The 57,671-nt window shown below is 65.2% G+C and carries 31 protein-coding genes and 1 tRNA gene (2 of these 32 cut by a window edge); 6 read left to right on the plus strand and 26 right to left on the minus strand.

Annotated features, from left to right (window positions below; translation table 11 throughout):
• Nucleotides 1-193, plus strand: the 3' portion of a protein-coding gene (locus QY325_11675; GenBank protein ID WKZ65419.1) for a polysaccharide deacetylase family protein. Its footprint begins 446 nt before the window's first position; only the last 193 of its 639 coding nucleotides appear in the window; the start codon falls outside the window, past its left edge; its stop codon occupies nt 191-193.
• Here QY325_11675 and QY325_11680 read toward each other — a convergent pair.
• The 8 genes from QY325_11680 to QY325_11715 form a co-directional block, all read right to left on the minus strand.
• Nucleotides 174-2,378, minus strand: coding sequence for a carboxypeptidase regulatory-like domain-containing protein (locus QY325_11680; GenBank protein ID WKZ65420.1), 2,205 nt, complete (start codon nt 2,376-2,378; stop codon nt 174-176). The two genes, QY325_11675 and QY325_11680, sit on opposite strands and share 20 nt — an antisense overlap.
• Nucleotides 2,379-2,380: 2 nt before the next feature.
• Nucleotides 2,381-3,301, minus strand: coding sequence for a type IX secretion system membrane protein PorP/SprF (locus QY325_11685; GenBank protein WKZ65421.1), 921 nt, complete (start codon nt 3,299-3,301; stop codon nt 2,381-2,383).
• A complete protein-coding gene (locus tag QY325_11690; protein ID WKZ65422.1) occupies nt 3,298-11,847 on the minus strand; it encodes a gliding motility-associated C-terminal domain-containing protein in 8,550 nt (2,849 codons plus the stop codon). The genes QY325_11685 and QY325_11690 overlap by 4 nt, the downstream gene beginning before the upstream one ends.
• Nucleotides 11,848-12,020: 173 nt before the next feature.
• Nucleotides 12,021-12,941: a type IX secretion system membrane protein PorP/SprF gene (locus QY325_11695; protein ID WKZ65423.1), complete on the minus strand. Its 921-nt coding sequence runs from the start codon at nt 12,939-12,941 to the stop codon at nt 12,021-12,023.
• Nucleotides 12,942-12,945: 4 nt separating this feature from the next.
• Complete coding sequence (locus QY325_11700; GenBank protein WKZ65424.1) at nt 12,946-22,290, minus strand: gliding motility-associated C-terminal domain-containing protein; 9,345 nt, start codon at nt 22,288-22,290, stop codon at nt 12,946-12,948.
• Nucleotides 22,291-22,308: 18 nt separating this feature from the next.
• Nucleotides 22,309-23,250: a type IX secretion system membrane protein PorP/SprF gene (locus QY325_11705; GenBank protein ID WKZ65425.1), complete on the minus strand. Its 942-nt coding sequence runs from the start codon at nt 23,248-23,250 to the stop codon at nt 22,309-22,311.
• Nucleotides 23,247-24,239 (minus strand): gliding motility-associated C-terminal domain-containing protein, encoded by a 993-nt coding sequence (locus QY325_11710; GenBank protein WKZ65426.1) that lies wholly within the window; start codon nt 24,237-24,239, stop codon nt 23,247-23,249. Before QY325_11710 ends, QY325_11705 begins: the two co-directional genes overlap by 4 nt.
• 176 nt (nt 24,240-24,415) lie before the next feature.
• Nucleotides 24,416-24,487 (minus strand) — tRNA-Arg (locus QY325_11715).
• Nucleotides 24,488-24,647: 160 nt separating this feature from the next.
• Between QY325_11715 and QY325_11720 the strand changes: the two genes are divergently transcribed.
• Together QY325_11720 and QY325_11725 are read left to right on the plus strand one after the other, a co-directional pair.
• On the plus strand, nt 24,648-25,007 hold the full coding sequence (locus tag QY325_11720; protein ID WKZ65427.1) for a T9SS type A sorting domain-containing protein: 360 nt from the start codon (nt 24,648-24,650) through the stop codon (nt 25,005-25,007).
• A 176-nt stretch (nt 25,008-25,183) separates the two neighbouring features.
• Nucleotides 25,184-26,464: a hypothetical protein gene (locus QY325_11725; GenBank protein WKZ65428.1), complete on the plus strand. Its 1,281-nt coding sequence runs from the start codon at nt 25,184-25,186 to the stop codon at nt 26,462-26,464.
• A 22-nt stretch (nt 26,465-26,486) separates the two neighbouring features.
• On the opposite strand, the gene QY325_11730 is transcribed toward QY325_11725, so the two are convergent.
• Nucleotides 26,487-28,400 (minus strand): peptide-N-glycosidase F-related protein, encoded by a 1,914-nt coding sequence (locus QY325_11730; GenBank protein WKZ65429.1) that lies wholly within the window; start codon nt 28,398-28,400, stop codon nt 26,487-26,489.
• 64 nt (nt 28,401-28,464) lie between these two features.
• On the opposite strand from QY325_11730, the gene QY325_11735 reads away from it, so the two are divergent.
• Entirely contained in the window at nt 28,465-29,934 is a 1,470-nt protein-coding gene (locus tag QY325_11735; protein ID WKZ65430.1) for a hypothetical protein, read from the plus strand.
• 112 nt (nt 29,935-30,046) lie between these two features.
• Entirely contained in the window at nt 30,047-30,916 is an 870-nt protein-coding gene (locus tag QY325_11740) for a 1,4-dihydroxy-2-naphthoyl-CoA synthase (GenBank protein ID WKZ65431.1), read from the plus strand.
• 135 nt (nt 30,917-31,051) lie between these two features.
• Here the strand turns inward: QY325_11740 and QY325_11745 are convergent, their stop codons facing one another.
• The 16 genes from QY325_11745 to QY325_11820 form a co-directional block, all read right to left on the minus strand.
• A complete protein-coding gene (locus QY325_11745) occupies nt 31,052-31,195 on the minus strand; it encodes a hypothetical protein (protein ID WKZ65432.1) in 144 nt (47 codons plus the stop codon).
• Between the two features lie 3 nt (nt 31,196-31,198).
• Entirely contained in the window at nt 31,199-32,134 is a 936-nt protein-coding gene (locus tag QY325_11750) for a cation diffusion facilitator family transporter (GenBank protein ID WKZ65433.1), read from the minus strand.
• A 20-nt stretch (nt 32,135-32,154) separates the two neighbouring features.
• Nucleotides 32,155-32,910: a LytTR family DNA-binding domain-containing protein gene (locus tag QY325_11755; GenBank protein WKZ65434.1), complete on the minus strand. Its 756-nt coding sequence runs from the start codon at nt 32,908-32,910 to the stop codon at nt 32,155-32,157.
• A 26-nt stretch (nt 32,911-32,936) separates the two neighbouring features.
• Nucleotides 32,937-34,637 (minus strand): hypothetical protein, encoded by a 1,701-nt coding sequence (locus tag QY325_11760; protein ID WKZ65435.1) that lies wholly within the window; start codon nt 34,635-34,637, stop codon nt 32,937-32,939.
• Nucleotides 34,638-34,905: 268 nt separating this feature from the next.
• Nucleotides 34,906-35,415: a hypothetical protein gene (locus QY325_11765; protein WKZ65436.1), complete on the minus strand. Its 510-nt coding sequence runs from the start codon at nt 35,413-35,415 to the stop codon at nt 34,906-34,908.
• Nucleotides 35,416-35,497: 82 nt separating this feature from the next.
• A complete protein-coding gene (locus tag QY325_11770) occupies nt 35,498-37,888 on the minus strand; it encodes a tetratricopeptide repeat protein (protein ID WKZ65437.1) in 2,391 nt (796 codons plus the stop codon).
• 3 nt (nt 37,889-37,891) lie between these two features.
• The gene (locus QY325_11775; protein ID WKZ65438.1) at nt 37,892-38,446 is read right to left on the minus strand and encodes a histidine kinase; all 555 of its coding nucleotides are present in this window, start codon (nt 38,444-38,446) and stop codon (nt 37,892-37,894) included.
• A 102-nt stretch (nt 38,447-38,548) separates the two neighbouring features.
• A protein-coding gene (locus tag QY325_11780; GenBank protein WKZ65439.1) for an IS3 family transposase occupies nt 38,549-39,620 on the minus strand; the annotation gives its coding sequence in 2 pieces (ribosomal slippage) (nt 38,549-39,356 and nt 39,355-39,620; 1,074 coding nt in all).
• A gap of 71 nt (nt 39,621-39,691) precedes the next feature.
• Entirely contained in the window at nt 39,692-40,237 is a 546-nt protein-coding gene (locus QY325_11785; protein WKZ65440.1) for a hypothetical protein, read from the minus strand.
• Between the two features lie 342 nt (nt 40,238-40,579).
• Nucleotides 40,580-42,904, minus strand: a complete 2,325-nt coding sequence (locus QY325_11790; protein ID WKZ65441.1) for a histidine kinase — start codon at nt 42,902-42,904, stop codon at nt 40,580-40,582.
• 233 nt (nt 42,905-43,137) lie between these two features.
• The gene (locus tag QY325_11795; GenBank protein ID WKZ65442.1) at nt 43,138-48,936 is read right to left on the minus strand and encodes a PKD domain-containing protein; all 5,799 of its coding nucleotides are present in this window, start codon (nt 48,934-48,936) and stop codon (nt 43,138-43,140) included.
• A 215-nt stretch (nt 48,937-49,151) separates the two neighbouring features.
• Nucleotides 49,152-51,440, minus strand: coding sequence for a T9SS type A sorting domain-containing protein (locus QY325_11800; protein WKZ65443.1), 2,289 nt, complete (start codon nt 51,438-51,440; stop codon nt 49,152-49,154).
• A gap of 6 nt (nt 51,441-51,446) precedes the next feature.
• Complete coding sequence (locus tag QY325_11805; protein ID WKZ65444.1) at nt 51,447-52,547, minus strand: hypothetical protein; 1,101 nt, start codon at nt 52,545-52,547, stop codon at nt 51,447-51,449.
• A gap of 29 nt (nt 52,548-52,576) precedes the next feature.
• Nucleotides 52,577-52,822 carry a hypothetical protein gene (locus QY325_11810; protein ID WKZ65445.1) on the minus strand — a complete coding sequence of 82 codons (246 nt, stop codon included), beginning with the start codon at nt 52,820-52,822 and terminating at the stop codon, nt 52,577-52,579.
• Nucleotides 52,823-52,844: 22 nt separating this feature from the next.
• A complete protein-coding gene (locus tag QY325_11815; protein WKZ65446.1) occupies nt 52,845-53,327 on the minus strand; it encodes a hypothetical protein in 483 nt (160 codons plus the stop codon).
• Nucleotides 53,328-53,638: 311 nt separating this feature from the next.
• Complete coding sequence (locus QY325_11820; GenBank protein ID WKZ65447.1) at nt 53,639-54,496, minus strand: hypothetical protein; 858 nt, start codon at nt 54,494-54,496, stop codon at nt 53,639-53,641.
• A 188-nt stretch (nt 54,497-54,684) separates the two neighbouring features.
• On the opposite strand from QY325_11820, the gene QY325_11825 reads away from it, so the two are divergent.
• Complete coding sequence (locus QY325_11825) at nt 54,685-57,264, plus strand: FG-GAP-like repeat-containing protein (GenBank protein ID WKZ65448.1); 2,580 nt, start codon at nt 54,685-54,687, stop codon at nt 57,262-57,264.
• Between the two features lie 28 nt (nt 57,265-57,292).
• Here the strand turns inward: QY325_11825 and dnaG are convergent, their stop codons facing one another.
• A protein-coding gene (gene dnaG / locus QY325_11830) for a DNA primase (GenBank protein WKZ65449.1) crosses the window boundary here: on the minus strand, nt 57,293-57,671 show its 3' portion. The gene runs 1,571 nt beyond the window's last position; the window shows 379 of its 1,950 coding nt (coding positions 1,572-1,950); its start codon lies off the right edge, out of view; the stop codon is at nt 57,293-57,295.

Below are 57,671 nucleotides of genomic sequence, written 5' to 3' on the forward strand. Positions count from 1 at the left end.
GCTCAGCCCCGGGCGCTGCCTGCACCGGGTGACCGCTGCCGCGCGCCCGGGATCGATCATCGTCTTCCACGACAGCCTGAAGGCCGAGCGCCTGCTCCGCGCCACCCTGCCGGCCGCGCTCGACCGGCTGTCCGGCATGGGCTACCGCTTCCTGCGCCTGCCGGAACCCGGCCCTACGGCGCTACCGAAGTGACCGTGTATTCCACGCGCCGGTTCACGGCATGCTCCTCCTCCGTGCATTGCACGCCGGGGGCGCAGTGGTTCAGCAGCCGCGAGGCGCCGAAGCCGCGCGCCTTCACGCGGTCCTTGGCGATGCCCTTGCCGGTGAGGTAGGCGGCAATGGCGTCCGCCCGCACCTGGCTCAGGGCCTGCTCCTCCTGCAGGTCGCCGCGCGCATCGGCGTGGACGCCCACCTCGATCGCCACACCCGGATTCACGCCCAAGCGTTCCGCCAGCGCATCGAGCTCGCCCTTGGCCGCGGGATCGAGCTGCGCGCTGCGATCACGCCACCGGATGTGCCGGAAGGCGATGGGCTGGCCGACGACGACCTCCTCCAGCTCAAGGTCACGGGCCTGGCCAAGGTCGATGATACCGTGCCGCATGCCGATGGTGGAGATCGGAATGCTGAGGCTGAAGTAGCCGGTCTTCTCGATGAGCACCTCGAAGTCCTCGTTGGTCTGCAGGCGCATGGACACGTCCCCGCCCTCGCCGGTGGTGCGGCAATCGGAGCTGAAGCTGCTTAGGTTCACTGCGCACACCTTGGCTCCGGCCACGAACCCGGGCCGCCCCTTGATGCGCACCGCGCCGCGGAGCCACACCCCGGCATCGCTCACCAGGTGGATGTCGCGCGATGCGATGAGCTCCCGTTCGATGCGCTCGGTGCTCAGGTGCTGCTCCCCTTCGAAACGGCCCTTCATGCGCGCGGTGATGCGGTAGGTGCGTCCCTGCCGCACGCTGAAGGTGTACTCCCCCTTCGCATCGGTGGTGGTCGTCGCCACCAGGCCGCCATCCAGCTCGTAGAGGCTCACCTCGGCATCGCTCACGGGCATCTCCAGCTCATCGTCGATCACCCGCCCGGTGCACAGGTAGCGCTCCTCCAGCGGAGCGAGCATCTCAAAGGCGTAGATGTCGTCGTCACCGGCGCCGCCCGGGCGATTGCTGGTGAAGAAGCCGCGCTTGCCGGCCGCATCGATGATGAAGGCGAAATCATCTCGGGGCCCATTCACGGGAGCGCCCAGATTGAGTGCGCCGACGAAACCGCCATCGGTGCCTGCGGTTGCGCGCAGGATGTCCAGTCCGCCGAGCCCCGGGTGGCCGTTGCTGGCGAAATACAGGCTGCCGTCGGCGGCCACGAAGGGGAAGACCTCGTTGAACGGCGTGTTTATGGCGGGGCCCAGGTTGCGGGGCTCGCTCCATTGCCCGTCGACCAGGTCGCAGGCATAGAGGTCGGTGCCGCCCTGCCCGCCGGGCATGTCGCTTGCGAAATAGAGCCGCTTCCCGTCGGGCGAGAGCGCGGGGTGCCCGATGGACACCTCGCTGTTGTTGTAGAGGAACTGCTCCTCCGCCCCGTACCCCGTGCCCGTTCGGCGTGCCTGGAAGATGGCCAGCCTACTGATGCCCCGCTGGCTGCGGCGCGTGCGGCCTTTGAAGTAGTTGTTGCGCGTGAACCAGATGACATCGCCGCCGGTGCTGGCCGTGGCGGGCCCCTCATGGTAGCGCGTGTTCACCGTTCCGGCCAGGGGCGCCACATTCGCCAGGTCGCCGGTCGGGGTCACATCGGCGGTGAAGAGGTCAAGGAAGGGCTGCGCGTTCCATGCCGCACGGCGCTCGATGATGCCAGTGCCCTGGCGCGATGAGCTGAAGACCACCCGGCCCTCCCCCAGCCATGCGGCGGCGAGGTCGGGGCCCGCGGTGTTGATGGCCGCGCGCCTCACATTGAAGCGGTCCTGATCCATCATGAGCTTCCGGGCGAAGAGCGCGATGTTGCTCCGCAGCTCACTCCCTTCGGGCCGCACAAGCGCCAGGTAGCGGTCCATCCATTGCTCGGCCTCCTCGTAGCGTCCATTGGCCTTCAAGGCCTCCGCGTACCGGTACAGGTCGATGGGCTCACGGTTTAGGAACTTCACCACCACGGCGTACCAGCGCTCCGCCTCCACCATGTCGCCCAGCCGCATGCTGCAATCCGCCAAGCGCTTGGTGACATGCTCGTTGACGGCACCGAGCTCAGCGGCCGTGCGGTAGAGCTCGGCGGCACGGGCATAGGCCATCTGCTGGTAGTGGCGGTCGGCCTCGCGGATGAAGGGATCCGCATTGCCCTGCCCGCGCACGGCGGCGGTGATCAGCAACAGCAGGAGCAGGGAGGCGATGCGGGCAACCATGGCTAGAAGTAGCGCGGCGATACCGTCCGCCCGGTGAAGAAGCGCAGGTCGTAGTTCAGCATCACCTCGTGCGTGCCGCCGTTGTACGCCCCGATGCTGGTGGTGGTGAGGTCGAAGGCATAGCCGATCCGGAACTGATCATTGACCTGGTACTGCCCGAGGAGGCCGAAGCTGTTGCCCACGCGGTACATGCCTCCGAGCCAGATGCGGTCGCGGAAGAGGAAGTTCGCGTTGAGGTCGATGGAGAGCGGCGCGCCATTCACCATGCGCACCATCACCGAAGGCCGGAAACGGGTGCTGCGATCGATATCGATCACATAGCCGCCGACAAGGAAGTAGTGCCGGCGCTCCGCCGCCGTGACGATGCCCGCGGCCTGCACCGCATCGATGTCGTTCTCGAGGAGCTTGGGCGCGCTGAGTCCAGCATAGAAGCGCGGCCCGTGCCAGTAGAGACCGAAGCCGAAATTGGGCAGGGCCTTGCCCGCGATGCTGACATTCGCCTGGTCGGGGTCCACGGAACTGAGCGATGCCAGATCGGCCTGGTACAGGTTGGCGCCCCCCTTGAGCCCGAAGGCCAGGCGCGACGACTTGCCGGTGCGGATGCGGTAGGCGAAATCGACATAGCCGCCCGTCTGCCGCGTCGGGCCCACCTTGTCGTTCAGCAGGGAAAGCCCCATGGCCATGCTGCGGGCCGGCAGGGGTGTATGCGCCAGCACCGTCTGGGTGGCGGGCGCTCCGGTGAAGCCGACCCATTGATGGCGGCTCAGCGCCATGACGGTGAAGATGTCGGCGCTGCCCGCATAGCCCGGGTTCACCGCCAGCGTATTGAACATGTACTGGCTGTACAGCGGATCCTGCTGCGCGCGTGCCTGGAGCAGGGCGGCCGTGGCGAAGCCAAGGAGGAGCGTGCGCGCGGCGTTCATCGGTTGAGGTAGATGAATCCGGTGATGGCCTCCCTGCCGGCGCCCAGTTCCAGCACGTAGAAATACGTGCCGGCCGGAGCGGTTCCGTAGGACGAGGTGCCGTCCCACACCACGTTGCGGTTGTCGTAGCCGCTCGCCTCGTACATCTTCCCGCCCCATCGGTTGAAGATCACGAGCGTGTTGGCGGGGTAGCCTTCGATCCCGGGGATGAGCAGCCGCTCGTTCACCCCATCGCCGTTGGGCGAGAAGCTTTCCGGCACGAAGACCGGCTCGGTGAATGCGCACGGACTGCCGCCAGCAACGCGCACCGCATTACAGCCATACTGGTCGCGCACGAAGGCCTCGAAATCCTCGCTGGTGAACAAGGGCTCGCTGGTGAACGTGTAGGGGGCCTCCGTGGTGATAGCGCCCGGCAGGCCGCTGACCACGTAGGTCGCCGGATCGCCGGAGGCGATCACGAAGCTCACCGTGTAGGTCCGGTCGCGCTCGATGCACGTCCGCACAGGCTCCGACACCTCCACGCCGACCACCACGTTCACCTTCACCAGGGCCGTTGCGTCACTGCAGCCCGGCACGGAGACGGTGTAGCGGTAGTAGTACTCGCCTGCCGGGATGGCGGTGGTGTTGAGGAACCCGCCCGTGAGGCCGCCGGTGCCGTTGAGGTCCTCCCAGGAGCCGCCCGCCTGCGGAGCACCCTGCAGCCCTGCGAAGAGATCCAGCGCCTCCACGGTGTCGCAAGCCAGCAGTTCGCCGTTGCTGCCGGGATCCGGCGGAGCATTCACGGTGATGGTCACCACCGCCGTGGCATCGGCGCACGGTGCGGTGCCCGCAACGGTATAGGTGTAGCTGCCCGGGGCATCCGTGCCGGGAATGAAGCTGCCGCTGTGAGCCTGTCCGCCGGGGTTCGTCCAGCTGCCACCGCTGTCGGGGCCGCCATCCAGCTGACCGAAGAGGTCAATCGCATCGGAGGTGGAGCAAAGGGTGAGGCTCGTGCCCGTGCCCGCCACCGGGAACGGAGCCGCCGTCACGAGCACAACTGCGGAAACGGTTCCGCAGCCGGCGTCCTCGATCGTGTACACGAAGGGCGATGCGCCGCCGATTGGCAACAGGCCGACGTTCAACACCCCGCCTGCCCCGAGGGCGCCGGTACCGGTTGGGTCGGTCCAAGTGCCTCCGGGAAGGGGCGACCCACCCAGCGCATTGAACAGGTCGTAGGCTCCCAAATTGCCGCAAAGCACCAGCGTGCTATCCGTTCCAGCGCTGCTGCCCACGCCCACCTGAACCGTCACGTTGGCGGAGGAGCTCTGGCAGGGCGCAAGGCCGGTGACCGTGTAGGTGAACCCCCAGCTGCCGTTGCCGGCTGCGGATGGGTTGAACAGGCTGCCCGCGAGCGCGCCGGATCCATTGTTGTCCGTCCATGTGCCGCCGCCCTGCGCACTGGGGCCGAGTGCAGCGAAGAGGTCCACCTCCGTCTGCGTCTGGCAGGCCTGTATCGTCGCGCTCTGACCGGCGTTGGTTGCCGGGTTCACGGCGATGGTGACCTCGGCGCTGTCGTTCGGGCAGGGCGCAGTTCCCGTCAGCCGGTAGCGGTACACGCCGGGGGAATGGACGGCCGGATTGAACTGATTGCCGTGTGGGGTGCCGCCAGCGGTGACATTGATCCAGGAGCCGCCGGTCTGGGGCACGCATCCGAGCAGTGTAAGGAGCGGAACGGACGATCCATTGGAGCACAATGTTGCAGAGGCATCGCAGCCGGCGTCCGGGGCCTGCGGCTCGGTCACCGTCACGTTCGCGAAATCGTCGGCGCACGGTGGTATACCAAGGACACGATAGCGATAAGTGCCTGGCGCATCCACGGCGGGGTTATAGGTGCCCGAGTGCGGGGTGGGCGTGCCGCCGCCCTGCGGCGTGAAGGTCCACGTGCCACCGGACTGGGCGCTGGCCCCCAAGAGCGTGAAGAGCACCACGGGCGAATCGATGGAGCAGATGGCGATACCCGTGTCATTGCCCGCGTTCGGCGGCTGAGTCACCGCAGCCGTCACGGTCGCGGTATCCGCGGGGCATACGCCGCTCCCGCTCACCACGTAGTAGTAGGCACCGCTGCCGAAGGAGGGTAGGAATACGCCGTTGACCACAGGCTGCCAATTCTGATTGAACCACGTGCCGCCAGCGTCCGGATCGCCGGAGAGCGCTGTGCCCAGGTTGATCGGCGGTGAATTCGCACAGACGGAGAGGGGGCCGCCGTTGCCGGCGAAGGGGCCGCTGATCACCTCCACTGTCACGCGGGCGGTATCCCCATCGCATTGCGGCAGCGAGGGCAGCACGTAATCGAAGCGCCATGTGGTGCCCGCTGGAACCGCCGCGGTGTTGAATAGACCAGCCGCATTGAAGCCCGGGGCATTGTCCTGGTTCTGCCAGGCCCCTCCGGGCTGGGGCGCTCCGCCCAAGGCATCGAACAGGTCGAGCAGGTCGCCGCGGCAGGCCTGCAGCGCGATGTCATCCCCGGCATCGAGCGCGCCCACGATGATCAGACTTACCGATGCGCTCGTTGCGGGGCAAGGCCCATCGGCCGCATGCAGGTAGGTGAAGCCGCAGCCCTGCCCATCCACCAGCGCGCTTGCGTCATAGACCCCATTGGTGAGGGTGCCCAGGCCGCAACCGTTGATCCATGCGCCACCGGGCGTCACCGTGCCGCCAAGGCCGCTCACCAGCGCGATGGCGGACGCCCCTTCGCACGCAGTAATGGAACCATCCGTGCCGGCAAGGGCTTGCTGCGTGATCGTGATGGAGACGGAAGCGCTGGCATCCGGGCAGGGAGCGATTCCGGCCACAGTGTAGGTGTAGATGCCCTGAGGGTCGCTCTCCGGGTTGATGAAGGGCGGAACCTCCGTATTGCCGAAGGTCCAAGTGCCGTTCGCATCAGGCGTGCCCGCTAGCAGGCCGATCAAGGAGGTGAGCCCCTGGCTGCTGCAAAGCGCGCCGATGGTGGCGATGCCCGGTTCGGGCGCCGCGCTCTCGAACACCGTCACCGTGGCGCTATCGCTGGCGCAGGGCCCTTGGCCGACCACTTTGTACTTGTATGGGCCGGGGTCGGAGGTGCCGGGGATGTAGGTGCCGCTCACCACGCCACCCGATGGGTCGTACCATGCGCCGCCGGGATCCGGTGTACCGAGGAGAAGGTCGAAGAGCTGGAACTGGGGCGCATTGCTGCACACTTGAACCTGTCCGTTCCCGCCCGCATCCACGGCATCGAACAGCAGCACGGTCACATAGGCCGAGTCGGGGCCGCAGCCGGCATTCCCCGCCAGTCGGTACTTGTACGAACCGCTGCCATCGGTCATCGGATTGAAGATGCCCGTGTGCGGCGCGCCCTGCGGGTTGAACCACAACCCTCCCGGCTCCGCCCCGCAGCCGAGGCTGGCGAAGAGGATGAAGGGCTGCGCATCGCTGCAGACCTGCACCAGTCCATCGCATCCCGCATTCGGCTCATCGAAGAGCTGCACGCTCACGATGGCTGAATCGGCGGCGCAGGGGCCGTTCGCGGCATGTCGGTACACATAGCTCCCCGCAGCGGCGATACTGGGCTGGATGGTGCCCGAGTGCGGCGTGACACTGTTGTAGAACCAGCTGCCGCCCGCCTGCGCCGTAGGCCCCAGCAAGGGGAAGAGGGGTGCGGCGCCCGCCGTTCGGCAGAGCGACAGGCTGCTGTTCGCGCCGGCCTCCAGCCGCTGCGTCACATTCACGGTGAGGTCGGCGGTCGCACTCGGGCAGGCTCCGTTGCCCGGCACGGTGTAGCGATAGGTGCCAGGTGCCGTGGCCCCCGGCGTGAAGACCCCGTTCATGCCGGCGGTGGAAGGCAAGGGGCCCGACCAGGATCCGTTGGCCGCTGGCGCGCATCCCAAGAGGTCCGCCATGCCGAAGGCGGCATCGTTGCTGCATTTGAAGATTGATGCGCTGCAGCCCGCGTTCGAGGGATCGCTCACCTGTACGCTCACCGTGGCGCTAGCGCTGCCGCAGCCCGGCACGGTGACCGTGTAGGTGTAGACGCCTGCGGCGGAAACCCCCGGCACGAAGAGGCCGCTGAAGGGCGGATTGCCGGGTGCCGGGCCCACCCAGGTGCCGAAGGGGCTCGGCGCGCAGCCCAGGTAGTTGATCAACGGTACACCGGGGCTGCCGGGCAGTGCGCAGAAGGAGGCATTGCCGGGACAGCCCGCATTGGGCGAGGGCGTCTCGAACACGCTCACGATGGACGTGTCATTGGCGCAAGGCGGGTTTCCGGGCACGATGTAGCGGTAGTCGCCCTGCAGGCTCGTGCCGGGCGTGTAGGCCCCCGAGAGGTGCGGCGCCAGGTTGGGGTCGAGCCAGAAGCCCCCGAAATCCGGGTTGCACGTCAGCAGCGGGAAGAGCTGGAACTGGGGCGCCGTGCTGCAAGCTGTGAATCCGCTGTTGCAGCCGGCGTTGGCCCGGTTGGTCACGCTCACTGTGAGGAAGGAGGAAACGGGCTGGCATGGCGCCTGTCCCGTGACCCGGTACTCATACACCCCTTGCGCATCGAGCCCCGGCACGAACGTGGGGCCGTGCGGCACGCTGTTGAAGAACCACTGCCCACCCGCATCGGGCGTGCCGTTCAGCGAGGCCGTCATATTGAAGGGCGCATCGCTGCTGCATTTCTGCACCGAGTTGGGAAGCCCGGCATCGGGCCCTTCCACCTCCGTCACCGTCACCGCAGCCCATACCGTGCTGCACGGCGCACCCTGGTTGAAGACATAGTAGAAGATGCCTGCGTTGTCGGTGGCGGGCGTGTAGGACCCGCTGAAGCTGGGTCCGGCAGGTGTATTCCTGCGCCACTGACCGCCCGGCTGCGGGCTGCAACCCAGGTAGGCGATCAGGCTCTGGGGCTGGCCCAGCGTACTGCAGAAGGTCACGGCTCCATCGCAGCCTGGGTTCGCCGCAGCGGTCACGTTCACGGTCACCGTGGCGGAATCCGCCGCGCAGCTGAGCGCCCCGGTGAGTCGGTACCGGAATGCGTAGGTGCCCGGCGCGGACACCTGCGTGGCGTTGAAGGACTGCCCGGTGAGCGCGCCCGTGCCGCTGAGGTCGATCCATAGCCCACCGGGCTGAGGGGTGCCGCCCAGCCCGCTGAAGAGGTTCACCGCGCTGTTGCTGCTGCAAGCCGGAAGCGTGCCGCTGGTGCCCGCATCGAGCAGCGCGACGATCACCACCGTGGCATTCGACTCATCGGCAGCGCAGCCGCCGATTCCCGGAACCTCATACCGGAACGTGTACGTGCCAGGCGGCAGGGCTGCGGTGTTGAAGAAGCTGCCGGCGAGCTGCCCCGTGGGCGTGCCCTGTTCCGTCCATGTGCCGGTGAGGTCGAATGGTGCAGTGATCACGCTGAAGAGATCGACGCTCGGGGTTCCTTGGCAAATGGTGATGCTGCCGTCACCTCCTGCGTTCGGTGCCTGGTTGACCACCACGGTCACCGTGGCGCTGGAATCCGCGCAGGGGGCGGTGCCCGCCACGGTATACACATAATCACCCGGGAGATCGGTGCCGGGCGTGAAGACGCCGGAGGGGATGCTCGATGGCCCGCTCCAGGTCCCTCCCGTCTGCGGCGTGCCGCCCAACTGGCCGAAGAGGTTTACCGGCGGCGCATTCGAGCAGCGCGTAACGGTCGCATCGGTGCCCGCATTGGGGCGCTGCGTCACGCTCACGGTCACCACCGCGGTGGCATTGAGGCAGGGGGTCAGGCCCTGAACGGTGTAAGTGTAGCCGCCCGCCGCGCTCTGGCCCGGTGTGAAGATGCCGCTGTGCGGGGTGCCGTTGGGGCGCGTCCACTGCCCGCCTGCATCGGGCGTGCCGCCCAGCACGCCGATCAGGGGAAATGCGGCATCCGTGCTGCACACCACGGTGGAGGCGTTGGTGCCCGCATTCGGCGCCTGGTTCACCACCACGGTCACCGTGGCGGAATCATTCGCGCACGGTGCCGTGCCCGGCACCACGTAGGTGTAAGTGCCGGCCGGCGTGATGCCGGGGGTGAAGGTGCCGCTCACCGGCTGGTTCGTTGCGTTGAGCCAGAAACCGGTGCCATTGGGGTTGCCACCCAGCGCCGTGAGCATATCGAAAGGCCCATTGGTGCTGCACACGGTGATGGTGCCGTTCGTGCCGGCATTCGGCGCGATCACGCGGTTCACCTGTACCACGGCGCTGAGCGGGCCGCAAGGCGTCGTGCCCGCCACGGTATAGGTGTAATTCCCGCCGGCTTGGGTGCCGGGGAGGTAGGTGCCGCTATGGGGCGCACCTCCCGGGGCGGTCCACGTTCCTCCCGGCTGCGGGCTTCCGCCCAGCAAGGCGAAGAGATTCACCGGGGCATCACTGCTGCAGACGGTGATGCTGCCATTGGTGCCGGGGTTCGGCGGAGCCACCACGCCAACAGTGACCGTGGCGATGGCGGGGGCGCAGGGCGCCAGACCGGTCACGGTGTAGGTGTAGACGCCGGCGGGACTGGTGCCCGGGGTGAAGATGCCGGTGCTTGCCCCGCCGCCTGGCGCAGTCCAAGTGCCGGTCGTCCAAGGCGAACCGCCGAGCTCATCAATCAGGTCGAAATCGGCCGCGTTCGCGCACACGGTGCGGCTGCCATCGGTGCCGGCCTGCGGTGCGGGGTTCACCGTCACGTTCACGGTGGCGCTGGCGTTGGCGCACGGGGCGAGGCCGAGCACCGTGTAGGTGTAGGCGCCGGCGGGGTCGCTGGCGGGATTGAAGGTGCCGCTATGCGCACCCAGCGGCCCGGTCCAGGTACCGCCCGCCTGGGGCGATCCCCCGAGCAAGCCGAAGAGGCTGAAGGACGCATCGTTGGAGCAGACCGTGGTGCCTGCCCCAGTTCCGGCGTTTGGTGCCGTGTTCACGGCCACCGTCACCGTGGCGCTGCTGGGGGCGCAGGGCGGCAGGCCGGTTACCGTGTAGGTGTAGGCCCCGGTCGCACTTGTGCCCGGAATGAAAATGCCGGAATGCACGGCATTGCTGGGGTCGCGCCAAGTGCCCCCCACATTCGGGGTACCCCCCAAGGCGCTGAAAAGGTTGAAGCTGCCATCGGTGGTGCAGAGCGTGATGCTCCCGTTGGTCCCGGCACTCGGGCGCTGGCGCACGGTGATGGTGAGGGTGGCGCTGGCATTGGCGCAAGGGCCGGTACCGGCCACCGTGTAGGTATAGGCGCCGGCGGGGTCCACAGCGGGATTGAACTGATCGCCATGGGCGCCAAGCGGCCCCAACCAGGTTCCGCCCGCATCGGGCGACCCGAGCAGCTGACCGACCATGGAGAAGGGTGCATCATCGCTGCAGACCGTGATGCTGCGCGAGATGCCGGCATTGGGCGCCGGGGTCTGCAGCACGGTAACGGTGGAGATGGCGGCCGGGCAGGGCGGCAGACCGGGCACCGTGTAGGTGTACACACCGGGCGTGCTGGTGCCGGGCGTGTAGGTGCCGCTGACAGGAGCGCCGCCGGGGCCGGTCCATGCGCCGGTGAGCTGCGGGCTGCCGCCGAGGATGCCGATGAGCGCGAAGGGGGCGCCGTTGCTGCACACGCTGGTGGAGCCGCTGGTACCTGCATTGGCCGGGGGATTCACCGTCACGATCACCGTGGCAGAGGCGTTCGCGCAGGGCGGTGCGCCCATCACGGTGTAGGTGTAGGTGCCCGCAGGGTCCACTGCGGGATTGAAGGTGCCGCTGTGCGGTCCGTTGGGACCTGACCACGTGCCGCCGGCATCGGGGGTGCCGCCGAGGAAGTTGATGAGGGCAGCAGAGGCCCCGGTGGCGCAGAAGGTGGCAGTGCCGTTGGTGCCCGCGCTAGGTGCCAGAACCCGGGTCACCGTGACGGCAGCGCTGGCATCCGGACAGGGAGGCGCGCCTGCATGGGTATAGGTATAGGTACCCCCGGGGTCGATGGCCGGATTGAGTGTTCCGCTGTGGGAAGCGCCCCCTGGTGCGGTCCAGGACCCACCGGGGTCGGGCAGGGCTCCCAACAGGCTGAAGAGGTCCAGCGTCGGGCCGCTGGAGCAGACTGTAGCGCTGCCTGCCGTGCCTGGCCAAGGGGTGGTCACGATCCGCGCCTGCCAGCCGGCGGCCGTTCCGCTGCCATCGCTCTGGAAACGGAAGGTCAGGCAACCGGTGGCGTCCGTGGCGGTAAAGGTCTGCCCGGCGAGCGAGGTGATGCTGGTGCCAGTGGCCAGCAGCGTGCCGCCGGTGGTTGCTCCGTCAAACACCTCCAAACGGTCGCCAGGCGGCGGTCCGCCGGCCAGGTCCCACGTGATGAACCGTACCGCTGTGAATGGGCCTGCGCCCGGGCCGCCCGTGGGGCAGATGGTGATCGTGACATCGAGGTTGCTAGCGTAGTTGCCGCCCGCACCGCCCGAGTCATAGAAACTCGCCGAGCACGACTCGAACTGCTGGTCCTGGTCGGCGATGCAATCCTGGGCCTGGGCCGTCCGGGGCACCAACGCAAGCGCCGCCAGCAGGAGGGCTGAAAAGGCCAGGGTCAATCTCGGCTGCATCACTCCCACGCGCAACGGGCCACGCCCGAAAAGGGGCGGCAAGGTACTGAGATCGCCCCGGGGCAGGGCAAGGGAAATGCCCACGGCCGTAGGCATTATCGACGATAATGGTGATGCGGTCGACGAAATCCGAGGGTGCCGGCACGCCGGGAGGCCTCACGGACCGCAGCCCGCTACGGTGCAGGCTGCGCGCCAGCCGCCGGGCGGCCCAGCGTGATGGCCAGGGTCACCTCGTGCGTGCCCGTGCTGTAATTGCGCAGGTTGCTGGTGATCACATCGTAGGAATAGCCGAACTGGAACTGCTGCTTGTGCCAGTACCCGATGGTGGCGCTCCACGCGTCGTTGGTGCGGTAGCCGGCGCCGAGCCAAACCGTGTTCCGGTAGCGCATGAGCAGGTTCACGTCCACCTTCATCGGCACCGGCGCAACGTACTTGACCATGAAGGACGGCTCCAGCCTGAAGTCCTCGCCCAAGGGCAGCCGATAGCCGCCCATCGCATAGTAGTGGCGCTCCATGCGGCTCAGCGTTCCCGTGTTCTCGTGCAGGAATACCACCTCGTTGTTCAGCAGCTGCGGCGCGGCGGCGCCCACCCACCAGTTGGGATGGTAGAGCAGGAAGGAGAAGGTGGCATCCGGCTTCAGTTCACCGCGCAGTTGGTCGTCCATGATGGGGTCGCCGGGGTCGCGGAACTGGATCTTGGATCCATCGATGAGGAATTGGAGCAGCCCGCCGGAGAGGGCCATGCCCAAACGGATGTCCTCCGTGAGCCGCAGGTGGTAGGCCCAGGAAAGCTGCACGCCGGTGCGCCGCGTGGGGCCCACGATGTCGGTGAAGAGGTAGCCGCCGAGGCCCATTTTGGCGCCCAGCGGCGAGGAGGCGCTGAGGGTGAAGGTGCGCGGCGCATCCTGCACCCCCACCCATTGGTAGCGGTGCCCGGTGCGCAGCTCGAAGAAAGGCCGGCTGCCAGCGACGGCCTGGTTGAAGATGTAATCGTTGAGCACGTACTGCGTGAGCTGCGGCAGCTGTTGGCCATGGCCCTGCAGCACGGCCATGCCCACCGCTGCGGAAAGGAGGAAGTGGCGAAGGGTCTTCATGGCATCAGCGGATCACGGTGAGCGGACCAGTGAAGGCGTCGGGGAAGCGCGGATCGTTGAGCTTCACCACGTAGTAGTAGGTGCCCACGGGCACGAAGCCGCCGTTGTAGCGCCCATCCCAAGGCGTCCTGTAGCCCACGCTGCGGAAGAGCAGCTCACCCCAGCGGTTGTACACCTCCACCTCGCTCTCCGGGAAGAGGTCGATGAAGTCGATCACCCAGGCATCGTTCCAGCCGTCGCCGTTGGGCGTGAATCCGTTGGGGATGACCACCTCGGGCACTACGGTCACCAGCACCGAGTCGAGCGCCACGCAGCCATTCGGGGCGGTGACAAGCACGGTGAACCAGGTGGTCGACGGCGGGTCGGCCACGGGGTCGGGCACCGTGGCGCTGCTAAGCAGCGAATCGGGCGACCAGAGGAACACCGCTCCTTGCGGGCCGGTGGGCGAACCGCCCAAGGTGGCCGTGCCGCTGAGGAAGATGGTCTGGTCCGGGCCGGCGTCGGCGATGGGCAGGTCGAGAACGGTCACGGTCACCGCATCGCTGTCCGTGCATGGGCCGTCGGCCACGATCAGCGTGAAGGTGTAGGAGCCGTTGGCCAGGCCCGGGAGGGCGAGCACCGGATCGGTGCCGATGACGTCGCCCTGGTCATCGAGCCACTGATAGGTGAGGGCACCTGTGCTCTGCGATCCGTCCAGCGTGATGGCCACGCCGAAGCACTCGGTGAGGTCCGCCCCGGCATCCGCCACCACCGTGCTGAGCGCGGCCACCGTGACCTGCTGCGTGATGGTGCATCCGTTCGCATCCGTGACGGTGATCGAATAGTCACCCGGTGCGAGGCCGCTGATGTCCTCGTCGGTTGACGCGAAGCCGCCGGGACCCGACCATGCGGTTTCGTAGGCGGGTGTGCCGCCGCCAATGGTCACGGCGACGGCGCCATCAGCGGCATCGGCGCAGCTGGCGTCGGTGACCTGGTCCACGTTGAGCGACAGCGGCGACGGCTCGTTGATGGCATAGGTGAAGGTGAATGAACAGCCCACATCGTCACCGATGATCACCTGCCAGGTGCCCGGGCACAGGCCGGTGGCGGAATCGTTGCCCTGGCCGTTCGGCGGCACCGGGCTCCAGTTGTAGGTGAAGTTGCCGATGCCGCCCGTCGGGCTGAGCACGATGCTGCCATCGCAGGCCGCATTGCACTGCACGTCGGTCACCGCGGCGTTGTCCGCGATGTCGGTGTAGGGCAGCACGGTGAACGTGTAGGTGGTGTCGCAGCCCAGCGCATCGGTGATGGTGACGCTGTTGTCACCGGCGCAGAGGCCCGTCACCTGTTCGGTGCCTTGTCCGGTGCCGGGCTCCGGCGACCAGGAGATGGTGAATGGCCCGGTGCCGCCGCTCGGCGCAATGGCGGCTGTTCCATCGCAGGGACCGAAACAGGTCTCGTTGGTCCAAGTGAGGTTGGCCTCGATCGCATCGCCCTGCGTGATGGTGAAGGGGGCGTTGATGGTGCAGCCATTGGCATCGGTCACCTCCAGGCTGTAGTCGCCCGCACACAGCGCACCGAGGTCCGGCACATCCTGCGCAACGATGCTCCCGGCCCCGTCGCGCCAGATGAGCGTGTAGGGCGCAGCGCCGCCGCTCACCACCGAGGTAGCGGTCCCTGTGCAATCGCCGAAGCAGATGTTGTCCGTGGTGGCCACCTGGACCTCGAGCAGCGGCGGATCCGTGATGGCGAAAGTGGCGGAGGTCGTGCATCCGTTGCCGTCGGTGACGGTCACCGTCCAGTCGCCCGCGCAGAGGCCGGTGATCGCCGGCAGCGTGGGGTCGCCCCCCGGCTCCGGCGACCAGCTGTAGGCATAGGGCTGAGTGCCGCCGCTGGCGTCTGCCGTGATGGCACCATCGCACGCGCCGTTGCAGGTGATGGGCACAATGGTGCCCGCCACGGCCAATGGTTGAGGCTCGGTGATGAGCACGTCCTGCGTGATGCTGCAGCCCGCCTGGTCCGTGATGGTGATGCTGTAGGCGCCGGCGCACAGGTCCGTCACCTGCGGCATGTCCTCACCGCCGGGGGCCCAGAGGAACACGTAGGGGGCCTGCCCGCCCGTGGGGCCTACCGTGGCCGATCCGTCGCAAAGGCCCGCGCAGGAGACGGCCGTGGTGCCGAGGTTGGGCACGATCGGGTCGGGCTCGGTAACGAAGGCCGTATCGATGGTGATGCAGCCCAGGCCATTCGTGACCTGCACCAGGTAGAGGCCTGCGCAGAGCCCGGTGGCGGTGCTGCCCGTCTGCCCGAGGTCGGTGCCCGATGCATCGAACCAGGCGATGGAGCACAGCGGCTCCGCACAGGTGAAGTCAACGCTCGCCGTACCGTCGCAATCACCGGGGCAGCTGGTGATCCCATCGGCAAGGGTGAGCTGCTCCCCGTCGGTATCGCTGATGGCCACGAGCACCGTATCCGCGCAGAGGTTGGCATCCGCGACGATGGCCTGATAGAAGCCCGCGCAGAGTCCGCTGATGCTGTCCCCCGTGCCGATGATGGCTCCGCCGCTCAGCCAGGTGGTGAAGTAGGACGCTGTGCCGCCGACCGGCGCAGCGGCCGCCGTGCCGTTGCAGACCCCGCACGCGCTCTCGGTGACGGTGATGACCGCCTGCACGGGTGCGGGCTCGACGAGCACGAAATCCTCTGCGAGGATGCAACCGCCGGCATCGGTCACGGTCAGCGTCCAGGTGCCGGGGCAGAGTCCGCTGATGGCATTGGTGCCCTGGCCGGCCGGGGGCTCAGGTGACCAAGCGTAGGCGTATGGGGCTACGCCACCGGTGACGGCCGCCGTGATGGCCCCGTTGCAGTCGCCCGCGCACTGCACCTCCTGCACCGTGGCCGTCACCGCCAGGGGCTGCGGCTCGGTGATGAGCACCTGCACGGTGGTGTCGCACTGCGAAGCGTCGCTGATGAGCACGGTGTAGACGCCGGTGCACAGGCCCGTCAGCTGCGGGGTGTCCTCACCGCCGGGGCTCCAGAGGAAGGTATAGGGGGCCACGCCTCCCGTGGGGCCAACGGTGGCCGTGCCGTCGCACGCCCCGGCGCAGGTCACTGGCGAACTGCTCAGGTTGGGAATGATGGCCTGCGAGGGCGTGACCTCGGCCGTGGCGAAGCTGACACATCCATTGCCATTGGTCAGCTCAGCCGTGTAAGCGCCGACGCAGAGGCCCGTGAGCGCGCCCTGATTCGTGGCGAGCACGTTGCCCGTGGCATCGTACCACACCAGGTTGCACGGCGGTGCGCTGCAGGTGAAGGACACGCTCACCTCGCCATCGCACGTGTTCCCGCAGGTGGTCTGCCCGTTCACCGGCGTGAGCGGGTCGGCATTGCCGTCGCTCACCTGCACCAGCTGCGTGCTGCTGCAACCGTTGATGTCGGAGACCGCCAGCGTGTAGAGGCCGCCACACAGGCCCGTCGCACTCTCGCCCGTGGCCACCACCGTGCCACCCAGCGACCATTCGGCGGTGTAGGGCGGCGTGCCGCCGGTGATGGCGGCCGTCGCCTGTCCGTCGCAGTTGGGGCAGGTGCTCGGCACGGTGCTCACGGCCACCTGCAGCGGTTGCGGCTCCGTGATGGTATAGGTCTCGGTGTAGGAGCATCCGTTGGCATCGGTGATGACCACCGTCCAATCGCCCGGGCAGAGCCCGAACGCCGCAGGCAATCCGCCCTGGCCGCCCGGCGGCTGCGGAGACCACGCGATGCCGTAGGGTGCGGTGCCGCCGGTGATGTTCAGGGTGATGCTGCCATCGCATTGGCCTGCGCAGGAGGCGCCGATCACCACCGACCCTACTGCAAGCAGCGCGGGCTCCGTGATCAGCACCTGCGCCGTGGTGTCGCATCCGCCGCCATCGCTGATGAGCACGGTGTAGACGCCGGGGCAGAGCTGCGTGGCTTGCGGCGTGCCCTGTCCGCCGCCCGGCTCAGGCGACCATGTGAAGGTATAGGGCGGCGTGCCGCCGCTCACGCCCACCGTGGCAGTGCCATCGCATGCGCCGGCGCAGGAGACCGGTTCGCTGCTCACCAGCAGGTCCGTTGGGGAGGGCGCCGCCACCGTGGCGGTGTCAATGCTCACGCAGCCGGACGCATTGGTCACCTGCACCAGGTAATCGCCGGGGCAAAGCCCGGAGAGCGCGGTGCCGTTCGCATTCAGGTCGTTGCCCTGCCCATCGAACCAGGCGATGACGCACGGTGCATCGGCGCAGACAAGGTCCACGCTCACGCTGCCGTCACAGGCATTGGGGCAGCTGGTGGCACCATCCACGGCGGTGATGTCCTCGCCTGCGGCATCGGTGACGGCCACGGCCTGCTGGACCGAGCATCCGCTGGCATCCGTCAGCACCGCCGTGTACACGCCGGCGCAGAGGTCGCTCACACTGAGGCCGGCGCCGATGAGCGAGCCGGCCGCGCTGTACCATTCCACGGTGAGGGGCGCCGTGCCGCCGGAGACGGTGGCGGCGGCGGTGCCGATGCAGACCTGGCATTCGCTCGGCGTAACGGCTACGCTGAGCGCGAGCGCATCAGGCTCCGTGAGGGTGAACGCGAGCGTGGTGCTGCACCCGGTCGCATCCGTCACCACCGCCTCCCAGGTGCCGGCGCAGAGCCCCGTGGCTGACGCTTGCCCCGGGCCGTTCGGTGGCGTGGGGGTCCATGCATAGGTGTAGGGCGCTACGCCGCCCGTCACGTTGAGCGCAATGGCCCCGTCGCACTCACCGTTGCACGAGATGTCCGAGACGGCCGCATTGCCCGCGATGGGCGCCGGACCGGTGATGAGCACCTGCGCATCGATGCTGCAGCCATTGGCGTCGGTGATCGTCACGGTGTACACCCCTTCGCAGAGGCCGCTCACCTGGGGCGTATCCTGGCCCCCCGGCGACCAGAGGAAGGAGTAGGGGCCGGCTCCGCCCGTGGGACCCACGGTGGCCGTGCCATCGCAGAAGCCCGCGCAGCTCACCGGCGTGCTGCTGCTGTTGGGGGCGATGGGCGTGAAGGGATCCACCGTGAAGGTGAAGGTGCTGTCGCAGCCGCTGGCATCGGTGAGGGTGACCGTGTACGGCGTGCCGGCGCAGAGCCCGGTGGCCGTGGTCGTTCCTTGCCCGCCGCCGGGCTCAGGCGACCAGAGGATGGTGATGGCGCCCGTTCCGCCCGTGGGGGTCACGGTGGCCGATCCGGTGCAGGGTGCCGTGCAATCCTCCGGGCTCACCGCAAGGCCCGCATCGAATGGCGGCGGTGCGCCGATGAAGAATGGCGTGGCGCCCACGCAGCCCACGGCATCGAACACCTGCACCTCCCAGAGCCCGATGCAGAGGCCGCTCACGGCCGTGGTGCCCTGGCCTGTGGGCGGCTCCGGGACCCACACGATGGTGTACGGGGGGATGCCGCCTGCCGGCGTCACCGATGCCGTTCCGCTGCACGTGTTGGGGCAGGTGGCATCGGTCCAGACGAGGTTGTTCGTCACCGGCACCTTGGGCAGCACCTCGAACACCGCGGTGGTGTCGCAGCCGCTGGCATCGGTGATGGTGACGCTCCAGGTCCCCGGGCACAGGCCGCTGCCTGCATTGGTGCCATCGCCCACCGGCGGTGGGGGGTCCCACGTGAAGGTGTAGGGGGCCACGCCGCCCGTGGGGCTCACCGTCACGGTGCCATCGCAGGGGCCATTGCAGGTCTCATCGGTGCTCACCCCGTTGGGCAGGATGGGGTCCGGCTCATCCACCGTGAACAGCAGCACCGTGTCGCATTGCGCCGCATCGGTGATCTGCAGCGTCCAGACCCCGGCGCACAGCCCGCCCGCGTTGGGCGTGCCCTGGCCGGTGCCCGGCTCCGGCGACCATGTGTAGGTGTAGGGCGGAAGCCCGCCCGCCGTCGTCACGGCGATGGCGCCATCGCAGCTGTTGCCGCAGCTGGCATCCGTCACCGTGCCCTGGGCGTCGATTCCCGATGGTGTGCTGATGGTGAAGGGCGTGGCCAAGACGCATCCGTTCGCATCCGTCACCGTAAGCGCATAGGCGCCGGGGCAGAGGCCCGTCGCATCCGGCGTGCCCTGGCCGCTCCCGGGCTCCGGCTGCCAATCGTATTGGTACGGCGCAGCGCCGCCCGTCACGGTTGCTGTGGCCGTGCCGTCGCAGAGTCCGCCGCAGCTGGCCGGCGTTGTCGTCAGGTCCACCACGATGGGCGGCGGCTCTATGATGGTGAAGGTGATGAGCGTGTCGCAGCCCGCCGCATCCGAGACCAGCACCGTATAGTTGCCGGGACAGAGGTCCGCTGCATCCGGCGTACCCTGGCCACTGACCGCGGGTGTCCACAGGAAGGCATAAGGCGGCGTGCCACCGGCCACCGTCACGCTGGCCGCGCCATCGCATGCACCGGCGCATGTGGGGTCAGTCGTGGTCAGTGCGGCATCGATCGGCGGCGGAGCGATGAGCTCGAAAGTGATCGTGGTGTCGCAGCCGCCGCTGGAAACGGTGACCTGGTAGCTGCCCGCGCAGAGCAGCGTGGCATTCGGCGTGCCCTGACCGGTCACCCCAGGCGACCAGAGGTAGGTGAAGGTACCGTCGCCTCCGCTCGCCGACAGGCTGATGCTCCCATCGCACGCACCGCTGCACGAGGGCGGCGTCACCGTGCCGGTCGCAACGATCGGCGGCGGCGCCGGCACCGTGAAGGCAATGGTGGTATCGCAGCCCACCGCATCGGTGATGACCAGGGAATAGGCCTGCGGGCAGAGGCCGGTGACCGCAGCCGTGCCCTGGCCCGCGCCGGGCTCGGGCGACCAGGCAAAGGCATACGGCGCCTGCCCGCCCGTTACGATCACGCCCGCTTCGCCATCACAGGCATCGGGGCAGCTGGCCGGCAGCACCTGCAGCGACACATCCAGCGGCACGGCATCGAGGATGGTGAACGACTGGGTGATGGTGCAGCCGTTCGCATCGGTGATCAGCACACTGTAGCTGCCCGCGCACAGGCCCGTCGCATCCGGCGTGCCCTGCCCGGTGACGGCGGGCGTCCAGGCATAGGTGTAGCCCGGCGAGCCGCCGGAGACCGCCACGCTCGCGGTGCCATCGCACAGGCTGCCGCAGGTCACATCCGTCTGGGCGGGCACCACTACCAAGGGCGGCGGCTCATTGATCGTGAAGGCGATGAGGGTGTCGCAGCCGTTCGCATCGGTGATCAGCAGGGTGTAGCTCCCCGCGCACAGGTCCGTGGCGGTATCGGTGCCCTGCCCCGCACCCGGCGAAGGCGTCCACAGGAAGGCATAGGGCGCGGTTCCGCCGGTGACGCCGGGGGACTGGGCCGCGCCATCGCACACGCCCGCACAGCTCGCATCGGTGGTCTGCACGGCGGCTTGGATCGGCGCGGGCGCGGTGACCGTGAAGGTGAGCGTGGTGTCGCAGCCGTTCGGCGTGGCCACGGTGACGCTGTACACTCCGGGGCAGAGCGCTGTGGCGTTCGGGGTGCCCTGCCCCGTCACCGGCGGCGACCAGGTGATGGTGTACGGCGGCACCGCGCCGTTCACCGTGATGCCGATGGTGCCATCGCAGGCGTCGGAGCAGCTGGCCGGCGTGACCGTGCCCTGCACATCGATGGCGGGCGGCGACGCGATGGTGAAGGCCTGCGTGGTGGTGCAGCCCGTGCCCTGGTCGGTGATGAGGACACTGTACGCGCCTTCGCAGAGCCCTGTCGCCGCGTTGGTGCCCTGGCCCGCTCCGGGCGCGGGCGTCCAGTCGTAGGCATAGGGGCCCACGCCATCCGTCGGATTCACCGTGGCGGTGCCGTCGCACACGCCGAAGCAGCTCGCATCGGTCTGCGCGGGATTGGGCACGATGGGCGGCGGCTGATCGATGGTGAAGGCGACCGTGGTATCGCAGCCGTTGGCATCCACCAGCAGCACGCTGTAGTTGCCGGCGCAGAGGCCCGTGGCCGTGTTGGTGCCCTGGCCCCCGCCGGGCGCGGGCGTCCAGGTGACGGCGATGGGGGGCGTGCCGCCTGCGGGATTCACCGATGCCGTGCCATCGCAGAGGCCGTTGCACGAGGTGCCCGTGAAGCTCAGGTTCGGCTGGATCGGCAGCAGGTTGAAGGTGAAGGTGGTATCGAAGCTGCAATTGTTGGCGTCGGTGATCACCAGGGTATTGGTGCCCGCGCAGAGCTGGTTGAACGACGAGCCGGTGCCCGCGCCATTGTTCCAGCTGTAGCTGTGCGGTGCCACGCCGCCGATGGCCAGGGCCGTGCGCGAGCCGTTGCACACGTCGGCGCAGGCGGGCGGGGTGCCGGCGCCGAAGAAGATCACACCCAAGGGGCCCGGCTCGGTGACGTTGATGGGCACGCCGCAGCTCACCCCCTGGCCCACGTCGGTGACCACCACGATCTGCGGGCCGCCGCATGCCCCCGTCCAGGTCTGCGTGGCCGGGCCGCCGAAGAGCCAGGAGTAGGTGAAGGGACCCACGCCCCCGGTGACGCTCACCGTGATGGTGGCATCGCAGGCACCGCGGCAGCTGACGTTGAATCCGTTGAAGTTGGTCGTCGCCGAGGTGGTGGCGATGAAGGGCGTCTGCCCCGCACCGGTGGCGCACACGGCCACGTCGCGGTCCTCACCGCCCGGGGGGATCGCCTGCGGCAGGCGCACCGGCTCCGCCCCCACCAGCAGCGTGGCCTCCTGGGCCTGTACCACGCGCTCCAGCACACCGGCCTCCGGTGCGCGCGCGAGGCGGATGACGCTGCGGCCGGCCATCAGGCGCTGGGTGGCGCGGCCCTCGCTGCACAGGGTGCGGGCCTGCACCAGGCCGCCCGCGGCGTGCACGGTGCCCGAGCGCCAGGTGAGGTCGCCCTCGGTGAGGTGGAGGTCGCTCAGCAGCGACCAGGAGCCTTCGCCATCGAACCGCAGCTGGCCGGCGAGGGGGATGCCCCGGGTGTCGATCACGCGGCCCTCCCCCGCCCCGGTGAGCCGCACCGTTCCGCCGAAGGCCCATTGCACGCTGCCGCTCATCGACCAATCGCCATGCACTTCCAGCGCATCGCGTCCTCCGCCATCCACGCGCACGAAGGCGGCGGCGCCATCCAGCCGCAGGCTGCGGCAGCGCGCGCGGCCCTCCACCGCCACCACGGTCTCGGCGGCCGGCGCGATCACCGCATCGTCGGTGGCGCCCGGCACGCCGGCACCGCCGGCGCCGCCGGCCATCAGGCTCCAGTGCGCCGCATCGCTCCATGAGCCGTTGCCGCCCACCCAGTGCAGGGTGCGGCCGGTGCCCGCTTGGGCCTGCGCCGGCGCGGCGGGCAGCAGGATCAGCGCGGCGATCGTGAGCGGGAGGAGGGCGTGGATGCGCATCGCGGGTGATTCAAGGGTCTAGTCGAACGCCGGGCAATTGATCATGCGGCGGCTCATGTCCTCCTGCCCGCACGGGGTGATGCCCAGGATGATCTCGTGCGTGTTGGAGCTGCCCACGCGGAGCCGCGATGTGGTGATGTCGTAGCTGTAGCCGAGCTGGAAGTACTTGGCGAAGCTCACCTTCATCAGCACCGATACCGCATCGCCGGCCCGGTAGCCCGCCCCTAGGGCGAACTTGCGGTTCCACTCCACCATGCCATTGATGTCGAGCGCCCAAGGTGCGGCCTTGCTCTTCTTCAGCAGCAGGCTCGGGATGAGCGCGGTCTTGCGCCCGATGCGGTACTTGTAGCCGCCGCTGAGCATGAACTGCCGCGCCAGCCGCGAATCCGTGCCGATGCCGCTGATGCGGTTGCCCAGGGCCTGGTGCATGGAAAGGCCCGCCCAGGCCACCTTGTTGTAGGCCCAGATGCCGGGGGTCACCTCGGGCACCACCAGCGCCGTGGCCCGGCTGTCGAGCGCCGGGTCGTTGTAGTCCACCACGGTGCTGGCGCCCACATCGTACTTCATCTGCTGCGCACCGCCGAAGAAGCCGAAGCTCAGGTGGTAGTCGCGCGCCATCTGCATGTGGTAGGCATAGGCCAGCGCCAGGCGCGTATAGCCCCAGTTGCCCGCGTTGTCGCTCTCGGCGAAGAACCCGATGCCATGGCGGTTGCGGTTGGGCCCGCCCTTCTTGCGGCCCAGCGTGCCGTGCAGGCTGGCCCACCCGTTGCGCGGGGCGCCCTCTAGGCCCACCCACTGCTGGCGGTAGCCGAGGCGCACGTCGAGGCAGTCCTTGCTGCCGGCCACGGCGGGGTTCACGCTGAAGTGGTTGAAGACGTACTGCGTGTACTGCGCCAGCTGCTGCGCCCCGGCGGGCGCGGAGGCCAGCAGGGCCAGGAGCAGCAGCGCGGCGGTCCTCATCGGATGATGGAGATGTAGCCCGTGTAGGGGTCGGAGCGGCCCTCCACCGGGTTCAGCTGGATGTGGTAGTAATAGGTGCCCTCGGAGAGCGGGTTCCCGTTGCGCGTGCCGTCCCACGGCTCGCGGTAGCCGTTGCTGTTGAACACGCGCTGCCCCCAGCGGTCGTAGATCATCACCACGGCGCCGGGGTAGTCCTGGATGCCGGGCACCTCCCACACGTCGTTGCGGCCATCGCCATTGGGCGAGAAGGTGTTGGGCGGCTCGATGAGGCGGATCACGTTCACGCTCACCGAGTCGGTGTAGGTGCAGCCGCCGATCACGGTGGTCACCGCGTAGGTGGTGGAGCTCTGCGGATTGGCGATGGGGTCTGGGATGCCGTTGCCGCTGAGGCCGGTGGTCGGGGTCCAGTCGTAGGTGGTGCCGCCCTGCGCATCGAGCTGCACGGCGCCGCCCTGCGGGATCTCCTCGTCGGGCCCGGCGGTGAAGTCCACGCCCACCACATCCACGCCGGGGCCCGATACGGTGAGGCTGAAGCCGCATTGGGCGGCGATGAGGGCGCCGTCGTTGATGGCGCCGGAGACCACCACCCAGTAGACGGTGCCGGGCATCAGCGATTGGGTGGTGACCGCGAAGGCCATGGAATCCAGCTCGCAGGCCGACACCGCGGTGAAGGATGCCGGGGTACAGCTGCCGTTGCCGGCGAGCACCACCAGGCTCAGCTCGTTGTCCATGCCCCCCACCAAGGGGCAGGCGATGCCCTCCACCGCCACCTGCACGGGGCCGCCCACGCTGTTGGTGGTGAAGGTGTACCACAGCAGGTTGTCCGTGCCGGGGCAGAACCCGGGCAGCGTGCCGTTGGCGCCGGTGTTGTCGCCGCCCACGGGCTGCTGGGCGCACACGAGCGCGGCCGTGGCGCAGTCGCTGTTGGGCGGCTGGGCCCAGGCCGTGGCGGTGGCCGAGAGCAGGCAGGCAAGGAGTGCCAGGCGCATGGGTGCGTGCAGGGGGCGCGCACAGGATGCACGCGGCCCCGCCGAAAGTAGACGCCCGCTTTCCCGCGCCCGGCAAGGGCCGCAGCGCACTTTCACACAGCGCTCTGTTGAGGGCGGCCGCGCCCCGCGGACAAACGAAGAGGGGCCCTGCGACAGCCGGACCCCTCTTCCCCGTGTGACCCCACCAGGAGTCGAACCTGGATCAAGAGTTTAGGAAACTCCTATTCTATCCATTGAACTATGGGGTCGCAAAAGCGGCGCGAAGGTAGAGGGCGACGGGCCACGCCAGCTGTGGCCTTCCGCTCGCATCCGCCAACCGGTGGTCGGTGGAGAGGCCGCCCGCCACACGGCCTTGGATTCCGCCGCATACCGATCTACCTTCAACTTCCGAACCGGTTCGTCAGTGCCATGGACCATGAGTTCCCCAAAACCGGCTACCCGGAATCCCTGGACCCACCGCACGATGGCTTCATCGCCAGCTTCGGTGCGCAACTGTCCGTGGGCCTGCCTGAGGCGGCCATGCCTGCGCAGGTGCAAGGCACCCTGCTGTTGACACCGTATGCACAGAGCGCTTGGATGGCGAGCCTGCCCACCGATGAGCTTTGGGCGATACAGGTCTTCGACGCTGCAGGTCGTGCGGTAGCCATCGCGCAACAGGTCCAGAAGCGGCATGCCATCGATCTGTCCAGGCATGCGAACGGCTTGTATGCGGTGCGCGCGGTCAGTGCCTCGGGCATCGTCCTGTCAGCCAAAGTCGTTCGGCAATGAGGCTTTCGCGCTTTCTTACGGGTATCCTGAGCATATGCTCCAGCACCTTGTTCGCTCAGCCCAACTGGAAGGCCTGTGGACGCGGCACCATCGGGCCGACCGAGGTGCAGACTCTTTATGGGGACAGCATTAGCAATCGACTGCTCGCTGGAGGAACCTTCCTTTATATCAGGAATGTGTCCGATACCGTACTCGGTGTTGGGCAAGCCGCCTGGAACGGCATGCGCTGGGATAGTTTGGCACACCGCATACAACCAATCAACGGCGGGGCTGCCCAACAGACCTTCTGGTTCCTGCGTCATTTAGGCAATCTGTACTCATGCGGCAACTACAACTTCGATGCAGGAGGTGGGGTTGGCAATGCCTCCTTCGCCCGCTTGGATGAGATGAACCAACGATGGGAGGCCTTGGAGTGCGTAAATCCGCCCAGCAGCGGCCTGAACACGCTGGTGCAGAAGACCCCGGGCGCCACCAGCATGTACGCCACCGGCTACTCCGAGAGCCTCTGCGGCTACCCCGAGGCTTGCGTGTACCGCTACGATGGCAGCGCCTTCCACGAGTGGGAGCCCTGGGGGCAGATCCCTCCGGCACCGGACAATGGCGACTATGTGGGTTATGTGTTCGAATTCCAAGGCATGACCTACATGACCGGTGGATTCCAGAATCCGATAGGGCCTGGCATCAGGTACTTCATGCGGTTCAATGGATCTGAATGGGAATACGTGCCCGGCTGGGGCAACGCCTACCACATCCGTGATGTGCTCATCCACGATGACGTGCTCTACGTGTGCGGCACCTTCAAGCAGAGCACCGGCGCGCCCGGCAACTTGGTAGCTGCATTCGATGGCCAGAGCTGGAGCGACATGGGCGGAGGGTTGGCCTATCTGGCAGAGGCCGGCGGAGCAACGGCCATGCGCATGAAATGGCACCATGGCCACCTCTACGTGGGCGGAGTCTTCGACCACGCCGGCGGCCAGGCCCTCAATGGCGGGCTGGCCATCTGGGACGGCAGCCAATGGAGCGGGTTGCCGGGCACATTCCACACCCCGCACCCCTTGGTGCCCGACCTGGCCCGCATCCGCGACATGGCCTTCTGGCGTGACAGCCTGTACATCTGCGGCGGATTCGACCAGATCGACGGCCAGCCGATCAACCAGGTGGCCCAATACCTGGGCGCGCTGCCGGGGGGCGGCACAGCCACAGTCACCGAAGGGCCTGCCCAAGCCTTGGCCGCACCCGGCACCCACGATGGCGGCCTCTCCTGGGAGCTAGCCCTGCCACAGGCCGCAGCCTGGCAATGGCGCCTGAGCGATGCCGCCGGCCGCGAGGTGCAGCGTGGCAGCCTGGCGGCCGACCGCATGCGCATCTCCTTGCACGAACAGCCACCCGGCATCTACCTCCTCCAGGTAAGCAGCCCGGGCCTGGGGGTGCGGTACGCCAAGCTCCACCGACCCTGAGCCGCAGCGCAGCCTGGTACGCTCAGTCCTCCACCAACCGCAGCCTGCGGCTGAAGACCTCCGCGCCGTCGCGCTCCACCTTCACCGTGTAGCGGCCACGCGGCTTGTCGCTCAGGTCGATCGGCAGGATGAGCTCCTTCACCGGCGCGGGGGGCTCGATCAGCGCCGCCTCGGCACCATCCTCGCCCACCACGCGGATGCGCAGGGCGCCCGGGACGTTGGCGAAGTAGTCGAGCACGGTGGGGCCCGTGGTGCGCGTGGGGAAGAGGCCGATATCCGCCGCGGCATCGGGCGCCACGGTGGAGGGCCCGCCCACGCGGAACTGGTACTGGAGGCCATTGCCGCAATCGCTCTGGAAGCGCTTCAGCAGCCGGCCCTGCCCATCGAGCAGGCGCAGGAAGCCGCGCCCGCCCTTGGCGTTGTACCAGAACTCCAGCCCGTCGCCGGCGGTATCGGCCAGCTGCAGCACGTAGCTGGCCGGCGGCAGGCGCAGGGTGTCGGTATAGAGGGTATCGGGGCGCAGCGCGCCCAGCGGCCGGTCGATGTGCAGCCGGCCCCGCGTGGACGCCAGGGAGATCGCGTTGTGCTGCGGCTCGGCGTTGGTGCGCAGCTGCACGATGAGGACGCTGTCCAGCACATCGGCCGCGGTGAAGGTGCTGCGCAGGGCGTTGTCGTGCTTCCAGCCGTCCTTGTGCCCGTTGGGCTCGTGCACGCTCACGGTGAAGGTGTTGCGGCCCGGCTTCATGTCGATGAGGTGGGGCAGCGTCACGGTGTCGGTTGCGCCGAAGGCGATGCGCCTGGCGTGCACGTATGATCGCTCCCGGAAGCCCTCGGTTCCGTAGCGGATCAGCAGCAGGTCCAGCGGGGCTTCGCCGTTGTTGCGCAGCACCACCCGCGGCTCGTGCACGGCGGGGTTGAGCCGGGCATGGCGCGGATCGTCGCTGGGCAGCAGGATGGCCTCCACCGCCGCATCGTGCAGCGCGCGCGGCCGGGCCAATTGCACGGCGTAGGCGGCGATGCTGGTGCGCGCCGTGCTGCTGTCGTGCGCGTAGGGCTCCAGGTCGATGTCCACGGTGTGCTTGTCCAGCGGGCGGCCGCCGCCGGCGATGGGCACGGTGACGGCCTCGGAGGGCTGCAGCTCGCCCGGGCACCAGTTGGCGCGGTCGAAGATCCAGGTGCCGGCCTGCGGGTACAGGGGGTTGTGGCCGCACTCCTTCCAGAGGGCGGTGCGGCTCACCTCGCGGCCGTCCACTTTCACGCTGCGCCACTTGCGGCAGAATTCACCGCAGCCATCGCCCGTGTTCATGCCGTGGCCGGTGTGGTGCATGCGCACCCGCAGCAGGGCTGCGCGCGGATCGGTGGCCACGGCGCGCAGCGGCAGGTCCTCCTCCACGGAGCGCGCCGGGTCGCCATAGGCGAAGTGGCCCCGGTAGAGCTGCTGCACGGCGAGCACCTCGGCGGCGGGCGGTCCCTGCACGAAGCGGAAGTCGAGCGAGAGGGCCCAGCCGCGGTCCTCGTTGGGCTCGTAGCCGCTGTGCACGTAGATCACCTCGGCGCTGTCGCGCAGCACGGGCAGGAAGTCGGTGATGTCGGCCTGCCAGGTGAAGCGCCAGTCCGGGCCGAACTGGCCGCCGTAGGGGGTGAGCACGCGCGCCACCTCGAAGGTATCGGTGCCGCTGAGCGGCCGCACCAGCACGTGGTCCAGGTAGTCCCAATCGGCGCAGCGCAAGCCGGTGGGGCAAGCCAGCGTGAGGGTGAGCAGCGCCTTGCGCACGGCCGTCCGGGCGCTGGGGAAGCGCAGCTTGAGCGGATAGGCGCGCACGCCGGCAGCAGGGTCGGTGACGATGGTGGCGCGCTGGTGGGCGCGGACGAGCAGGGTGTCCTGCGCCGCAAGCGGGGCCGCAGCGAGCAGGGCGACGAGGAGCAGGAGGCGCATGAACGGGCGCAAGCTGCACAGCATCGGCGTAGCGCGCAAATGCCGCACGGGTACTTTCGCCGGGATGGCCCGCCGCTTCCGCACGCACCTGCTGCTGGCCCTGCTGGCGCTGGCCTGCGCGGAGGGCTGGAACCGGTGGAACCTGCGGGCCATGCAGGCCTCGCCCGTGGCGCGCCAGCAGGTGCGCGACGGCTGGTCGGTGATGGCGGTGGACGATGCCTCCTACCTGCAGGGCGCGGAGCGGCTGCTGGGCACGCGTCCCGACCTGGAGCAGGGGCCGATGGCCGTGCGGCCGGACCTGCGGCCACCGGGCTACGGGCTGTTCTACCTGCTGCCCCGCCTGCTGCTGCAGCCGCTGCCGGCGGTACGCGCGCTGGTGTGGCTGCAGGTGCTGCTGTATGCCGCTGCCGTGGCGCTGCTGTGGGAGGCGCTGGTGCGGGCGCGCGTGCGGCCCGCCATCCGCTGGCCGCTGGCCCTCGCCTTCGCGGCCATGCCCACCTTCCACGGCTTCCTGCACTACACGCTCACCGAGGGCGTGACCCCTTCCCTGGCGCTGCTGGTGCTCTGCTGCGCCCTGCGGGCAACGGATGCGCCGCGCCCCTGGCTGCGCGTGGGGCTCATTGCCTGGGGGCTGCTGCTGCTCACGCGCCCGGCGCTGGGGTGGGCGGGCCTGGCCCTGCTGCCCGCGCTGCGCGCGCGCGGGTGGCGGCGCGCGGCCGCCAGTGCGGCACTGGCCGCAGGGCCGCTGCTCGGCTGGTGGGCCTTCAACGCGCTGCGGGCCGGCGCGCCCATCGGCCTGCATCCCGTGTACCGCACCGATGAGCCGGGCATCAACCGCCCCATGCACGGCGCCTTCTGGGCGCTCGCGAAGAGCTGGGGCGCGCGCGGCGATGCCTTCCACGGGGTGATGGAGCCGGCCTTCCGCGCCGCGCTTGCCGGCGACACCGCCGCGCGCTACGCCGATGGCTACCTCGCGCTGGCCCCGCCCGGGCTGCTCACCGCGCCCGAGGAGCAGGCCATCCGCAGCGCCTTCGCCGCGTGGCAGCGCTTCAACGCCACCGAGCTGGCCCCCGCGCTGGGCGGTCCGCACGGCACCGTGGTGGGCCCCACGGCCTCGGAGCAGCGCATCCTGGGCAGCCTGCACGGCATCACCGCCGGCTGGCGCGCCGCGCACCCCTTCCATCATCATGTGCGCGTGCCCCTGCGCGTGCTGCGGGGGATGGTGGCGCACTCGAACCTCAACCTGTGGATGTTCCAGCACACGCTGCGCGGCAAGGCCTGGGCGGAGGCGCTGCGCTGGGCCTCCGCGCTGCTGCACATCGGATTGCTGCTGTGCGTGCCGCTCGCTGCGCTGCTGCGCGTGCCGCGCCCCCTTCGCCTCATGGCGGCTGGTGCGTGCCCCTACCTCTTCTACCTGGCCTATGTGCAACGCGGCGTGGAGGAGCGCTACACCTTGCCGGTGCTGTTCATCGGGGTGGCGTGCGCGGCGTTCGTGATGGGCCGCAGAGACGCAGAGGCGCCGAGAACGCATTGAAACCGTGTTGAGTTCCTTTGCAGGCAGACTGAACAACGCATCGTACGCACGGCTGGCATTGATCCCCTCCGCTTCTCTGCGCCTCTGCGGCCCAATGCATCATCACGCCAACATGACGAAGTCACGCATGCAGCTCCAGGCCGCGCCTCCTGAATGGCGCACGGCGAAGGAGTACACCGACATCACCTACCGCAAGAGCGGCGGCGTGGCCCGCATCGCCTTCAACCGGCCGGAGGTGCGCAACGCCTTCCGCCCGCACACGGTGAGCGAGCTGCTCGATGCCTTCCACGACGCGCACCAGGACACCGACATCGGCGTGGTGCTCTTCAGCGCCGAAGGGCCCAGCCCCAAGGATGGCGTGTGGAGCTTCTGCAGCGGCGGCGACCAGCGCGCGCGCGGCCACCAGGGCTACGTGGACGACAGCGGCATGCCGCGCCTCAACATCCTGGAGGTGCAGCGGCTGATCCGATTCATGCCGAAGGTGGTGATCGCCGTGGTGCCCGGCTGGTGCGTGGGCGGGGGCCACAGCCTGCATGTGGTGTGCGACCTCAGCCTCGCGAGCAAAGAGCACGCGGTGTTCAAGCAGACGGATGCCGACGTGACGAGCTTTGATGGTGGCTACGGCAGCGCCTACCTCGCCAAGATGGTGGGGCAGAAGCGCGCCCGCGAGATCTTCTTCCTGGGCCGCGACATCAGTGCCGACCGCGCCTACGAGATGGGCATGGTGAACGCCAGCGTGCCGCATGCCGAGCTGGAGAGCACGGCCTGGCAATGGGCGCAGGAGATTCTGGCGAAATCGCCCACCGCGATCAAGATGCTGAAGTTCGCCTTCAACCTCACGGACGATGGGCTGGTGGGCCAGCAGGTCTTCGCCGGCGAGGCCACACGGCTGGCCTACATGACCGATGAGGCGAAGGAGGGGCGCAACGCGTTCCTGGAAAAAAGGAAGCCGCAGTTCGGGAAGGGGAAGTGGATTCCGTAGTCACGCTATGTCACTCCGGGCAAGCGAGGCTCTGCGAGCGTGACCCGGAGTCACACCAATGCCGAGTTCAACATTGGTGAGACTCCGGATGGCCGGGACAAGCGATCTGCGATCGCCCGGCCTCCGGAGTGACGACTACAACGCGTTGCGCGTGACGTAGTACCGCCAGGCCACGATCAGCTTCTGGGTCCTCGTGAGCCGCATGAGGTTCTTGTCCCAGAGCTTGGGCAGGAGCAGCTTGTTGAGGCGCGCGAGCAGGCGGAAGACGGTCTTCTTCATGGCTCAGTGGTGCTGGAGGCCGCAATCCTCATCGGCCCATTCGAGCTCGATGGTGGCGTGGTGGATGCCATGCGCCTTGAGCGCTTCCCGGGCTTGGGCCTTGATGCCGAGCGCTCCGCGGTGATCCACACCTTCGACGACGATGTGCACCGTGTGCACGACGAAGCTGCCATCGAGTGTCCAGGTGTGCTGGTCGTGCAGGTCCTTCACGTGCGGGATGGCCATGAGGCGCGTGCGCACGGCCTGCAGGTCGACGCCCGGCGGGATCTCCTGCATGAGGATGCCGGTGCCCTTGCGCAGGGTGCCGATGGCGTTGAGGAGGATGTAGGCGCTGATGCCGATGCTGAGGATCGGGTCCACGATGGCCCAGCCGGTGAAGTGGATGAGGATGCCGCCCACGAGCACCGCGGCCCAGCCGAGCACATCCTCGAGCAGGTGCAGGTAGGCGCCGCGCTCGTTGAGGGTTTCGCCGCCGTGGAGCCTCCACGCCGCGAAGCCGTTCATGGCCAGGCCGAAGAGGGCGAAGCCGATCATGCCCAGTGAATGCGGCATCTCCGGCGCCCAGAGCCTGGGCACGCTCATGCTGAGCATGAAGGCCGCGCCGATGATGAGCACCACGCTGGTGAGCCATCCGCCCAGCATGCTGTAGCGCCCGTAGCCGTAGCTGTAATGCGCATCGCGGCCCTTCATGGCCACGCGCTGCAGGTACCACGCGGTGCCCAGCACGAGGCAGTCGCCGGCGTCGTGCAAGGCATCGGTAAGCACGGCGATGCTGCCGGTCCACCAGCCGCCGACCACCTCCACCAGGGTGAAGGCGAGGTTGACGAAGAAGGCGGTGCGCAGGGCAGCGGCACTGGCAGCGGAGACGTGGCCGTGGGCGTGCTCGGAATGGTGGTGGTGATGGCCCGCGTGCGCGTGGGGGGGCGGGTGGTGGGCCATGGGCGAAAGGTAGCGGAGGCTCACAGCCGCTCCAGTGCATCCATCAGCTCCTGTTTCTTGCGCCTGGACACTGCGATGTTCATGCCGTTGGACATGATCACCTCGCCGCCTTCACCCTTGACGTACTTGCGGATGTGCTTCCTGCTGATGAGGTAGGAATTGTGCACCCGGATAAAATCCTGTTCCCCCAGCAGGTCCTCGAACTCCTTCAGGGTGCGCGAGATCACCATGCGCTTCTCATCGCGCATGTGGAGCGTGGTGTAGTTGGAATCCGACTCGCACACCACGATCTCGTTCACATGGACCAGTTCGAGACCGTCGCTCACCGGCAACGCGATCACCCGGTCGCCGATGGAGCGGTCGATGTTCTTGAGCAGCATGTCCACCATCGGAGGCTTCTCAACCCCTCGCGTGGCTTCAGTGGCCTTGGCGATGGCGTCGGCCAGCTCTGCGGGGTCGATGGGCTTGAGCAGATAGTCGAGGGCACTGAAGCGGATGGCCTTCACGGCATAGCTCTCGTGCGCGGTGGTGAAGATGACGTGCGGGCGGCGGTCGCCCAGGGCGCGGAGCAGATCGAAACCGGTCTTGTCCTTGAGCTCGATGTCGAGGAAGAGCACCTGCGGCGCGGTTCGGCGAATGAGCTCGATGCCGGATGGCACGTCATCCGCCGTGCCGAGCAGTTGGACCTCAGGATGCCTGCGGCCCAACAGGTTCAACAAGAGGGTGCGGGGGGCTTCCTCATCATCGACAATGACGGCGGTCAGTGCTATGGCCATGACGGTTTATTGCTGTGCGGAAGATATCACCTGACCACCAACCGGTCGATACGCGTCGCACCTTGGACCACATACACCCCAGGCAACTGTGGAGCCGCGAACTGCTCCGTTGGGCCTGCGATCGATCGGCCGGAGAGGTCCCTGAGGATGACCCGTTCCGATGCGGTGACCGGCTCGCCGGGGGCCACGGGATTCGGATGGACCAACGGTCGGTCGGACAGGGTGCTGCGGTCCACGACGAGCACGTCCGAGAGTGCCCCACTCCCATCAGCATCCACTTGCCGGAGGCGATAGTAGCCCACCCCTGAGAGAGGCTCAAGGTCGTCCCAGCCATATTCCCGCAGCACGGTGCTGTGGCCTGCCGCCGCAATCTGACCGATCGGTCTCCAATCACTTCCTTCCGCACTGCGCTCAATGATGAAGCGGTCGCTGTTGTGCTCGGAGCCGGTGGACCAGGAAAGCCTGACCGACTGATCGAGCGACTGGGCCGTCCAGGATATCAGCTCCACGGGAAGAACGATAGGTCCGCAATAGTTCGTGGTCAGGAACAGGTCCTGCACGTCGATCCCGGAGTACACCTGAAGGGATGGTGTTCGAGTGGACATGGGCACCATCGTGCATGGAACAGAGGTGCCCGAGATGCTGATCGGACTCGCTGACCATGGCGCGCACGGTCCTCCGAACACGTCATTCCCCGTGAGCGGGTCGAATTGCGCGAATTCGACCGGGTAGGAACCGTTGGGCAAGAAGCCGAATGGCCCACCGCTGGCGACCACCGTGGTGCCATCGCTGGAGAGGGCCATGCTGAAGAAGGAATAGAGGTCCGGGAACGAACGCTCCCAAACAACCGTGTTGGTCGGCAGCGCGATGCGCAGGGCGTACGCCATCCATGCTCGGTTGCCCAAGAGGATGCACTCCTGTGTGGCCGGATCGAAGTACAGACCACCGACCATCTCCAGCTGCATGGGGGTATCGATGGACCAGGCCGGCAAGGAAGTCCCTGGAACGGGTGGCACACGCACGACGAACATGTCGTAGTAGTCCCTGCCGAATGAAATGACCAGCCCCCCCGAGCCATCGGAGGTCATGGCCAAGGGGCGCTCATCGGCCGATGTCCCAACCAAATGGCTGCGGACCAGGGTGCCGTCAGCGGCGAAAGCAAGCAGAGCGAGATCACCTCCGTTCGTGGCCGTGGCCGCAAGCACGTGCAACGTGTCATTCTGGAACAGCAGCCCACTACTATACTGTTGATCCGGCTCGTTCAGGACCCTGGCCCAGATCGGCGCTCCTCCTGGGTCGAACCGCGCCACGACAACGTCTCCATCTGCGGAGTTCCCGACGGTACCGACCGCATAGATGCTGCCATCGGGCGCCTCAACGACGTCGCTGAAGTACTGTTGCCCGGGGCCCACATTCAACGTGGTGCTCCAAAGCAGGGCGCCGGTCTGATCAAGCCGTGCGATGTGGCAGTTCGGGCTATACAAGACCTCCTGACCCACAACAAGGATGTCGCTATCACCGGTAATTGCAAGTCCGAGGTGGAAGGCGTTCGCATAGTACGGTGTGCTGCTCCTCAGCTTCCTGGACCAGTCGATGACCCCATTGCTCATGCGGCAGACGGCCCCGAAGCGGAACCCCTGTTCCACATGCCCACAGGCGATGACATCCGTGCCGATGATGCCCAGGCCATCGAGGAGTAGAAAACCTCCCGGTAACTGGGTCTCCATGCTGTACCGCTGCGCGAAGGCACACGGGCCCGCGAACAGCAACAAGCTGATCGACAGGACACAACGTCTTGCCCGGCTGGAAAGGAAGATTGGTGCGTTCCTATGCTCGTGGCGCCAAGGGGCATGGCGGGTAACCGGCCTGATGGCTGGGAGGACGCATGAAAGAGCAGGAACATGGCTCACCCACCAACACCGTCGTCGGGTACATCCCAGTTCATGGCCCTGCACGCTGCCTGATGACCCGGTTGCTGCGAAGCTGCGCATGGAACTAAGCTGTGATGTGTGTGCAGCATTCGCAATCACCATCCACCTGGTCGCTGGGATGATCGAGCAACCGGTGGCTTTTGGGCGCTGGTTGGCATCGGGCGGGTGTGAACCGTACCTGGATACTCCGTTGATGCATCACGCGGAACGTGGCGGTCTGACCCAACCAAGCGTCAAGGTCGATCGCCCCTGCTTCGATGTAGCGGGTGTCTGACCCATCCGCTGCAACCGGTTCCGATTGAACAAACTCGATGGAGCCGACCGCCATTCCCTGGTAATGGATGATCCACTTGGCCGATGCGCCAAAGCGCGTCCATACACGGAAATCACCGTGCTTGCCGATGCTCGTCGATCGTCCTGTTGCAGCAAGGACCACGCGAACGGCATCCACTCGCGCCGCAACGAAGCGGCCTTGAAGGCACACGCCTCGTTGAGCAGGTATGAGCACGAGGCATAGGGCCGACAGCGAAACAACGCACAGGCCGACAACGACATCGAGGGGCAACTCTTCCATGCCGCAAAGTGCACCGCGCACCAAGGATCCACCAACATCGCTGAGCGCGCGGCGGGGGACGCCGAGCAACTGGCATGGTTCGTCACGCCGCGTGCAGAGCGGGCACCTTCACCTCCACGCGCGTTCCTGTGGGCACTTCTACATAGTTGAACCCTGCCTGCTGACCTCCGGGGCTCCCAAGCGCGGCCAAACGCTCCCGTGTGATGCTGGTTCCCAAGGATGCTTTGCCTCCTTGCACCGATGGATCCGGCACCGGCGCAGCGCTGCGACCTACTCCGTCATCATCGATTGTGATCACCAGCATTTCCCCCGACCGCCGCACGTCGATCTTCAGGCGACCCTCTCCCTGCTTCTTGGATAGTCCGTGCCAGATGGCGTTCTCCACAAAGGGCTGCAGGATGAGCGGCGGCACCAACGTCGCCTCCTGATCGATGCTGGTGTCGATATCCACCTCATAGGTGAACCGGTTGTTCAAGCGCGCGCGCTCCAGGTCCATGTAAAGGCGCAAGGCTTCCATGTCCGAATCCAGGGGCACTTCATTGTGCCTGCTGTTCTCCAGCACCAACCGCATGAGCCGCGCGAACTTGGTGAGGAAGCCACTGGCCAGGTCGCGCTCGTTCTCCTGCACGTAGTGATTGATGCTGTTGAGCGCGTTGAAGATGAAGTGCGGGTTCATCTGGCTCCGTAGCGCCTTCATCTGCAGCAGGGCCGCATCACGTTCGAAGCGCTCCCTGCGGCGCTTGCGGTCGATGCGGTAGATCATGCCGCCTCCGCCAAGGAGCAGGATGCCGCCAATGCCGAACGCCCATGACCGGTTGCGGGCCTGTTCGCCCTCCAGGATGGCGATCTGCCGCTCGCTCTCGAGCTCGGCCATCGCCGTGGCATGGGCGATGCTGTCGGCTAGTTGCTTCCGGTCGAAGTCGTAGCGCATCTGAAGGCGCACGGTCTTCTTGGCATTCTCCGCATTGTTCAGGCTGTCCTTCATCTGTTGGTGCAGCTCCAGCATCTCCAATGCCCGTGACCAGCTTCCCTGCCGGGCAAGCCCCTCGTGCAGCACCTCGGTGGCGCGCAGGATGTTGACCGGATAGCCGCTTTGCTGAGCGATGGATAGCGCCTGTTCAGCCAGCGTGATGGCCTCCTTCGTTCGCCCCTGCTTCAGCTTGGCCTTGGCGATGCTGTAGAGGGCGAATGACTCCCCTTCCCGGTCCTCGATGCTCCGGTCCAATTGCAGTGTGGCCGTGTAGTAGAACAGTGCCGAGTCCACTTGGCCTTCATCCTCGAAATAATGACCCAGCTTGTACAGGGCCGTGGCATGCTCGCGTGGAGAATCAATCTCCTTGCTCAATGCCAGACTGTGCCGAAGCTCCAGCAAGGCGCGGGGGCGATCGCCCTTGTTCTTCCAGAGGTTACCGAGGTGCCCTCGGACCAGGGCCTCACCGCGGCGGTCGCCGGTCGACAGGAAGAGGTCCAGGCTCTTCTGGAACTCCTGTAATGCCATGTCCAACTCACCCTGGGCCTCCAGTGTGGAACCAAGGTTCATGTGGTTGTTGGCCTGCCCGATGCGGTCGCCCAGGGCGATGTTGATATCCAGCGCCTTGTGGTAATAGCGCATGGCCTGCTCGGGCATTCCCTGCTCCTGGTAGATGGCGGCGATATTGTTCTGGCAAGCGGCCAGACCGGGTCGGTCATCGATGCGTTCATAAACATGCTCGCACTCAAGGAAGCGCTCCAAGGCCTCGGCCGGTCGACCGCGCTCCTTGTGGTTCATGCCGATGTTGAGCAAGCTGCTTGCAATGCCGCGATCGTTCCTCAGCGCTTGGAACACATGCAAGCTGCTATCGAGATAGAACAATGCGCTATCCATGTCCCCCAGCGCCGTATGGAACTGGCCGATGTTGTTCAGCGCATAGCCCACACGCTCATTGTCACCAGAGCGACGATAGACGCGCATGGCCTCTGCTAGACAAACCCGTTGCTTGGCGTGGTCACCGCGTGCTTCATGCACCAAGGCTTCGTTGTTCCACGCATCGGCCGCACCCATGGACGACCCATTGGCTTGATGAATGGAACGCGCCTGCCGGAAGCAGAACAGGGCGCTGTCCAAGTCCCCGAACATGTAGTGCGAGGCCGCCAGGTTGTTGATGGCCGTTGCCTTTTGGCGGAGAAGCGTTGAGCGCAAAAGCTTGGCGCCACCTGCCTTGGACAGCGCCTTGTCTGCCAGTTTGACGGCGCTGCGGCAAATGATGGCATTGGTATCCGGGTCCGTAGTGTAGATGTGCTCGGACATCGCGATCAATGCACCGATGCGCGTGGTATCGTTCCGTGCCTTCGTTATCACGCCACGCAAGGAATCCATCACTTCATCCTGCGCCTTCACAGGCACAAAGGCGGAGAAAAGGACGAGAAGAAGCGACCAGCCACATCGGGCGTGTAATCCTCTCCAGACCGGCCTATATGTGGCACGTCCTTTCACCGCTCAAGCCGCCTCGCTAAGCGGAAGTGTTAGTTCAACACGGCGCCCCACGGGCATTGGAATGACCTTGACCGACGCCTGCCGCTTACCCTGCTTCGCGAGCAGTGCCAGTCGGGCCTCGGTGATGACCGTCCCCTCCGACCGGTCTGAGGCTATGCTCGGATCGGTCGCCCCGCTCTGCAGGTCGTCCTCGAGGAGGAGCACCAAAGTGCCCTGCGATCGCTGTACACGGATCACCAGGTGCCCAGGGTCATCCGTTCGGCCCAAGCTGTTCCAAATGGCCTGTTCGGCATAGGGCTGCAGCAGCATGGGCGTGACCATGAGGTCCTCGGGGTCAATGTCAGACCCCACCTCCAACCGGTACTCGAACCGAGCACCCGATCGCAAGCGTTCGAGATCCAGGTAATCACGCAATACGCTCAGGTCCTCGGCCAGGCTGACCTCATCCTTCCGCGTATGCTCCAGCACCGCACGCATCAACCGGGCGAACCCTGTGAGGAAGGAAGAGGCGAGGCCTCGCTCGTTGGCCTGCACGCAATCGTTGGTATTCTGCAGCATAGTGTGATGGCAGTAATGAAATTGGACGAGGAGCACTGCGCCATACTGTAAGCTTCCCCTGTTTTCGGGCCGATCATAACTAGAGGCTCCTGGGGCATAGGTTTAGGATCGGATGGGCGCTGGCGGCCGGTAGCCAAGCGCCTTGTGTGGGCGGTGATGGTTGTAATCGGTCATCCACTCATCGGCCTTCTCGCGCACCTCGTCCAAGGTACGGAACACGTAGGCGCTGAGCAGTTCACGACGGATGCTGCCGTTGAGGCGTTCGATGTAGGCGTTCTGGGTGGGCTTGCCTGGCTGGATGTAGGTCAAGGTAATGCCGTGTTCGCGGCACCAGTGGTCGAGCTTGGCGCTGATGAACTCCGGGCCGTTGTCCACGCGGATCATCTTGGGCAGCGGACGCACTGCTTTGATGCGTTCCAGCACGCGTATCACGCGCAGTGCGGGCAGTGAGGTGTCCACCTCGATCGCGAGCACCTCCCTGTTGTAGTCGTCGATCACATTTAGCAAGCGGTAGGTCCGGCCGTCCCAGAGGCTGTCATGCATGAAGTCGATGCTGTAGACCTGGTCCGGACCAGCAGGACGGAACAGCGCCTGCTTCACCCGTGCAGGCAGCCGTTTCTTGGCCCTGCGACGAATGTTGAGGCCCAGACCGGTGTAGACCCGATACACCCGCTTGAAGTTCCACAGGTGACCCATCAAGCGCATCCGATGATGGCTTTGCCACACCCCGATGGCCGGGTGCTTCTGGGTGAGCTGTTCCAAGACCTGGATAATGGGCGTGTCATCCGCTGGGGTCTTGCAGTACTGCGCGGTGCTGCGCGCCAAGCCCACGCTGCCGCAGGCTTGGCGCTCGGAGATGCTGTGCTCCTGTATCATCGCCTGAACGATCTCGCGCTTCTCGTCAGGCGCCCCACTTCTTTTCCACCACCTGCTTCAAGGCATCATGCACCATGCTCAGCTCGGTGTACATGCGCTTCAGGCGGCTGAGCTCCTCCTGCAGGTCACGCAGCTGCTTGACCTGGTTGGGCTCCATGCCGCCATACTTGGCCTTCCATTGGTAGAACGTGGCGTTGCTGATCCCGTGCTCGCGGCACAGGTCGGCCACCTTCGAGCCAGCCTCGTGACGCTTGAGGATGGCGATGACCTGATGCTCGGTGAACTTGCTCTTTCTCATGGCTACGTGTGGTTGAATGTAGCCCCTGGCCGGCCGAAGCGATCCTTGGCCCCGCGGGGCCAAGGATCACTTCACCTCCAGCAATGAATGGCCGAACTTCGGGGAAGCTTACACACCCGCCTTCGCCAAAACTGACGCTGCAGCCCACGTGTTGCGGAAAGCAGGTCGCCTAGATTATTCGATCGGGTAAATACCTGTATGCCAAAACGCAACCCGATGAACGTGGAGCCAGGAACCCTTACGGTCCGGTCAACCATCTGCCATTCGAAGTTCAGTCGCGGCGCCGTATAGTCAGGGACACTGGTCGTGAAGGACCAACCCGGGAACATGGTGTATTGAGCCATTGCTATGAAATCAACTTGCGCACCTACCGGCAGGTGCGCTCCAACCTGCATTCCCCAGAATTCTGCGCTGAAGTCCAATAACTTCTCAGAGCCAAAACCGCCATAATAGTTCTTATAAATACGGAAACGGTCACCCTGAGCATAGATACCTCCAACAACAAATCGCGCCCCAAGTCTGTCGCTGACCGTATCGGCCTGAGCGTTCATCGTGGTCGTATCCATCACCGGCTGCTGGGCGAGCGCGTGCACGCTGGCCAGAGCGAGGAGCATCATGACAGGATAGCACCGCCACCACCCCTTCGTTGGACGTTCCGCTGACCGGCCTTCCGCCGTCTGCTCCTTCACCGGTTCAATGTCCTCCGCGTTCATTCGTTGCATTCTATCCAAGGACTGCTTCACCCACAATCGCTGCATCCGTCCATGAGCGGAGTTGCACACATGGATCTTTCATACCAGCTTCGTGGTGCATCAGCCTCTCACGAAAGTAATAATTGCTCTGATATTGATACGTACCGTCTCCAATCCGGCTCCATGCGGATGAACCCCGTTGCTCGCGCCGCTCAACTGGGCAAAGGACGCGAGGGTCCAAACGGCCACAATGCTGCAAGGGCCCAATCACTGAACCTCCACCCATGGCAGCACGAGCAAGACACGGGTCCCAACCGGCACCGGAACAAAGGTGAAACTTGCTGGAGCCCTGCACTGCGCCGCCCATAAATCCAGCCGTTCCCTGGTGATGGAGGTGCCCAGGGATGCATGACCGCTCCCTTTGCCCTTGGCCTCTTGGCGACCTACGCCGTCGTCGTCAATGGCGATGTGCAGCGCCCCGTTGGCCCTCCATGCGGAAACCTTCAAGGTGCCCGGCCCGCTCTTTCTCGCCAAACCGTGCCAGACCGCATTCTCCACGAATGGCTGCAGCAGCATCGGAGGCACGGCTACCGCCTCCGGATCCACATCGGGCGAGACTTCGACCGTGTAGCTGAACCGGTCCTTCAAGCGCATCTGTTCCAGCTCTGCGTAAGCCGCCAGAACCTCCAATTCTCGCTTCAGAGGCACATCGTTCAGTCTGCTCATCTCAAGGACCTGCCTCATGAGCTTGGTGAACTTGGCCAGGAAACCCGCCGCTATCTCTGCTTGATTCTCCAGAATGTGCGCGTGGATGCTCGACAAGGCATTGAAAAGGAAGTGCGGATTCATCTGCGCCCTAAGCGCACGCATTTCGAGATCCATCGCCCTGCGCTCCGCACGCCTTTGGCGCCGACGACGGTCGAATCGGTAGTATGCCCAGCCTGCGAGGACGATCACCGTTGACAGGAGCGCAATGGTCAGGGCCAAGCGCTTGTTCACGGTCGCTCTTTCCTGCTCTTCCCTCCAATTCGACTCCAAGGCGCTCTGGGCCCTCTGATGGGTCAGACTGTCCTCCTGACGCGTCCTGAGGAAATCGCTTCGAATCACGTGGATAATCGAGTCCATCGCCCGATCACGCTGAATAATGAACGCACGGATACTCGAGGCCAACTCACCCATCTCATGCGCTTCCTCCAGGCGCCCCAGCTCTGTGTAGATTCCTTGGAGGAGCTCAGCACCATGCCGCTTCAAGTCCGGATCATCCACTTCGGCTGCAAGTTTGAACCCTCGCTGGCCTATTGGTTCAGCCTGAGCTGGCGCACCACCTCTCAGAAGCCCTTCGGTGATTCCGAGGTATCCCCGGGCTTCGGTCCGTCTATCGCCAGCCGCTAGCGCCAGTTCAATGCTCCGGCGATAGAGCTCTGCAGCCCCCCCGCACTCCTCGATTCGCCGACACATGTCACCCATGCCTGCCAGGGCTATGCCCTCCAGATCAGCTCTTCCGATGGTGCGTGCCTTCAGTCGCGCACTATCCAGAGCGGCAAACGCCTCTTCGTGCTCTCCCCGATTCCCAAGCAACTCCCCGATGCGCAACAAGGCCACGCACTCACCCGAGTCGGAGCGCACGGCCCGGAAAAGCGCATAGGACCGCTCGAACGATGTCAGCGCCATGTCCGGTTCGCGAATAAGCTGCCAGGCCTCTCCCATCTCGAACTCATCACGCGCCTGAATAGCCCCGCCCACCCTGCGGACAGGCTGAGCAAGCCGCAGTCGGCGTCGGGCAATCATCGCGGTGTCCACTCCCATCACGGCCAATGCTGCTGCTCCTTCGTTCGCATAGAGCACCTGAACTGGCGCTATCGGCTCCAGATGCACTGCATCTCTCAACGTGTCGACAACCCGGTCACGAGGTGGCGTGTGTGCCGTGCTCGCCTCGCCCGAGCCACCCTGCGGCACTTCAATGGCTGTTCTGGCCGGACTCGTCGGAACAGCCACGGGCTCGTTTACCGGCGTCCGGTCTCCAGGTGGCATCTCGGCGTTTGAATCTGTTTGGGACCGGGCCGAACATTTGGCGATGAAGCCATAGCGAACGGTCGGCGCTCCCTTGTACTCTCTTGCAGTTTGGCCGGCCCATTCAGCTTCAGCTAAATGACCAGTCTCAGTGAACAACGCTGACATAGCCGTTAAGGCATCACGCGCTCCAGGATTGAAGCCCAACCGCTTGAACTCAGAAAACGCCTGGTCATAGCGCTCCATAGCCTTCACCGTCTCCCCTGCTTGATGCGAAAGACAACCCATGTTGAGAATGGCGGTGGCTTGAATCCGACGATAGACCGCCTTCTGGACGCGCATCTGCGCCACCGTTCCGGGTATGGTGCTTGAAAGTGCATGCGTAGCGATTCGCAGCGCCTCGTCACACAGATGCTTCACGCTGTCCGGTCTTGCATCTTGTATCGCCACCGCCAGGAGCAAGGTCGCTTGCGCCTTTGTCGTGTCATGCGGCGCCATTCGGATCAGCGCCCTCAATCCATCGGCATTCGCAGGGTATTGCGCGCTCACTTTCGTGGCCGCCACGAGGAGCAACACCTTCACGATAGAACCAGCAAGAGGGAATACAGCACGCTTCATTGTCGCCACGGCCTTCTAGCAGAGCTTATCGTCACTGGCACCAACCCTCCAAAAATGCAACGAATCATGATGCGGTCGGCACCATCTAATCCGTGAAGCTCTCAACCGAAGAACGGCTATGGAACTTCATGCACCACTTCTCTACTGAAGCGGCGCGAATGAATCCCCGTTCATGTTCGCCGCTGCGCAATCCGGCTTCACCGCAAAATCGTCACATGCCCCCTCATCCGCTTCGCCCCAACGAAGCCCTCCGCGCGAAGGTCGATCTGCCAGATGTACACGCCATCCTGAACCGGTGAGCCGCCACGGGTCCCATCCCATGCATCGGATGCCTGCTCCGTTTCGTAGATCAGCTCGCCCCAGCGGTTCCAGATCGTGAGGTTGTAGTCGCGTACAGCGAAGCCATCCAATGACGGCAGGAAGCTGTCGTTGATGCCGTCCCCGTCGGGTGTGAAGCTGTTGGGGACGTAGATGAGCAGGTCCGGATCGATGACCACCTCCTGGTAAGCGGTGTCCAGACAGCCATGGATGCTGGTGACGATCTGCTGAATGAGGTAGGTGCCGAAGGTGGCATAGGTATGGAGCGGCTCTTGCTCGGTCGAGTAACTGCCATCCCCCATGTCGTAAGCCCACTCCACAGCCAACTGTGCCGTGTCCACCACTTGGATCTCTGGTGAAAGGATGCCGGTGCGGTTGGGACTTGGGTAGAATCCGGCGATGGGCAGCGGATGCACCGTGATCAGGTCCGAGATGGTCAGCGAGTCCTGGCAGCCATTGCCACTGGTCACGACGAGACCGATCGTGTAGACGCCGGCCGCGTTGAAGGAGTGGGTCAGTGTGGGTCCCTCGCCGGTCACCGTTCCATTGATGGACCACAGCCAGGAATTGTTCGTGTAGGGTTCCGGGATCGTGCTGACGTCGGTCAATACGAGCGGGTCGTTCACGCACAACACGGTATCGGTCGGGACGAAAGATACCTGGGGCAGTGGCCAGATCTCCAGGGTGTCGGTGAGCAGGGTGGTGCATCCCTGGTCGCTCACGGTCTGCAGCGTGATGGGGAAGAAGCCTGCGGAGGAGAAGGTGTGCACGGCGGTGGTGCCGGAGTAGGTGGCCGGTCCTGAATCCATGGACCACTGTGTATCCGCGATGCCTCCCTGGGGTGTGCTGGATGTGCTGCTCATCGTGGTGCTCTGCCCGAAGCAGTTGGGGTCCACGACCATGCTGTTCACCGGGGCGGGGTGGATGACCAAGCTGCGTGTGGCGGTATCGGCGCAGCCGAAGGCCGAGGTCACGATGAGCGTATCCGTATAAGCGCCCCAGCCCTGCCACGCATGCGATGGAGCCGGACCCACATCATCAAGGCCATCGCCGAAGTGCCAGACCCAGGTGTCGATCACATCCACACCGCTGTTCCATCCGATGGTGGAGGCATCCGTGTAGAGGACCGTGTCGTACTGGCAGGCATCGTCCGACATGAAGCTGGCCACGGGCACGGGATGGATGATCACTTCCTCGTCCAGAAAGCCCACGCATCCACGGTCCGAGGTGGCCGTGAGGGAAACCGGGATCGTATCAGGAACCGGATAGTCGAACGGTCCCACTTGTTCACTGTCGAGCTGGCCCTGCCCGGCAATGTCCCAGGCCCAACTTTCGATGGTGCCCGAGGTGATCGTGCTCGTGTTGGTGATGGTCAGCGGCGAATAGGTGCAGACATCAGGCGCGCTGAACTGCACCTGGGGCAGTGGATGCACGGTGAGCACCGTATCATTCGTGCTGACGCACCCTTCGGTGTTCTCATAGATGTAGCGGATCCCCACCTGCTGCGCTGCGGTGGGTGCTGGGACCAAGGCTCCGGGGTCGAACAGGGCTGGAAGCAGGGTCCAGACCGTACCATCATAGCGCGCGCTGAACGTTCCTCCGGGCAGGTCCACAAAGGGGTTCAGGTCGAACGGGTCGGCGTTGATGCAGGCATGGATGCTGTCGAAGACCACGGCCGTTGTATCGTGGATGGTGAAGGGGATCGCGAGGGTAGTGCTGCAGCCGTTCGCGTCCGTGTGCGCATACTCCACCTCGTGCGCACCACTACCAATGACAAGCGGGTCCGGACTGTTATCAGGCGAGGGCCAGGTGAAGGTTCCTGGCGATGGGAAGACCACGGGGTCGGGCAGCGTGCCTGCGTTGATGCAGAAAGGGCCGAAGGGGTCTGCCGTGACATCGGGCAACGGGTTCACCGTGATCGCCAGAGTATCCGCATCGATGCATTGGGCGTAGCTGCTGGTGGCGATGAAGGTGCTGCTGACGGCGGGGTGCAGCCCGAATGTCCAAGGTGGTCCGGGTGTCACGGTGGCATTGGGCACGAAGGTGATGCCGTCAATGCCAAAGGGAGCAGCAGCGGTGAACTCCACCCAGGAGGTGTCCGTTTCGCAGATCAAGCTGTCATACGCGGCTTCAATGGCATAGGGCAGCACCTCAATGGGTTGGGTGCATCGAAAGAAGGCATCGCACTGGTTGGGAAAGACGACCTGGAGCGTGGGGCAATAGGTTCCGGTGTCGGTGTAGCAATGGGTCGTGATCGCCCCGGTACCGCCTGTGCCATCATCAAAATCCCAGAGATAGCTGATCCCCGCCGCCAATGGGTTGAACACCTCGAATTCAACGCAATAGGGTGCGCAGTTCACCGTATCGACCGGTACCCAGGACCAGGGTCCGAGCACATCCCCCAGGTCCAGCAGGTCCTCCAGCGTATCAGCTGCCATACAGTTGCTCCAAGCACCGGGGCCGTTAACAATGATCTCCAGGTCATAAACTCCTGCATCCACCGTGAACGACACGGGCGGGTTCGCACTATTCGCAGGTTGGACTTGTGAAGTATCTTCTGGATAGATGTAGTGCAGGATGTACTCGTAGCTGTTCCCTGCGGTGGCGCTCGTATCGCACACCGAGATGATGTACTCGCAGCCATGCGGACTGATGATCACCTCGAATGCCGGAACTGGCGTAAAGACCTCCACCGTCTGGCAGGTGGTGTCCGGGCAGTTGTACTGCATATCAACAACGCTCAGACACACCTCGTACAGGCCGTTCGCCATGAACGCGTGCGCCATGTCCAAAACCCCGGGAACCGACGAACCATCCACCGTCCATGCATGGCCATTGACCCCCGCACCCGTAGCGGTGAACCCCACCTGCTGCTCCACGCATGGCGTGGTATCGTCCACGATGAAGGAGGCCGCTGCCGGCACAGGGAATACCACTTGCACGGTCTGGCCATCAGAGCAGGTGCCTTGATCCCCCTCCAAGCGCACCTCGAGGAAGCCGGGCGGGGCATCCAGGCAGAGCGCCTCCGCATTTGTGTTTCCCGGGATCACCACCCAAGGGCCGAATGGGTTGAGCCGGTATGACCACAGGTAGCTGTCCAAGCTGTTGTCCGCGGTCAGGTCCACACAATACGGACCACATGGGTTGGTGACCGCATAACTGAAGGTGGCGAAATCCGGTGCCGTACTGATGGTGATCGCATCCTGGTACACGGTGGTATCCGCGCAGCCATTGATGTTCGTGGCGATCGCTGTGATCGTATAGATGTCGTCATCCTCGTAGTTCACGCATACTGGAAAAATGTCCCCGCCTTGGAAGGGAACAAGCCAGCTGGTCACTGGTGCCGGGCTATCGGTGTAGCTTACATACCAATTGACACAATCATCGATATCGTCGGGCGGCGGTGTGCACCCCTGCGCCGTGGCCACCAGTGCGTCGCCATTGCCGAAAGCGATCTCCCATTCCACGTTGTAGGTCTCCGTGCTGCTGAACACCACGCAGAGGGGAGGGCATCCGCTGGTCGGTGTGAACTGGAGCTCCGCGCTCGGGACGTCGATGTAGACCTCGAAGCAGCGGGTGTGTGGACAGGAAGAGGTGTCCGCAATGGCCGTTAAGCATACCGTATAGGTGCCCTCGTTCGTGTAGACATGCGTGGGAGTGAGAATACCGGGCGCATCATTCACCACGTCGCCAGTCAATTCGGTGCCGTCGCCGAAATCCCAGAACAAGCTATCGGCGAAGATCGATTGGTCGGAGAAGGATACTTCGAAGGGGGCGGTGCAGCTCTGGGTAATGGTGAAGTCAGCTACCGGCCCCCAGATGCAGATGGCGTCGGTGATGGTGGAATCGGCCATGCAACCGTCGTTGGAAATGGTCAACGTCACATCAAAGCAGCCCGTGTCGTTGTACATGTAGTTCACGGAGGGCCCTGGCGTGGTCACGGTCCAACCATCGCCGAAATCCCAGAGATACTGCGACCCATCGGGATTATCCGCTTGGAGTGAAACACCGGCACCGGCGCACAAGGCCTGTGGCACGGGCCCGAACCCCGCATCCAAGGCGGGTGATACCAGGATGCTCTGGCAATCGGTCACCGTGCAGCCGGATGCGGTGGTCACGGTAAGGCAGATGCTGTAGTTGCCCGTGGCGCTATACGACCAGGTCGGGTTCTGTGCATTGCTGTCCTCCCCGCCGCCATCGAAGTCCCAGGAGTAGGTGTAAGGTGCTTCGTCGGGAATGACTTCCAGATCGAACTGCGGTGCGATGGTCTGGCCCACGCAAACACCAAAGGGAATACCGGTCACATCCAGCTCCGGCAGGTCGATCACGACATTGATCTGCTCAGTCGCGGTACAGCCCTGGTCATTGGTGACCACCAGCTCCACCAAGCTGCTTGCGTAGAAGGCCCACGTGAGATCGGTGGTCGTGGCCTGCTGCACACCATTGACCCGCCAGCTATAGCCCAGCGTGCCACTGCCACTGGATTGGTTCGTGAACGACAGTGTTACCGGAGAGAAGCACACCGTGGTATCGCCCGGCGTGAAGGCTGCAACAAGCGGATCGAACACCTCAATGGTCAACGTGGTGTCGGCGACGCACGTGGATGAATACGCTACTTGGACGCACACCTGGTACGTACCTGCAGGGCTGAACGCGTAGCTCCAGTTCAACCCGCTGCCATCGACGTTCCCGTCGCACCCGATGTCCCATTGCACCGAACTGGGTGATGCCGGTTGGGTGCCGCCCGCCGAGAACGTGACGGGCACGCTGGCACAGGTGGGCGATGGGCTTACGCTGATATCCAGAAGGGGTGCATCGAAGATCACCACGGGGTGGCACACCTCATGGCTGCATCCGCCGCTGTTGGTCACTTCCAAGCAGGCCTCATACTCCCCGGCGATCACACCGGCGCAGAGCAGGTCCGTGGTCTCCGCGTCGCAGACCACCATGCCGGTTGCCGTATTGGTCAGTTCCCAAGAGGACGACAGGCCCTGGCCCGATCCGTTGGTCAAGGTGATGTCCAAGGGGGCTGGACAATCCAACAGGCTTACGGGACTGAACACGGCTGTCGGGTAGCTATCGCTCACGACAATGGCGATGGAATCGAGCACCGCATCCGGACAGCCGTTCGAGAAAACGGTCAGGTCGGGATAGTAGGTCCCGGCATCCGGGAAGCAGCAACTGAACCCAGGGAGCCCATTGGCGGCTTCCGCACAGGGCAGCCCTGTCCAGGTCCAGGTATCTATCTGTCCGGCAGGCGTACTGGCATCGGTGAAGGTGATGCATCCCCCTTCGCAGATCATGGTCTCCGACACGGTGAAAGAGGCCACTGGAAAGGGATTCACACAGAACAGGTCATCGATGACCGGGTAGGTGGTTCCGTTCACCGTCACGGTCGCATCCCAGCAGCCAACACCGAAGGTGGTGGTGAACGTGCAGAGGGGTCCTGGTGGTGGTGCGATATTGACCGATCCATTCGTCAGGAACCACGTGACCGTGCTACCCGCGCCGCAGGCGACGCCATTCACTTGAAGCGTGAGGATCTCCTGACCGCAGTAAGGCGGTTGATTGTTCGGGGCAATGGTCACGTTGAACTGGCCGGCGACGCCAAGCGGAAGGAAGGCCAGGCTCCATAAGAGGAGAGCCCGCCAGCGCCTGATGTCTGTCACTTCTTTCATGGTCGGAACGGCGTTCGCCTTGCACTAACGGGTTCTTCCTTACTTGGACAAGTCGAGGATGAAGGATTATCAAATGTGACAATTGTGATCGAAATGATGCTGATGAATATGGCGTTCAGGACTGTTGATCTGGATCTCATCAGATCATTGAAGCGAACGACCGGCAACGAAAGGGGGCTGCCGGCAAGCCCGGCAGCCCCATTCGGAATGATGTTCTAGCGCGCCACAATCACCGGCACATGGCCGTTATGGCTACTGCTGCGCCACTGGAGAAGGTAGGTTCCGGCTGCGAGGTGCCCCAGTTCCAGGACCAGATCGCCACTTCGGTACTGGAAAGCACCGACCACCTTTCCCAGCATGTCGTGAACACGTACATCGAGCTCGGCGGGTGGGTCATCCATGCGGATGACGAAGCGGCCCTTGCTCGGGTTCGGGAACACCTGCAGCCGGCTCATCCCCGCCTCGGGCTCACCCATGCCCACGGTCACATCCAGCGCCAGGCACACCTCGTTCCCGACGCATCCACCCCCGAAGGCCTGTGCGCATACCTGCACCGCTCCAGCGTCAGCATCCGGAATCACGTAGGCAGAAGCATCGTAAGGGTTGCTGTCGTCCGGGCCCCATGACCAACCGGCTGGGAGGGTCCATAGGATCGAGTCCGCATCAGCCAAGGTGGGCAGCACCCAGAAGAGCAGTTGCTCAATGATGGGAACCGCTGTAGGCCCGTTCATCTCGATGAGCTGGAGGTCCATCACATTCACCTCCAACTCCGCACTCACGTCCGCACATGCTCCGGAACCTAGCACCGTGTAGGTGTACACGCCTTCGGCGCTCTGGCCCGGCGTGAAGATCCCAACGAAAGCAGCCCCGTCCGGTCCTGTCCACGTGCCGTTCAGTGCCGGACTGCCACCAAGGGCGTTGAGCAAGAGCACAGGCACCTCACCGGTGCAGAGCTCAAGCACTCCGCCGATTCCGGCACTGGGTGCCTGATCCAGGGAAATGGTGAGCGTGGCTGAGGCATTGGCACAAGGTGGCGCGCCGGTGACCGTGTACGTGTATACCCCGGCGGACATGGCGGTGGGGTCGAACAGGCCATTGGTGCTGCTTGGGCCAGACCACGATCCGCCGCTATCCGGCGACCCGTTGAGCGCACTGGTCATGTCCTGCGGGCCGTCGCTACTGCACAGCGACAGCGCCGCATCCATGCCCGCATCGGGTGCTGGCGTTTCGGAAACCGTAACGCTGGCCGTGGCATCCGGACAGGGGCCGGTTCCGGTCACGGTATAGGTGTAGGCTCCCGGCTCGTTGATGGCGGGGTTGTAAACGGATGGCACCACTTGGTTTTCGAAGCGCCATTCACCGCCGCTATCAGGCATGCCCTGCAATCCGGTAAACAGGTTGACAGGGGCGGAATTCGAGCATACAGTCAGTGCTCCATTGATCCCGGCGTTGGGCGGTGCGGTCACGGTGATGGCCGCTTCACGAGAGGGACCCGCCACGCCACAGGCATTGAAGGGGGTCACTGAAATGGTCGCATCCGCCGTCCCGATCGTGGTGGTGATCGCCGCATCAGGACCCCCGCTGGCCGTCCAGCCTCCGGTGATGGACCACGCGTAGGTAAGGCCGGGAACAGCCGGTGTGCCGAAGGCGACCGTACTGCCCGCGCACGCCTGCAGCGGACCGGTGATGAAGCCCGGCTGGTCCGGCGGCGGGGCAATGCCCACGGCCAGCGAAGCCGTGGGGCCGGTGCCGCAGAGGTTGCTCGGTGTCACCTGGATGGTGCCGGAGACATCGCCGATGGTGACCACGATGCTGGCGCTGTCCGAAGGCTGGGTGCTCCAGCCATTGCCGGAGGGCACCTGCCAGGTGTAGCTCGTGGGCGTGGCGAAGCCCGGCCCTGAGGGCGGTGTGGCGGTGAAGGTGACCACATCGCCCGGGCAGATGGTGGATGTGGAAGCCGAAATGGTCGGCAACCCAAGGTCGCCTGCGGGGGTGATGTTAACGGGCCGGGTCACCACCGAGCTCCACTGCCCGTGGTTGTCCAGCAGCTGCAGCCTGAGCGTCTGGGCTCCGGTGGGATAGCCGCAGAGCTCCAACAGGCCATTGAAGCTGAGCTCGGTCTGCGGGGTGGTGAACACTTTGGTGCGCACGAGCGGATCGGCGCCATTGGTAGGGTTGCCCACCCAGTAGCGCACGGCCACGATCTCCCACGGTCCAGGCTGGCCCACATGCAGCGCACGGGTCACCACCGGACTCCAGCGCCTGCTGCCGCCGGGGCCCTGGTCTTTCCAACGCAGGTGTACCACGTGCGGGCCGAGCGCGAGCCCGCTGGTGTTCAGGGGCGCATTGTCCAGGTCCACCGTCTGTGCCGGGGTCACGGGCACGTAGGTGCGGTCGGCATCGTTCTGGTCGAACCAGTATTCATAGCCCACCAGCGTGGGGCTCTGCGCGGCGGCGAGGGTGATCGCCGTGGCGGCCAAGAGAAGGGTGAATGGGCGTTGCATGGCCGTTCAGTTCTGTTGGGCCGCGCCCGAGAGGTTCACGTTGATCACACCGCCGTTGGTGCTGCCCAGCGAAGGGGAGAGGCTGATCCAGTGGGGGTTGAAGGGGATTCCGCCTTCCTTCCAGACTGCACCTGTTGGCCCACCGTACACACCCGAATCCGTCCCGCCCATGTTCGCTGCCGGGCTGCCAACAGCGAGCCTGTAGTCGTAGTTGTAGCTGAACTGATTCCAAACGGGAACGTTCCTGAAAACATTGGTGGCCGTGAGGCCAGACGCGGCATTGCCACCCAGGTTGATGGCGTTCGCACCCCAGTTGGGCTGTGCGCCACCGGTTTGGGCGAACAGGCAGCGCTGGAAGGAGGATGGGTTATTTACCGCAGGATAGTTGGCCGTGGCGGCGAAAATGCAGTTGGTGTAGGACAGTCCATTATTGAGCGTTGCCGATGTGAAATCAGGGCCCAAGAGGATGCAATTCGCCACCTGTCCCGTGGTGGGCGAGTTGCCAAAGCTGACCGAACCCGTGATGATGCAGTTCTCCGCAAGGAAGCCCGTGGGGGCATTGAGCGCGTTCGACAAGGGAGCTATGTTGCCGAACGGGACGTTAACCCCGCCGCGGAGCACGCACTGCCGCAATTGACAGTTCGTCGCGGCGAACGCCCCACCTCCGGCGAGGCTCAAGCCTGTGGTGAACTCGCAGCGGGTGAAGCTCACGTTGTCCACGGCCGGGTTGTTCACACCCGTCAATCCCACACGGATCACGCGCTCGAAGCGGATTCCGTGAAACCGGGAGCCAGAGGCTTGCTGGGACATGGACAATTGATTGTTCGGGTGCCAGGCAATCACCGTGGGCGTTGTCACCGTGGTGGTATCCGGCCGGTATCCAGCCCCCACCCAAACAAGCGGCTTATTGAAGGTCAATGAGCTGGGAGGGTCTATGTCCCCGCCTGGCAGAATGATGGTATCGCCTGGCTGCGCCGCCGCCATGACGCCTGCAAGGTCGTGGGGATTGTAGAAGAACGACGAGTTGCCGTTGTGCAACAAGGTGATCACCTGGGCCTTAAGCCCCGCCACCAAAGAGAAAAGCAGAAGGGCGAGTGCGGTACGCATGTTCGTGAGGAGTTAGTGGAGCGGTGTGTTCAGCTATTCACGCAGGTGCAGGTGGTGCCTGCCAGGCGCGCCGCTGTTTGGCATGCGCTCTCTTGGGCTTCACGGTCATTCTTGCTGCCGCACACCTCGGGGAAGGTGTAGGTCTCTTGCTGCCCGTTGCCCACATCGTACTTGTAGGAGCAGGTCTCGCATTTCTTACAGGCCGGAAGCAGGAAGAAGCCGGTGAGCAGCAGCAGGATGGCTCGCTGGATCGGAGGGAAAACAGAACGGTTCATGGTTGAGGGTTTGGGTTGTGGTTCAGTGTGACGGGATGCGGTCGGACGGGCGGGGGCCAGCTTCTCCGATTCCGAACGTGTAGACCGCAATGGGTCCGGCGGGAGCGGTGATCTGATCGGCGGGCACAAGCGCGTACTCGCCCGGTTGGAGCTCGCCCAGCCTGAGCTCCCATTGCAACGGTGCGCACCGAGCGCGCTGGAACGGCATGGACCCACCGGGCTGCCGTACATCGCGGTAGCCGTAGCACGTCTGCTCATGGACCACCAGCGTCCGACCGGTCGAAGCCGGCTGCAAACGCACCAGCAGCAAATCATCGATGGCCTGAGCGGCGGCTGCGGCAGAAGCGGAATCCGATTCCAGGGAAGACACGGCCTCCACGCGCAGCACCATGGATGCGCCCTCTTCCAAGCGCGCGGGAGAGCGCCCTCCTTCGATGCTGTACACCGCGCCAGCGGATTGGACCAGCGAAGGATACTTGTTGCGCACCGAACCGGTTCGCTCCACGGCCAGATTAACCAGCGAATCGGCAGCCCCCCAGGTTACGCGCAGGGTTCCTACGGTAGTCGAATCGCCTTCTGGAGTCGCTTCAGCCATCCTGGACCTTTCCCGCGCGGCTTCCCACCGCCCATGCACTCCCGCTGGTTCGAGGAGGCCCACATTCGCCTTCGCGTTGATCGATACCAAACCGGCCGCGAGGAGGGAGAGCGTGGTAGATGCGCTCCGGAGGTACCTGCGGAGTGCAGCGGCACAAGGGTTATCGAACAAGGTGAGTTCCATGGTCGGTTTCACAGGATGAACACGGTTCGCGTCGTGTGCTACTGCCGGCTGATGACGCCGGTGCCGGAAACCTTGCCCACACCGAAGTCAAAGAGCTTGTTTGGGCCATGGCCATGCGCCGAACCTCCAGCATAGACGAAGCAGTACTCGCCCGCCTCCAGGTTCTGCGGAGTCACCTTGAAGATGCCGGGCGCCAGCTGCTCGATATCGAATGACCGCGCATGCTTCTCGTCGATACCGTCTTCCGAAGAGAAGGCGTTCGCGGAGCCCATCTCAATTTCACGGGCCCCTGCCGTTTCATCCAGCCGGGCCAGGGTGAACTCGTTGGGGCTCGTGGCCTGCTGGAATCCGTAGAATGCGATGCTGTTCTGGTCGAAAGCCGCCTGCTGCTGGTTGAAGTAGAAGTAGAACTCGCGCGCCGCTGGCAACTGCGCACGCGCCTGTGCGCCCGAAATACGGGCCACCACCGTCGTCTTGGCCAGGCCGTAAGTCAGGGCCGTGGCCAGGCGACCCTTGTCCTTGCCCTGCGAGGCCACCGTGGGGAGCAGTTCCACCAGTTGACCGGCTTCATCGAAGTAGTAGATGCCTGGCCGATGGGGCGCCTTGGGGTCATTGGCATCCACCGCCTTGCGGGCGGGATCGTTCGCCGCCTTCACCACAGCGGCCAGCACAGGGTCCGTCAGGCCGGCCCGCTTCAAGGCGATCAGCGCGGAGGTGCTCACATCGAATGTGTTGGCTGCCGTCTCCACCCGGCTGAGAATGATGGACTCCCCCATGCCGAGCTCCGCGAGCTGGATGAGGTCGGCGTTCGTGAGGACCTCCTGCCCTTGGGCTTGGCGTGCAGAGGCGCAGAGCAGGATGGCGAGCAGGACCGTGAGAAGGGCGTTGGTTTTCATCGTGTTCGGTTTTGGGGTTTGGTTCTCTTGATTGTGGGCACCAAGGCGTGCTGCGAGGACAAAACTGCCCAGACCCCACCCGCCCCACCAGCCCGATTGAGCGGATGGCGGCCCGCGATGAGCGGATGGAGGGGAGCTGCACCATATACCATTTCCGACTAGCTTCCGACTCCGTAGCACCCCTACCCATGGTCCGCTTCACCGCCCTTGCCACCGTGCTCTTATCGACAACCCTTGCCTCAGGGCAATTCGGCCCCGAGGAGCAGGTCACTTCGCTATTCCTCTTTCCTGAGGAGATCATGACTGCCGACATGGATGGAGACCTGGACCAGGACCTGGTGATGCGGAACGCAGGGGCCATCGTCTGGGCCCGGAACCTCGGCCAAGGGTCGTTCGACGCACTGGATAGCCTCTACGCCTCGAACTGGGGATCTTGGTCCGCGCGCTCTGAATTCGACCTGGCGGATGTCGACCAGGATGGTGACATGGACCTGGTGGTTTTGGACCGGCAGGACAGCCTGGTGGTTTGGCTTCCCAATGCAAGCGGGTCAGGCGACTTCGGGCCGGCACTGGTCATCGCAGACCTGCATGGCTTCGGCGAGCTCGGCGCCATTCGATGCACCGACATCATGGGGGACGCATCCCCGGATCTGATCGTGAATCACGAGTCCTTCAGCAACCTTAAAGTGTATGTCAATGATGGTGGCACATTCGCCAGCATCGAATCCATCCATACCAATGATATGGGCTCGTTGAGCCGGCTGCTTGTCATAGGTGATATTGACCTGAACGGTACGAACGACATCATTCGCCAGCACTGGAGCGGTCAGCTATGGGCCATGCTCAATCCCGGGGGCATTGGAAATGACTGGACCGATACGCTGCTCATTCAGCAAAGCGGGGGTGGATACATCTTCGGGTCAGGGCACCAGCAACTCATCGATGTGGACGCCGATGGGGATCTTGACTTAGTCGACGCCGCGAACGACAACACACCGGTGTGGGCGGAGTGCTTCGCTGCGGATTCAGGCGGCTTCCATGCGTTCCTTCCGGAATACATCGGGCAACCAGTTCACTACTTCCACACCGGATGGGCGGCCTTTCTCGGCTGCGGCAATACGGCCAGCGCGCTGTGGTGCTCAGGTGCGGATAGCGACAGCCTCAACTGGACCATGTACGACGCCGAGTTGGATGCCTTCGGGCTGCCGGCGAAATGGGCGAGCGAACCTGGAATCCGGTTGATCCGGACCGCCGATCTGGATGGCGATGGCCGGCAGGACCTCATTCTTGCGCACTCCGACTCCGTGCTGAGCTGGTACCCGAATGACCTTCCCGCCTTGCCTTCGTCCGGCATCTCGCTCACCCCCTTCGACACGCTATGCGCATCCGGCGACCCGTATGCGCTGGATCATGCCGAGCCTCCCGGCGGGAACTGGAGCGGCGAGGGCGTGGCGGAAAACAACTTCATGCCGCCCGGGCCGGGTTCATTCACGCTCACCTATCAGGTGGTCGACCCCGTTGCCGGTTGCCCTCTCTCGGCCACGCAAGCCATTACCGTGCTGCTGGAGCCGATCATCACGGTGGTGAGCGGGAGCTTCGACGACTGTGATACGGCCCCGCTCCAGTTGGCAGGCTGGCCAAGCGGAGGTAGCTGGTCAGGCTCGTCGGACGAAAGCGGCTACGTAGATAAATCCTGCGCTGTGCGGCCCCTATCAGGCGAAGTCTACTATAACATGGAGGCAGTGAACGGCGGTTTCTGCCAGGCAAGCACGATCACGTTCGTCCTTCCGGCTTGCACCCCTGTCGATCTAGGCTCGGATATCAACGCCTGCGAGGAGGATGAGCAGGACATCGTCGTTGAACTATTCATGCCATCTTCGTCGTACTTCGTTGAGCTTCAAGGGCCCTTCTACGACATTGTGCAGCCCGTCAACAACCTGGCACAAGGTTTCTTCAATCCTGCAGTCGGTCCTGGGTCCTTCATGATCATCGGAAATGTCATGAACCCGTTCACTTGCCCAGGTTCGGACACCTTGTTCATCATCGTGAATCCTAATCCTGACCCTGGCTTGATTACCACCAATCTCACATTCTGCGCGAATCAGAGCGAAGGCCTGGTTGAGATGAACATGGCCGGTGATTTCAGCGCACCCATCAATGCTGCGTCCACGGCGATTGGAACATTCAATCCTGGGCTGCTCAGTCTGGGATACCACCCCTTTTCCTTCAATGTCGTTGACGCTAACGGATGCGCGGGCTTCCTCATCGATTCCCTGCTCATCGTCGACCCACCGGTCGTTTCGCTCGACATGAGCCCGATCAACATCAATGGCGGCATCGTCATCCTTGAAGGTGGGTCGCCCGAAGGCGGCACCTACACCGTGAACGGCGAGGTGGCCACCGCATTAGACCCGAGCACCTTTCAGGCGGGCGATCTCGTCGATGTGGCATACTCCTATACGGACCCGCTCACGGGATGCACAGGAATGGCAGCGGTGCAGGTCGATATCGTCACCGCCTTGGGTGTCGACCAGCGGGAATCCGGAGTGCACGTCTTCCCTAATCCGGCAACCAGCGAATGCCAGGTCTGGTTCGGCAGCGGTAATTCACGGATCTCTCTCCTTGACGCCCTCGGGCGCGAAGCGCGTAACTGGCCTTCCATGACAAGCCCGGCCTGGCTCAATCTGAATGGGCTGCCAGCAGGCAACTACGTGATGACGATCGAGGCCCCTGACCGGATGGATCGCATACGCCTGACTATCCGATGATGTTGCGCGCGCTAGCCCCAAGTCCCCCCTACCCCACCACCACCCTCCCCGTCTTCTTCGCCAGCTTCTTCTTGGCCTCGTTGAGCTGCTGGATCTCGGCGAGCAGGAGCATCATGGCCGCGTCATCGGCGGCCCTGAGCTGCTCCTGGCGGTCGCGGATCATGCGGTCCACGCGGCGCTCCTTGAGGATGTCCACGGCCTCTTCCAGGGCATCGTAGAGCTGCTCGCTCTCGCGCTTGACGTGGATCTTGTGGCGGGCCTTCCAGTTGGGGCTGAGCACATGGCGCTCGGTGAGCAGGTCGATGGCCATGCGGCGCCAATGCTCGTGCTCGTGGGCCACGTAGCGGGTGGTGTGCACGGACTGGCCCAGGTTGCTGGTGTGCCGGTAGTCCAGGTAGATCTCGCGG

This window comes from Flavobacteriales bacterium, assembly GCA_030584065.1.
GTDB lineage: Bacteria > Bacteroidota > Bacteroidia > Flavobacteriales_F > PHOS-HE28 > PHOS-HE28.

Excerpts from the sequence above, each read along its gene's own strand:
- QY325_11740 (WKZ65431.1), top strand. The coding sequence starts at position 30,047 with ATGACGAAGTCACGCATGCAGCTCCAGGCCGCGCCTCCTGAATGGCGC.
- QY325_11730 (WKZ65429.1), bottom strand. The coding sequence starts at position 28,400 with ATGCGCCTCCTGCTCCTCGTCGCCCTGCTCGCTGCGGCCCCGCTTGCG.
- QY325_11695 (WKZ65423.1), bottom strand. The coding sequence starts at position 12,941 with ATGAAGACCCTTCGCCACTTCCTCCTTTCCGCAGCGGTGGGCATGGCC.
- QY325_11680 (WKZ65420.1), bottom strand. The coding sequence starts at position 2,378 with ATGGTTGCCCGCATCGCCTCCCTGCTCCTGCTGTTGCTGATCACCGCC.
- QY325_11800 (WKZ65443.1), bottom strand. The coding sequence starts at position 51,440 with ATGCAACGCCCATTCACCCTTCTCTTGGCCGCCACGGCGATCACCCTC.
- QY325_11710 (WKZ65426.1), bottom strand. The coding sequence starts at position 24,239 with ATGCGCCTGGCACTCCTTGCCTGCCTGCTCTCGGCCACCGCCACGGCC.
- QY325_11785 (WKZ65440.1), bottom strand. The coding sequence starts at position 40,237 with ATGATGCTCCTCGCTCTGGCCAGCGTGCACGCGCTCGCCCAGCAGCCG.
- QY325_11720 (WKZ65427.1), top strand. The coding sequence starts at position 24,648 with ATGGACCATGAGTTCCCCAAAACCGGCTACCCGGAATCCCTGGACCCA.
- QY325_11820 (WKZ65447.1), bottom strand. The coding sequence starts at position 54,496 with ATGAAAACCAACGCCCTTCTCACGGTCCTGCTCGCCATCCTGCTCTGC.
- QY325_11735 (WKZ65430.1), top strand. The coding sequence starts at position 28,465 with ATGGCCCGCCGCTTCCGCACGCACCTGCTGCTGGCCCTGCTGGCGCTG.
- QY325_11810 (WKZ65445.1), bottom strand. The coding sequence starts at position 52,822 with ATGAACCGTTCTGTTTTCCCTCCGATCCAGCGAGCCATCCTGCTGCTG.
- QY325_11805 (WKZ65444.1), bottom strand. The coding sequence starts at position 52,547 with ATGCGTACCGCACTCGCCCTTCTGCTTTTCTCTTTGGTGGCGGGGCTT.
- QY325_11690 (WKZ65422.1), bottom strand. The coding sequence starts at position 11,847 with ATGCAGCCGAGATTGACCCTGGCCTTTTCAGCCCTCCTGCTGGCGGCG.
- QY325_11755 (WKZ65434.1), bottom strand. The coding sequence starts at position 32,910 with ATGGCCATAGCACTGACCGCCGTCATTGTCGATGATGAGGAAGCCCCC.
- QY325_11750 (WKZ65433.1), bottom strand. The coding sequence starts at position 32,134 with ATGGCCCACCACCCGCCCCCCCACGCGCACGCGGGCCATCACCACCAC.
- QY325_11745 (WKZ65432.1), bottom strand. The coding sequence starts at position 31,195 with ATGAAGAAGACCGTCTTCCGCCTGCTCGCGCGCCTCAACAAGCTGCTC.
- QY325_11825 (WKZ65448.1), top strand. The coding sequence starts at position 54,685 with ATGGTCCGCTTCACCGCCCTTGCCACCGTGCTCTTATCGACAACCCTT.
- QY325_11705 (WKZ65425.1), bottom strand. The coding sequence starts at position 23,250 with ATGAGGACCGCCGCGCTGCTGCTCCTGGCCCTGCTGGCCTCCGCGCCC.
- QY325_11765 (WKZ65436.1), bottom strand. The coding sequence starts at position 35,415 with ATGGAAGAGTTGCCCCTCGATGTCGTTGTCGGCCTGTGCGTTGTTTCG.
- QY325_11685 (WKZ65421.1), bottom strand. The coding sequence starts at position 3,301 with ATGAACGCCGCGCGCACGCTCCTCCTTGGCTTCGCCACGGCCGCCCTG.
- QY325_11775 (WKZ65438.1), bottom strand. The coding sequence starts at position 38,446 with ATGCTGCAGAATACCAACGATTGCGTGCAGGCCAACGAGCGAGGCCTC.
- QY325_11795 (WKZ65442.1), bottom strand. The coding sequence starts at position 48,936 with ATGAAAGAAGTGACAGACATCAGGCGCTGGCGGGCTCTCCTCTTATGG.
- QY325_11700 (WKZ65424.1), bottom strand. The coding sequence starts at position 22,290 with ATGCGCATCCACGCCCTCCTCCCGCTCACGATCGCCGCGCTGATCCTG.
- QY325_11760 (WKZ65435.1), bottom strand. The coding sequence starts at position 34,637 with ATGGAGACCCAGTTACCGGGAGGTTTTCTACTCCTCGATGGCCTGGGC.